Source organism: Phenylobacterium sp. (assembly GCF_030693625.1).
GTDB lineage: Bacteria > Pseudomonadota > Alphaproteobacteria > Caulobacterales > Caulobacteraceae > Phenylobacterium > Phenylobacterium ferrooxidans.
The window spans coordinates 1-48,770 of sequence record NZ_JAUYAF010000023.1; the positions used below are offsets into that span (position 1 = coordinate 1).

A 48,770-nucleotide genomic window follows, 5' to 3' on the forward strand; every position below is an offset into this window, starting at 1 on the left:
AGGCCCTATCGATCCTCAGCCGAGCGGGCCCAGGCCATCGAGCCCTGGACCAGAACCTACAATCTCCACAGACCCCACTCCGGCATCGCCGGTCTCACACCATGGCAGCGTGTGAACAACCTTCTTGGAAACGACACCTAGGCCGCCCGGGCGATGACCTTGTTGCGGCCTGAGGCCTTGGCCTCGTAGACGGCCTCGTCGGCGCGCTTGAGCAGGGCTTCGGGGCGGTCCTCGGCCCCGAGCGTCGCGGCCACGCCGATGGAGATGGTGACGGTCAGCAGCTCGGCGCCGTTCATCACCCGGAAGGGCGAGCCGGCGACGTGCAGCCGGATGCGTTCGGCGATCCGCTCGGCGTCCTCGATCTTGGTGTCGGGCATGACCACCACGAACTCCTCGCCGCCGTAGCGGCACGGCAGGTCGATAGCGCGCACGTTGGAGGCCAGGCGCACGGCGAACTCGCGCAGCACCTCGTCGCCGACATCGTGGCCGTAGCCGTCGTTGATCTTCTTGAAATGGTCGATGTCGATCAGCAGGCAGGCGACGGGATCGCCCCCGAGGGTGGCGCGCTTCACCAGGGCCTCCAGCTGTCCCACCATGTAGCGGCGGTTGTGCAGGCCGGTGAGCTGGTCGGTGACGGCCAGTTCCAGGGAGTGGTCGAGATTATCGCGCAGATAGTCGGTGTAGCGCTTGCGCCGGATCTGGGTTTTGGCGCGGGCCGACAGCTCCTGCGGGTCGATCGGCTTGGCCAGGATGTCGTTGACCCCGATCTCCAGGGCCTTCACCAGGCGCTGACGCTCGTCGAAGTCGACGATGGCCAGGACCGGCAGGTGGCGGGTGGCCTCGTCGGAGCGAAGCTGGGCGGTGAAGCGCAAACCGTCGAAGGACCGCGCGGCCGCATTGACGATCACCAGGTCCACCGGACCCTTGGCGGTCATCAGGGCTTTTTCGGGATCGCTCTCGATGATCGGACGGTGCTCGATGGCCAGTTCAGAGGCGACGCGTTGGGCCTGGCGTTCGTGATCGTCGACGATCAGCACCCGGCCGCCAGAGCCGCCGAGCCGCGAGGCGGCGCCGGCGATGACCCCCATGCGGCGGCCCGAGGCCTCGCGGTCGCGCAGTTCGTCGATCACCATCTTCAGGCGGGTCAGGCTGCGCACCCGGGCGAACAGCATGACGTCGTCGATGGGCTTGGTGAGGAATTCGTCGGCCCCGGCCTCGAGGCCTGCGATGCGGTCGGCGCGGCCGTCCAGGGCGGTCACCAGCACCACCGGCACATGGCGGGTCTCGGGATCGTCCTTCAGCCGGCGGCAGACCTGGAAGCCGTCCATGCCGGGCATCATGACGTCCAGCAGGACGATGTCGGGCTTTTCCTTGGCGGCGATGGCGAGCGCGGTCGGACCGTCATAGGCGATGAGCACTTCGTAGTACTCGGCCGAGAGCTTGGCTTCGAGGAGCCGGACGTTGGCTTCGATATCGTCGACGACAAGGATGCGCGCGGTCATGGCGGCTAACTCAAAAGACGACGGATGGTGTCGAGGAAGTGTGACACTGAAATGGGCTTGGAGATGTAGGCCTCGCAGCCGCCCTCGCGGATACGCTCCTCATCCCCCTTCATGGCGAAGGCGGTGACGGCGACCACGGGGATGTGGGCCAGTTCGTCATCTTCCTTCAGCCACTTGGTGACCTCCAGGCCCGAGATCTCGGGGAGCTGGATATCCATGAGGATCAGGTCCGGGCGGTGTTCGCGGGCGAGCGCCAGCGCCTGCAATCCCTCACGGGTCTGCAGCGTTTCGTAGCCTTGGGCATCGAGCAGATCATGAAAGAGCTTCATGTTCAGCTCGTTATCCTCGACGATGAGGACCTTCTTGGCCATTTTCGTCTGACGATCCTTGGTCTGGCGAATCGGTAACCGACCTCACCTTGAGCCCCTTGATCCCACGGATATCCTTAAATCCGCGTTAGTCGCATTCGGAGGCCCCCCGTGGCCGAACAGCCCCGCGCCCCTCGGCTCTCCGACCTGGGCGTCAAGACCGACAGGCCGCTGCTGATCGTCGACGTCGACGAGGTGCTGGGCCTGTTCATGCAAGGCTTTGGGACCTTTCTGGAGGGCCGGGGCCTGGAGTTCCGGGTCGACAAGTTCGCGCTGTTTCAGAACATCTACCGTCCAGGCGAGAGCGAACACCTGGCGATCGACGACGGACGTAAGCACTACGAGGATTTTTTTCGATATGGCTGCGGCGACATGACGCCGACGCCAGGCGGCGCCCAGGCCTTGCAGGGGCTGTCCGAGCAGGCGGCCATCGTGATCCTGACCAATGCGCCGGGCCCTGCCCGCCTGGCCCGCGCCCGCTGGCTGGGGCGGCACGGCATGGACTATCCGCTGATCCTCAACACCGGGCCCAAGGGTCCGCTGGCGGCGGGCCTCGCGGCCCAGACCGGCGGGCCCTCGGTGTTTATCGACGACCTGATCTCCAACCTCGACTCGGTGGCGGAGGTGGCCCCTCACGTGACCCGCTTCCAGCATGTGGCCGACCCGAGGCTGCGCCCGCTGGCCCCGTCCAAGCCGGACCTGCACACCCGCATCGACGACTGGGAAGAACTGCGGGCGGCCATCGAGCAGACTATCGGCTAGCAGAACAAAACGGGTATGTTGCCCGCATGACCGGCCCCGTGGAGAAAGAGTCGTGAGCGCGCTCTGCCGCGACTGCTTCCATCATGGCGACTTCGAGCGCAGGTGCCCCGCCTGCGGCTCGCCGCGGATCGTGGCGCACGCCGAGCTGGACAGCCTGTCCATCGCCCACATGGACTGCGACGCCTTCTACGCCTCGGTGGAGAAGCGCGATCGGCCTGAGCTGCGGGACCTGCCGGTGATCGTCGGCGGCGGCCGGCGCGGGGTGGTGACCACCTGCTGCTACATCGCCCGGATCAATGGCGTGCGATCGGCCATGCCGATGTTCAAGGCCATCAAGGCCTGCCCCCAGGCGGTGATCATCAAGCCGGATTTCAACAAGTACCGCACCGAGAGCCGGCGGATCATGGCGATGATGGCCGACCTGACGCCTCTGGTTCAGCCCCTGTCCCTGGACGAGGCCTGGATGGACCTGTCAGGAACCGAGCGCCTGCACGGCGCCAAGCCCGCCGAGACCCTGGCCCGGCTGCAGACCCGCATTGAGTCCGAGGTGGGGATCACCGTCTCCATCGGCCTGGCGGCCAACAAGTTCCTGGCCAAGATCGCCTCGGACCTGGACAAGCCGCGCGGCTTCTCGGTGATCGGGGCCGAGGCGACCGAGTTTCTGGCCCGGAAGCCGGTGGGCATCCTGCCGGGCGTGGGACCGGCCATGGTGTCCAGCCTGGAAAGCTCCAACTTCGTCACCGTGGGAGATATCGCGCGCGCCGACATCAAGGACCTGGCCGCCCGCTTTGGCCCCAACGGCCTGCGCCTGCACGCCCTGGCCCATGGCCGCGACACCCGGGTGGTCAATCCCGACCAGATCCGCAAGTCGATCAGCGCCGAGACCACCTTCAACGAAGACCTGCGCAGGCAGGCCGACCTGGAGGAGCAACTTCCGTGGCTGGCGGAAAAGGTCGGGCGTCAGGCCCGGAGCGGCAATGTGGCCGGCCGGGTGGTGACGCTGAAACTGCGCGGCGCCGATTTCAAGATCATCACCCGGCGCAAGACCCTGCCCGTCCCCACCCAGACGACGCGGTCCATCCTGGCCATCGGCAAGGAACTGCTGGCGGCCGAACTGAAGAGCGGTGGCGCCAACCGCTCCTGGCGGCTGATCGGGGTCGGCATCACCGATCTCATCGAACCGCAGGACGTGGAGGACGACTTCTTCGGGGGCGACGAACGCCGGACCCTGGCCGGAGAGAAGACCGCCGACGCGATCCGGGCGCGATTCGGAGCCACAGCGCTGACCTCCGCGCGCGCCTTGCGCGGGAAATCCTCGGCTCAGGATTGAATACCAGGGGGCCGGCGCCCATCTGCCAGCCTGTTAGCATGGTAAAAACTGTGGCCTTTCGGACGAACTCGCATCGCGCGACCATTTCGACCCTTCCATACGGCCGTCTTTTCCATATCTAATCCATCTGTAGGGCGGTCCCGTGACCGCCGAGGAGACCTGTTCGATGGCCGAGCGAAAGCAAGGTGATCAGGAGACGGGCGTGAAATCGGCGGTCATCACCAAGACCAAGCCGAAGACGCAAAAGCCGTCTCTGTACCGGGTGCTGCTCCTCAACGACGACTACACTCCGATGGAGTTCGTCGTTTATGTGCTTGAGCAGTACTTCCATAAGTCGCGCGAAGAGGCGACGACGATCATGCTGCATGTCCACCAACACGGTGTGGGCGTCTGCGGCGTGTTCACCTACGAAGTGGCGGAAACAAAGGTGGCCCAGGTCGTTGATACCGCGCGCCGGCATCAGCATCCGTTGCAATGCACTATGGAAAAGGATTGAGGCCCAGATTGCCGTCATTCTCACGCCACTTAGAAGAATCCCTCCACCGCGCGGTGGCCTTCGCCAACCAGCGAAAGCACGAGTACGCGACCCTGGAGCATCTGCTCCTGTCCCTCATCGACGATGAGGACGCAGCCGGCGTGATGAAAGCCTGCGACGTCGAGCTTCCGTCGCTGAAGACGACTCTGACCAACTACGTGGACAACGAGCTGCGCTCGCTGGTGGTGGACGATGGCGAGGACGCCAAGCCCACGCCCAGCTTCCAGCGCGTGATCCAGCGCGCGGTCATCCACGTGCAGTCCTCGGGCCGCGAAGAAGTGACCGGCGCAAACGTGCTGGTGGCCATCTTCTCCGAGCGCGAGAGCCATGCCGCCTACTTCCTGCAGGAGCAGGACATGACGCGGTATGACGCGGTGAACTACATCGCCCACGGCATCGCCAAGAAGGCCGGCGCCGAGGGCGCGGCCAAGCCCGTCAAGGGTGCGGAAGACGAGGACAAGCCCGCGGTGAAGACCGGCGGAGAAGCCCTCGAGGCCTACTGCGTCAACCTCAACGAGAAGGCCAAGCAGGGCAAGGTCGACCCGCTCATCGGACGTTCGTCCGAAGTCGAGCGCTGCATCCAGATCCTGTGCCGCCGCACCAAGAACAACCCCCTGCTGGTGGGCGACCCCGGCGTGGGCAAGACCGCCATCGCCGAGGGCCTGGCGCGCAAGATCGTCAATCACCAGGTCCCCGAGGTGCTGGCCAACGCCACCATCTTCTCCCTCGACATGGGCAGCCTGCTGGCGGGCACCCGCTATCGCGGCGACTTCGAAGAGCGCGTGAAGCAGGTGGTCAAGGAACTGGAGAACCACGCCGACGCGATCCTGTTCATCGACGAGATCCACACGGTGATCGGCGCCGGCGCCACCAGCGGCGGGGCCATGGACGCCTCCAACCTGCTGAAGCCGGCCCTGGCCTCGGGCTCCCTGCGCTGCATGGGCTCGACGACCTACAAGGAGTTCCGTCAGCACTTCGAGAAGGATCGGGCGCTCGTCCGGCGCTTCCAGAAGATCGACGTGAACGAGCCGACGATCGAGGACACCATCAAGATCCTCAAGGGGCTGAAGACCTACTACGAGGACTTCCACAAGCTCCGCTACACCAACGACGCCATCAAGGCGGCGGTGGAACTGTCGGCCCGCTACATCACCGACCGCAAGCTGCCCGACAAGGCCATCGACATCATCGATGAGGCGGGCGCGAGCCAGATGCTGCTGCCGGAGGGTCGTCGCAAGAAGACCATCGGCCTGAAGGAGGTCGAGGCCGTTGTCGCCAAGATCGCCCGCATCCCGCCCAAGTCGGTGTCCAAGACCGACACCGAGGCGCTGAAGCAGCTGCACGAGGACCTGAAGCGCGCCGTCTACGGTCAGGACGACGCCATCGAGCAGCTGTCGGCGGCCATGAAGATGGCCCGCGCCGGCCTACGCGATCCCAACAAGCCGATCGGCTGCTACCTGTTCTCGGGCCCCACCGGCACCGGCAAGACCGAGACCGCGCGGCAACTGGCCGGCACCATGGGCATCGAGCTGCTGCGGTTCGACATGTCGGAATACATGGAGCGCCACACGGTCAGCCGCCTGATCGGCGCGCCTCCCGGCTATGTCGGGTTCGACCAGGGCGGCCTGCTGACCGACGCCGTCGACCAGCACCCGCACTGCGTGGTGCTGCTAGACGAGATCGAAAAGGCCCACCCGGACGTCTTCAACATCCTGCTGCAGGTCATGGACCACGGGGTTCTCACCGACTCCAACGGCAAGAAGGTCGATTTCCGTAACGTGGTCCTGATCATGACCACCAACGCCGGCGCCTCCGACGCCCAGCGCAACGCCATCGGCTTCGGCCGCGGGAAGCAGGCTGACGAGGTCGACGAAGCCCTGAAGCGCCTGTTCACGCCGGAATTCCGCAACCGCCTCGACGCGGTGGTGGCGTTCAAGCCGCTGACCCAGGACATCATCCGCCAGGTGGTCCAGAAGTTCGTCATCCAGCTGGAAGCGCAACTGGCCGACCGTCACGTCACCATCGAGACCACGGACGAGGCCGCCGACTGGCTGGCCAAGAACGGGTTTGACGAGCTCTACGGCGCCCGGCCCCTGGCCCGGGTCATCCAGGAGCACATCAAGAAGCCGCTGGCCGACGAGATCCTGTTCGGCAAGCTGGTGAAGGGTGGCCACGTGAAGGTGGTGCTGAAGGACTCCAAGCTGGCCTTCGAGATCGAGGGCGAGAACACCGAGCCCGGCGCGCCGATCATCGAGAACCCCGCCGAGGACGCGGCCAACGCCGCGCCGGAGCTGGCCGGCTAAGGACAGACTCCCGACTTCGAGCACAATCGAACCCCAGGCCCTCAGCCTGGGGTTCTTTGTTGCGCCATCTACGGGTGGTGGCCGAATCACACCGCCCACCAATAACCTCCACCATGGTCGTACTTCCCGACCCACGATTGAGCCCAGGCCTAGGGTCTATGCCAACCAGGGGGTGGTTCAGTGGCGTCGCGTATCGAGCTCTTTCGACCGGCCCAGGCCCCACGCGCCGATGGCCTGAACCTGGCCTTCCTGGCGGCCTACGCGATCTGCGCCCTGCTGGCCTACGCCTGGACCACCAGCATCAACGGGCTCGCCGTGCTCTGGATCTGCAACGGCCTACTGACCACCGGCCTGCTCCTCCTGCCGCGTCAACAGGCCATCGCGCTGGCCGTCCTGTGCACGACCATCGACTTTCTGGCCGCTCTGAATAGCGGCAGCGCGCCCTTGCGGGCCGCGCTCATCGCAGGGTGCGACTTAACCGAAGCGGTCCTCGCCGCGATCCTGGCCCGACGCGTGTGCGGCGCCGGGTTGGACATGAATGTCCTGCCCCGGTTCCGGAATTTCGTCCTGCTGGCGGCCCTTCCGGCCACGGTCACCGTGGGCACCCTCGGCGCCTGCCTCGCGGCCCTGATGTTCAGGGACGACTTCGTGACGGCCTGGAAGACCTGGGTGTTCGGGGACTCCCTGGGGATGATCGTAGGGGCGCCGGCCGCCCTGCTGCTGGCGCGGTTCCGACGCTATGACGTCGGCGCGGCGGCATCGCGCTTCGAGACCTTTGGCCTGATCGGCCTGGTGCTTGGGGCGGCCGCCCTGATCTTCGCCACGCCCCTGCCCGCCCTCTTCCTGATGTTTCCCCTGGGCCTGCTGGTGGTGATCCGGCTCAGCAGTCCCTACACGGCGCTGATGGCCATGCTGGTGTCGTTCATCGCCGCAAGCGCCACCGTGGCGGGCCAAGGGCCCATCGTGGCCGAGTTCCCGGGTGACATGCCGCGGCAGATACTGGTGCTGCAGCTCTATCTGGCCACCCTGGTGAGCTCGGCCCTCATCCTGTCCAGCGTGCTGGCCCAGCGCACCGCGGCCCAGGTCAGCCTGCGCCGGGCCCTCGCCGTGGCCCGCGCCGCCCGCCGCGACGCGGTGGCCGCCGACGGGGCGAAGGGGCGTTTCCTGGCGATCATGAGCCACGAGATGCGCACGCCCCTGAACGGCATCAAGGGCCATGCCCAACTCTTGACCGCGCGCGCCGACCTGGCGCCCCAGGCGCGGGAGCAACTGGGTGTGATCCAGGCCTCATGCCAGGTGCTGCTCTCCCTGATCACCAATATCCTGGACTATTCGCGGCTGGGTTCCGGTGCGCCCCTCCCCGCCCCTGCCCCCCTCGTCCTCGCCGACCTCGTACGGACGGCCGGCGGCATCGTAGGGCCGAGCCTGGGGCGCCTGACCCTGAGGGTTGATGTCTCGGCGGTCGAGGGCGTGGTCCATGAAGGTAACGAGGACCACATCCTCCAGCTCCTTCTCTACCTGCTGGGCAATGCTGTGAAATTCACCGACCAGGGTCATATCGCGGTGCGGGTGACGCTGTCGCCTGAGGCGGGCGCCGACCGGGTGCGGGTGAGTGTGCGCGACACGGGCGTCGGCCTCGCCCCCGAGGCGATGACCCAGCTGTTCCAGCCCTTCACCCAGGCCGACACCAGCGCCACGCGCCGGTTCGAGGGCGCCGGCCTGGGCCTGGCCACCTCCAAGTCCCTGGTCGAGCAGATGCAAGGGCGGATCGGGGTCGAGAGCGTTCTCGGCGAGGGTTCGGAATTCTGGTTCGAGATCCCGCTGCCCCGCCTTGAAGCGTCACCTGAGGCCCCCTCGGCCGAGAGCAGCAGTCTCGGCGCCGGTCGCATCCTGGTGGTCGACGACCATCCCGTGAACCGTCAGGTGGCCTCGATGATGCTGCTGGCCGCGGGGTTCGACGTGGAGACAGCCGAGGACGGCGCTCAGGCGGTGGAGGCGGTGCGCAGCCGCCCCTTCGACGTCGTGTTCATGGATATCCACATGCCGGTCATGGACGGCCTGGCAGCCTGCCGCGCGATCCGGGCCCTGGAAGGCGACAGGGCCAACACCCCCGTGGTGGCGATCACAGCAGCCACCCTGCCCGAGGATGTGGTCCGCTGCCACGAGGCCGGCATGAACGCCCACCTCGCCAAGCCCATAGAGCAGGAGCAGCTGGTGGCCGCCGCCGCTCATCCCTGGCGAGCGGCGGCCGGCCCCTCGTGGCCGGAGACCGCCACCGCCTGAGAAACCTAGGCGATCTGTGCGGCGATCTGATCAGCCAGGGCCTTGAGTTCGGTGGGGTCGGCCATGCCGCCCTCCCCGTGCCGCCCCAGGGCCTGGCCTTCCCACCGCGGGATGATGTGGAAGTGCAGGTGGTAGATGGTCTGGCCGGCCGGCGCGCCGTTGAACTGGGTGACAACGATACCGTCCGGCTTCAAGGCCGCGCGCACCGCCCGCGTCACCCGCTGCACGCCCAGGATCAGCGGCGCCAGGGTGGCGGGGTCCTCCTCCAGCAGGTTGCGGGCCGTGGAGTGCTTGGGGATCACCAGGGTGTGGCCACGGGCCTGGGGGAAGACGTCCATGAAGGCGTAGACGTGGCTGTCCTCGAACACCCGCGCGCTCGGCATCTCACCGCGCAGGATCTTGGCGAAGATATTGCCGTCGTCATAGGTCCCGTCCAAGCTCATGGCGCGCTCCTGCTGAGGTCTTGGAAGCGTCCTAGCACAGAGGGGGCCCTGTATGGGAACCGGTGACGCCGACAACACCAAGGGCCTGAGCCCGCGCCAGCAGAAGTACTTCGCCACCGCCCGCGCCAGCCTCGAGAAAGAGACCGGCAGGACGATGGACGAGTGGGTGGCGATCGCCAGGACCTGTCCCGAGACCAAGACCATGCCCCGGATCGCCTGGATGAAGGAACATCACGGCCTGGGGATGAACCGCGCCAAAATGGTGATGTCGGCCGCCTTCCCCACCGGCGCGGGCTGGGACCAGCCGGAGACGCTGCGAGCCCAGGTGTGGAGCGATCCGGCCGCGACGGCGATCTTCGAGGCCATCGAGCGCGCGGCGGCCGCCCTGCCCGACGTGGTCACTGGCCAGCGGAAGGCCTTCACCGGATTTTCCCGCAACTTCCAGTTCGCCTCGGCCAAGCCCGCCAAGGGCGGCCAGGTGGTGCTGGGCCTGGCCGTGCCCCCCGACGCCGATCCCAGGCTGACGCCGCCCAAGGCCGAGGGCTGGTCGGAGCGGCTGAAGTCCAAGCTCACCCTGACCTCTCCGGCCGACCGGGACGCCAAGCTCGTGGCGCTGATCAAGCAGGCCTGGGAGGCCAGCTGACGATCGGGCGCGGCCTCGCCTTCACCCTGCGCTACTGATCGGGTTCCTGGCGGAAGGGCGAAAACTCTTCCGCCAGCCACTCCATCTCACCCTCCACCGCCTCACGCTCGCGGGCGACAAAGTCCTCGACGGGGCCGCGCAGCATGGGGTCGGCGATGAAGTGGGCCGAGCGGACCGGGCTGGGCAGGTAGCCGCGGGCGATCTTGTGCTGGCCTTGCGCGCCGGCCTCGACCCGGGCCAGGCCCCGGCCGATGGCCCACTCGATGGCCTGATAGTAGCAGAGCTCGAAGTGCAGGAAGGCGATGTCCTCGACGCAGCCCCAGTTGCGGCCGTAGAGGCAGTCGCCGCCGATCAGGTTGAGCGCGCCGGCCACCCAGCGGCCATTGCGCCGGGCCATCAACAGCAGCACCCGGTCGGCCATCCGCTCCCCCAGCAGGGAGAAGAACAGCCGGTTCAGATAGGGCCGGCCCCACTTGCGCGACCCGGTGTCCATGTAGAAGCCGTAGAAGGCGTCCCAGTGTTCCTCGGTGATGTCGGCGCCGGTCAGGGGCAGGATCTCGACAGCACCTTGCGCCTCACGGCGCTCACGCCGGATGGTCTTGCGGCGGCCTGAGGACAGGGCCGCGAGGAAGGCGTCGAAGTCGGCGTAGCCGGCGTTTTCCCAATGGTACTGCTGGCCCTCGCGCATCGAGAGCCCCTGCCCGCCAAGCCAGGTCCACTCGTCGTCCGTCGGGAAGTTGATGTGGACGCCCGAGGAACCGTAGCGCTCGCAGAGGGTGACAGCGCCGGTCAGCAGGGTCTTGCGGGCGGTCTCGACGTCGACGTCCGGCCGTACCAGCAGGCGCGGGCCGGTGGCCGGGGTGAAGGGCGCTGCGGAGATCAGCTTGGGATAATACTGCCCGCCCGCCCGCTCATAGGCCTCGGCCCAGCTGTGGTCGAAGATGTATTCGCCCTGGCTGTGGGACTTCAGATAGAGCGGCATCACCGCCGCCACCTTGCCGTCTTCGTCGTCCACCGACAGGTGCTGCGGGCCCCAGCCCATGCGCTCGACGGCGCAGCCGGACTCTTCGACAATGTCCAGGAAATCGAAGGAAACGAAGGGGTTGGCGGCGTAGTCCGGATTGCCGGCGCAGGCGTCCCAGCCTTCGCGGCCAATCTCGGCGATCCGGCGGCTGACCTTCACCGCCGCCTTCAGACTCACGCGGCCCAGCCCTCGAAGATCAGGTTGTCGCAGTGGTCCTTCAGGGCGTCCCACTGCTCGGGTTTGCGCACGGTCCAGGCGACGACGGGCATACCCTCGGCGCGGTGCTTCACGGCCGCGTCACTCCGGACCATGTCCAGGCTCATGGCCAGGAAGTGCGGCCGGGCGATGGAGACCTGCTCCAGCCGGGCGAAGGACTTGCGCTGCTCGGCGGAGAGGTGGGGGGTGTCCTCTTCCCAGCTGTAACTGTCCAGGCCGCGCAGGACGCCGGGGAAGCGGTCGGCGAACCAGGCGTGGGAATAGGGATTGAAGCCGATGACGCAGGTCGGACCGGCGTGGTCGATGAGGATCTCGTGCACCCGCTGTTCCAGGGGGCCCACGGCGCCGAAGTCGGTCTTCAGCTCCACATGGACCATGGCCCGGTGGCCGATCAGGGCCAGGGTCTCCATCAGGGTGGGAATGCGTTCGTCGGTCCCCTTGAGCCGCAGTTCGCCAAGGTCGGCTGCGGTGCGGTCGCGGAGCTTGCCCTCGACCCCGGTCATCCGCTTCAGGCTGTGGTCGTGAAAGACCATGGCCTCGCCGTCGGCGGAGAGGTGGACGTCCAGCTCGACGCCGTAGCCGGCCTGGCAGGCGGCCTGGAAGGCGCCCAGGGAATTCTCCGGCGCGCCGTCCGGCGTCCACAGGCCACGGTGGGCGACAGGCGGGTGGAACAGGAAGTCCCAGGCCTCGCCAAAGGTGTTCTTGAGGTCGTTCATCGGATTTCCACCACAGCGTCGACCTCGACGGCGAAGTTCATCGGCAGACGGTAGACGCCCACCGCCGAGCGGGCGTGCTTTCCCGCGTCCCCGAAGGCCGCGACCATGACGTCGGAGGCGCCATTCACCACCTGAGGGATCTCGAAGAAACCGGGACCGGCCTGCACAAAGCCACCCAGCTTGACCACCCGGACGACGCGGTCGAGGTCCCCATCGCAGGCGGCGCGCATCTGGGCGATCAGGTTGATTCCGCAGAGGCGCGCGGCGCCCTTGGCGGTGTCCATGTCGACATCCTCGCCAACGATCCCGCGGACGCCCCCACTGGCGTCCAGGGATACTTGACCAGATATGTGGACGAGGCCGCCGACCCGAACGAACGGGACATAGTTGGCGACCGGGGCGACGGGCTGCGGGAGGGTGATCCCCTGCGCGGCCAAGCGTTCTTCGACCTGTGACATGGTCGAACGTCTAGAACGCGTCAGGGCGAAGTGGAAGCCGGTTCGCCCGTTCGGCGCGCTCTAATCTCTCAAACTCGAGCCTTTTGATCAGATCAGGTGGAGGTCCATCCGATCCTGGAGGCTCGCCGCGGATTCAGGGGTCAGGTCACGGGTTGAAAACGCAAAAGGCCCGGACCGTTTCCGGTCCGGGCCTCCGCAGGGTGCGCCAAATACGCAGGCGCGGCTGGAGGGACTTTAGAAGGCTTAGCGGACGGCCTGCAGCTTCTCGACGGCGGCGGTGACGCGCTCGTTGAGGGGCTTCATGGAGTCCTTGACCGAGGCCTGCACGATCTCACCCATCTTGGAGAGTTCGGCCATATAGGCTTCCATGGCGGACTTGGCGAAGCTGGTTTGCAGCTCGACCACTTCCTGGATCGACTTGGCGCCCGAGAGCGACTTGGCGGCGGCGACGTTGGCTTCCACGGCCTTCTTGGAATAGGCGGTGGCCTGGGCGCCGAGCGCTTCAGCGCCCTTGGTGGCGGCGGTCACCGAGGCGATGACGGCTTCCAGGTTCTTCTTGGAATGGGCGTTGGCTTCATTGAGGCCGGCCAGCGACTTTTCGATGGCGTCCTTGAAGGCGGTGTTGCCAGCGGTGGTGAACTGCTCGACGGTGTTCTTGACGGTTTCGGCGGCGGCCATGATAAGACTCCGGGGAACGTGGTTGACGGGCTATGCCGCGTCGCACCAGTCGGGCGTTGCGGCTGTTTGATCTCGCAGCCTATTTCTCATGTTGCAGTGCAGCAGTCAAGCCACTTTGTTGCAGTGCACAATCGCCGTCTGCGCGAATTCGTCCCGGCGCCCGCATAACCCGAAACGCGACAAAAAGCGCTCGCTCAAGAGGTGTTTACTCTCGCGCAAGCTCCGACCTGTCATGATAGGGTTTCAGTACGGCGACCGGGGGGTCGCCCAACCCTTTGATTCGACGGACGAACCGCAATGTTCGAGCGCGCCCGCCGCCTGTTCCTCGCCCTTGGCGCCGTCGCCTTGACGGCGGTCTCGCCCCTGGCGACCTCGGCCCAGGCGCAGATCCCCTACCTCTCGATGCCGTCCCTGCCCACCACGGCGCCGAAGTACGCGGCCATTGTCGTGGATGCGAAGACCGGTGAGGTTCTCTACGCCAAGCGCGCCGACAGCCCCCGCTATCCCGCCTCCATCACCAAGATCATGACGCTGTACCTGGCCTTCGAGGCCCTGGGCTCAGGCCGCCTGCAGCCCGACGACAGGATCATGATCTCGCCGCGCGCGGCCGCCCAGGCGCCCACCAAGCTGGGCCTTTCCGCCGGCGAGTCGCTGACGGTCCAGGAGGCGATGCAGGCCCTGGCCATCAAGTCAGCCAACGACATCGCCGTGGCGATGGCCGAGAAGCTGGGAGGGTCCGAAGCCCGCTTCGCGGCCATGATGACCCTGCGGGCCCAGGAGCTGGGCATGGCCAACACCCGCTTCGTGAACGCCTCGGGCCTGCCCGACAGCCGCCAGGTCTCCACCGCCCGCGACCTCGGCATCCTGTCGCGCGCCGTGATGCGCGACTATCCGCAGTACTACCGGCTGTTCAGCCAGCAGTCGTTCACCTTCCGCGGCACGCCGATGCGCAATCACAACGGCCTGCTGGGCGCGATGCCCGGCGTGGACGGATTGAAGACCGGCTATACGAACGCGTCAGGCTACAACATCGCGATCTCGGCCGTGCGCGACAACCGCCGCCTGATCGCCGTGGTGCTGGGCGCGCCGTCCACGGCCAAGCGCAACAACAACGCCGAGGACCTGCTGCTCACCGGCTTCGACGTGATGAACCGCCGCGCCCGCGGCGAGAAGATCACCATCGCCCAGAACCTGTTCGAGCCCGAACCCATCGGCCCCATCGAGCGTCCGTCGGTCGAACAGGGCGATGGCGAGCAGGACGGGTTGAGGATTGTACTGGCCTCGGCCCCGCCGCTGCCCTCCTTCTCCAGCAACGACTTCGTCTCCCCCACCCGCAACCTGCCGCGCGGCTCGCAATCGGCCGCCAAGCCCAAGACCGAGAGCAAGAAGGCCGAGAAGGAAGATCGCAAGCCGGCCGGCAAGTGGGTGGTCCAGGTCGGCGCCTTCAAGTCCAAGTCCTTGGCCAAGGAACAGCTCACCCTGGTGGAAAAGCGGTTCGGCAAGCACTTCGGCAAGGCCAACGGCGCCACCGACTCCGTCGGCGGCACCTATCGCGCCCGCTTCAAGGGATTCACCGAGGCCTCCGCCAAGGACGCCTGCGGCGCCCTGAAGGCCAAGAAGGTCCCCTGCATGGTCGTGAAGCCGGGCTGACGCCCTACCGGCGGGTCAGCCTGTCGCGGGCCGCATTGAGCTGGGCGGCCAGGCCATCGGTGCCGCCCTTGTCGGGATGGGCCAGGCGCATCAGGCGGCTATAGGCGGCCTGGACGTCCTCAACGGTGGCGCCAGGGCCGACCCCGAGGATCGAGCGGGCCTCGGTCTCGCTCATGGTCGCGCCCTTGCTGGGCGGCATGACCCCCGCACGCCGGGTGGAGACCGCCAGGCCCAGGCCCAGCACCACCAGGACGATGGCCGAGCCCCACTTCCCTACAAGGCCCACATAGGCCGCGCCGGCGAAGGCCATGATCGCGAAGCCGCCGGAGATGAAGCGCCACTCGCGGCGCTTGAGCATCGCCTTGCCGCCGCCCGCCCACATCAGCAGCGCCAGGATCACGCAACCCAGCGCGATATAGGACACTACTGGGCGGCCATCAGCTCATCGCCCACGTCCAGGCCGAGCGACCCCACCAGGGCGCGCAACTCCTGGCGGGCGGCCACGTGCTGCAGCGACATGGCCACGGGGCGAATCGTGGGCGAGAGGTCGGCGATGGTCAGGCCGAAGGGGAAGAGCTCGCGATAGATCACGCGGTCGCGCAGGCCCGGTCCGACGCGGAAACCGACTCGGCGCGAGAGTGCCTGGACGCGCTCATCCACCCGACGGCGGTTGCGGGCCTCGGTGGGGGCCAGTCGGTTGCGCAGCACCACCCAGTCAATGGACTTGCCGCTGGCCGCAGCTCGGATCTTGCGGCTGTTCCAGACGGTCTCGGAATAGAGGCTGGGCCGCTTCAGATCGAGGGTGACGGGATCGACGACACCCAGCATGTCGAAGTCCACGAAGCTGTCGTTCATGGGGGTGACGATCAGGTCGGCCATGCCGTGGGCGGCGCGACTGACGGCGGTGTCGCCGCCCGGGGTGTCGATCAAAATGTAGTCGGAGGCCTCGGCGGCGTCGAAGGCTTCCGCGAAGCGCGCGAGCGCCTCCTCGTCGGACGCCTTGGCCAGATCGGCGCTCAGCGGGTGTTCGACCGGCATCGGGGCGCTGACGCCGTTGGCGGACAGCCAGGCGGCGCGGTGAGCGAAGAAGTGGCCCATGGACTGCTGGCGCAGGTCGAGGTCCAGCACCGAGACCCGGGCGTTGGCGTGCAGCAGGGCCGTGGCGATGTGGATGGCCAGCGTCGACTTGCCCGCGCCACCCTTCTCGTTACCGACCACAATAACCTTGGGTTGGGACATGGTTCTTTAAAACTCCACACCATCTCAGCCAGCGTCGTTGCGCTGATTCGATTGGTTAACAGGTGAGGCCGCCACCCCTGCCCCGTCAACGCGCCAGACGCCGCCGCCTGTGGACGGATGCCCACTTCAAAGTCATAAGCGGCCCGCCTTTTCGTGACGGAGCCTCCCCTCATGCCCCTCGCCATCGTCCGCACGGTCGCAGACCTCCGAGCCCAGGTCGCCGCCTGGCGCAGGGCCGGGGAAAACGTCGGGCTGGTTCCCACCATGGGGGCGCTGCACTCGGGCCACCTGTCCCTGGTGACCCTGGCCAAGACCCGAGCCCAGCGGGTGGTCGCCAGCGTCTTCGTCAACCCGACCCAGTTCGCGCCGCATGAGGACTTCGACGCCTATCCCCGGGACGAGGCCAAGGACGCGGCCCTGCTGGAGAGCGTGGGCTGTGACCTGCTGTTCGCGCCGACCGTGACCGAGATGTACGCGCCGGGCTTTTCCACCACCGTGACGGTGAGCGGGGTCTCCGAGCCTTTGGACGGCGCAGCGCGGCCGGGCCATTTCGCCGGCGTGGCCACCGTGGTGAGCAAGCTGCTCCTGCAGTGCGGGCCCGACGTCGCGGTGTTCGGCGAGAAGGACTATCAGCAGCTGCAGGTGATCAAGCGGCTGGTGGCTGACCTGGACATCCCCGTGAAGGTGATCGGCGCACCCACGGCGCGGGCGCAGGACGGCCTGGCGCTTTCCTCCCGCAACGCCTACCTGACGCCGGCCGAACGCGAGGCCGCCCCCAGCCTGGCCGCCGCCCTGCGTGACGCCGTGGAGCGCCTGCGCGCCGGGACACCTGTGGATCGGGTGGAGAACACCGGCCGCGCAGCCCTGGAGCGGGCCGGCTTCAGCCGCATCGACTATTTCGAGGTCCGCGACGCGGCGAGCCTGGCGGAACTTGGCCCGGGGCCCATCACCGGGCCGGCCCGGGTCCTGGCCGCCGGGATCCTGGGCAAGACCCGGCTGATCGACAACATGGCGGTCTAGCCTACCAGGCGCCGACCTCGCGAAGCTGGCGGGCAAGCTCCATCGGAATCTCGCCGTCCGCGCTGGTGTCGAGGTCCGGCGGCACGTCCTTGGGATCGAAATAGCGCCAGCCCTGGAAGGCGCGGCGCGGCGTCGGGGCGACACGGATGATCTCGGGCTCCAGGGTGATCTCGCAGCGGGCGTTGGGGTGCTCGCCCACGGTGCGCACCGCCAGGATCCGCTGGCGGCAGAGGATCATGCCCTTGAAGATCCGGTAGAGGGAGCCGCCGTCCAGCAGCTCATCGGCGCGCTTGGGGCTCATCCGGGTATGCAGCAGCCAGGGCTCGCTGTCGTCGGGGTGATAGGCCAGCAAATCCTCGATGGTGTCGCAGCCGACGCAGAGCCGCAGCATGTGCAGGGCCATCAGCTCGAAGCCTTCAGGCGGGCCAGGGTGACACCCTCGCTGACCTGGTCACCGACCGAGACGTTCAGAGCCTCCACCTCCCCGTCGAAGGGCGCGGTCAGGGCGTGTTCCATCTTCATGGCCTCGAGGGTGAGCAGGGGCTGCCCGCGCACCACGGCGTCGCCGACCGAGACCGCCACGGCCACCACCTTGCCCGGCATGGGGGAGCGCACCTGGGCGTCACCGGCCATGTCGTCCAGGTCGCGCAGGGGCGGCCGGGTGGCGAGCACATAGGTTTCGCCGCCCTCGAAGACCACGACCTCACCGTCCTCCGTCATCAGGATGTCGGCCTCGATATCGCCCTCCGGCAAGGGGGCGTCGACGGGCCGACCATCGAGAAACAGACGCACCGACGTCTGCGGCGCGGCGTTCATGCGGAAGCCGGTGAGGCCCTTCCAGGGGCCAGCCGCGTCGTCGTCCCCCTCGGCCAGGGCCGCGGCTGCGGCCACCGCCAGAGCTTCGTCCGACGGGGCGGGCGTGGACGCCAAGGCGTCGAGATGACGCTCAATGAAGCCCGTATCGATCTCGGCGGCGATGAACTCGGGATGGTCCAGGCAGCGGGCGAGGAAGCCGGCATTGGTCTTCACCGGCCAGATCTCCACCTCGGCGCAGGCCTGGGCGAGTTGGTCGCTGGCGCCCTCCCGGGTCGGGGCATGGGCGATCAGCTTGGCGATCATCGGGTCGTAGAACGGGCTGACCTCGCTGCCCGCCTCCACGCCGGTGTCGACCCGGACGCCCCCTGGCAGGACGTAGTGCTCCAGCACGCCGATGGAGGGCAGGAAGCCTGCCGCAGGGTTCTCGGCATACAGGCGGGCTTCCACCGCATGGCCGTTCAGCTGGATTTCATCCTGGGTCAGCGGCAGGGGCTCGCCAGAGGCGACGCGGAACTGCCACTCCACCAGATCGACACCGGTGACCGCCTCGGTGACCGGATGCTCCACCTGCAGGCGGGTGTTCATCTCCATGAACCAGATGCGGTCGGGCGCCAGGCCCGCGCTGGCGTCGGCGATGAACTCCACCGTGCCCGCGCCGATGTAATTGACGGCCTTGGCGGCCTTGATCGCGGCCTGGGTCACCGCCTCGCGGGCTGCGGCGCTCATCCCCGGCGCCGGCGCCTCCTCGATCACCTTCTGGTGGCGGCGCTGCAGGGAGCAGTCGCGCTCGAACAGGTGGACGACGTTTCCGTGGCTGTCGCCGAAGATCTGCACCTCGATGTGGCGGGGCCGGGAAACGTAGGTCTCGATCAGCACCTTGGGGTCGCCGAAGCTGGCGGCGGCCTCGCGCTGGCAGGAGGCGAGCGCGGCGGCGAAGTCCTCGGGCCGATCGACCCTGCGCATGCCCTTGCCGCCGCCGCCGGCCACGGCCTTGATGAGGACGGGGTAGCCGATATCTTTGGTCACAGCCTGCAGTTGTTCCAGGGACTGGTCGTCTCCCAGATAGCCCGGCGTCACCGGGACATTTGCTTTCTGCATCAAGGACTTGGCAGCATCTTTTAAACCCATGGCCTTGATGGCGGCGGGCGGCGGGCCGATCCAGATCAGGCCGGCGCCCATAACCGCCTCGGCGAAGGCGGCGTTCTCGGAGAGGAAGCCGTAACCGGGGTGGATGGCCTCGGCGCCGGTCTGCAGGGCGGCGGCGATGATCTTCTCGCCCACCAGATAGCTTTCGCGCGCGGAAGCCGGGCCGATCAGCACGGCCTGGTCGGCCTCGCGCACATGGGGCGCGTCGGCGTCGGCCTCGGAATAGACCGCCACCGTCGCGATCCCCATGCGCCGGGCGGTCCTGAAGACGCGGCGGGCGATCTCTCCACGATTGGCAACGAGCACGGAACTGATCATGCCGCGATCCTAGTTGGCCGTGGAGAGTCCTGCCAGCGGCGGATCAAACGACCCAGGAGGCTTTACGCTTGTCGAGGAAGGCGCGGACGCCTTCCTGCCCTTCCGGGCTGACCCGGGTGCGGGCGATGCGCTTGGCGGTCTCTTCCATGACATCCTCGATGGGCTTGTAGGCCACATCTTCCACCAGCTTCTTGGAGTCGGCGACCGCGCCGGGGGCGCAGGCCATCATCTCGGCCGCGATGCGGGCGCAGGCGGCGTCGAGGCCCGCGGTGTCGGCCACCACCTCGGTGATCAGGCCGACCTTCTCGGCATAGGCGGCGTCAAACACCGAACCGGTGGCGAACAGGGCGCGCGCCATCCGAGGGCCCACCGCACCCACCACATAGGGGCTGATGGTGGCGGCGATCAGGCCCAGGCGAACCTCGGAGAAACTGAACTTGGCGTCCGCCGTGGAGACGGCCAGGTCGCAGGTCGCCGCCAGGCCGGCGCCGCCGCCGAAGGCCCCGCCTTCCACCAGGGCGACCGTCAGGGCCGGAATGTCCCAGAGGCTCTTGAGCATCTTGGCCATGGCGTAGGCGTCTTCGCGGTTGTCGCTCTCGGTGCGGTCGGCGGCCTCGCGCATCCAGTCGAGATCGGCGCCGGCGCTGAAGATTCCGCCCGCGCCACGCAGGAAGACCACCCGGACGCCCTCGGCGCCCTGCAGGGTTTCGAAGGCCTCGTGCAGGGCCGCGATCAGCCGGGCGTCGAAGGCGTTGCGCCGCTCCGGACGATTGATCGTCACCATGGCGACGCCTTCGACCGTGGCCTCGATCTGCACAAGGGTCTCATCCACGTCGGTGTCGGGAACCTCGACCAGGGGATCGGCGATGGGATTGGTCATGGGAGCCTCATTGAGAACTGCGTGGTGCGGACATAGGCCGAACGCGCTGACTTGGACATAGGCCGACGGCGGCGCTGCGGCAGACGTGTCGATTCTGTCACCAGACCCTAGCGAAGACCCCATTGCGGGTCGAATGCCGGTTGATCACGACGCGGCTCTGTCCGAAAGAGCGGGACGAGGCGCGGCGACCTCCCACACCGCCGCGCGAAGGATCGAGCCATGCCCATGACCAGCGACGCCCCGTCCCTGACCCAGATGCTTCGCCTCGCAGCCCGGACGCCTGGCATGGCCCCCCGCATGCGGGCCACCGCGGCGCGGCGCGCGACGGCCAAACTGGCCCTGGCCGTGGGCGTCATGGCCACCGCGGTCAGCCTCGGCATGCTGGTGGGCGGGCTCGGCCGCGCCCTGATCGGCGGCTAGTCCGGGCGCACAAGAGCGTCCGCTCGCCAGGCCCGCTACATGCGGAAAATGCCGAACCTGGTCTCCGGGATCGGCGCATTGAGGGCAGCCGAGATCGAGAGGCCCAGGACATCACGCGTCTGGGCCGGATCGATGATGCCGTCGTCCCACAGGCGAGCGGTGGCGAAATAGGGGTCGCCCTCGCTCTCGTAGCGATCGCGGATCGGGGCCTTGAAGGCCTCCTCCTCGGCGGCGGGCCATTCGCCGCCCCGGGCCTCGACCCCGTCGCGGCGGATAGTGGCCAGCACGCTGGCGGCCTGTTCGCCGCCCATGACGCTGATCCGGCTGTTGGGCCAGCTCCACATGAAGCGCGGGGAATAGGCGCGGCCGCACATGCCGTAGTTGCCGGCCCCGAAGGAGCCGCCGATCAGGACGGTGAACTTGGGCACCTCGGCGGAGGCGACGGCCGTCACCAGCTTGGCGCCGTCCTTGGCGATGCCGCCCGCCTCGTACTTCCCGCCCACCATGAAGCCGGAGATGTTCTGCAGGAACACCAGCGGGATACCCCGCTTGCAGGCCAGCTCGATGAAGTGGGCGCCCTTCAGCGCGCTTTCCGAGAACAGCACCCCGTTATTGGCCAGGATGGCGACCGGCTGGCCCCAGATGCGGGCGAAGCCGGTGACCAGGGTCGTGCCGTACAACGCCTTGAACTCGTCGAACTCCGAGCCATCGACGATGCGGGCGATCACCTCGCGCACGTCATAGGGGGCCCGCACATCGGTGGGGACGATGCCGTAGAGCTCCTCGGGATCGAACAAAGGCTCCCGCGGCTGCGCCAGCACCACCTGGTCAGGTTTGCGGGTGTTCAGATTGGCGACGATGGAGCGGACGATCTGCAGGGCGTGTTCGTCGTCCACCGCCACATGGTCCACCACGCCCGAGCGCCGGCCATGGGTGTCGGCGCCGCCGAGCTCCGTGGCGCTGATCACCTCGCCGGTGGCGGCCTTCACCAGGGGCGGGCCGCCCAGGAAGATGGTCCCCTGGCTCTCCTCGCCGGCGCCGCGCACGATGACGGTCTCATCGCTCATGGCCGGCACATAGGCCCCGCCGGCGGTGCAGGAGCCCATGACGCAGGCGATCTGGGCGATGCCGTCGCCGCTCATGCGAGCCTGGTTGAAGAAGATGCGGCCAAAGTGGTCGCGGTCGGGGAAGACCTCGGCCTGGTGCGGCAGGTTCGCGCCGCCAGAATCCACCAGATAGATGCAGGGCAGCCGGTTCTGCATGGCCACTTCCTGGGCCCGCAGATGCTTCTTCACGGTCAGCGGGAAGTAGGCCCCGCCCTTCACCGTGGCGTCGTTGGCGACGATCATCACCTCGCGGCCGGAGACCCGGCCGATACCGGTGATCACGCCCGCGCCCGGCGCCTCGCCATCATAGAGGCCGTGGGCGGTGAGCGCGCCGACCTCCAGGAAGGGCGATCCGGCGTCCAGCAGGCGCATGACCCGCTGGCGAGGCAGCAGCTTGCCGCGCGCCTCATGGCGCTTGCGGGACTCCTCGGGGCCGCCAAGGGCCGCGGCGGCCACCCGCTCGCGCAGCTGCGCCGCCAGGGCGCGATTGACCTGATCATTGGCCTGGAAGGCCTCGCCGTTCGTGTCGATGACGGACTTCAGTATGGGCATGGCCAAGGCATAGCCGGGCCCGGCGATGCAGGCTAGGGCCGCGCCCTCGCGGCCTATTGGAAGAGGATGGGCTCGCCGTCCGGGTCGTAGGCGGCGAAGCGACCGACACCGCCGACGCGCACGGCGTCGACCATGGCCTGCAGGGCCACCTCGATCTGGGCCGTGGTGGGCGGCGCGCCGCCCGATCCCGACAGGCTGGCCGCGAAGGCCACCTGCCAAGGCGGCCCGGCGCGTCGGGATTCCGCCAACAGCGCCTCGAAATTCGCCAGTTCGCCTGGGGCCTTGTCGACACACATCAGGGGCGCGAGGGCGCCGCCCTCGCCGGCCAGGAAGCGCTCACGCTGGGCCTCGGTGGCCCCGTCGGGCAGTTCGGCGGCGGCGAAGACGAACAGCAGGCGCTGCGGATCGGGCTGGGCGGCGGCGGCTTCGAGGAGTTGCCGGAAGTGAGAGCTTTGAGTCATGAGGCGATCCTGGCGCCGATCGCCGAAGCCCACCATGCGGCAGATCAAACCGGCCGGCCATCGGCTGCCGAGGGCGCGCCACGCAGAATCGGTTTCCACCCGGCCGGACGCGCCTTAGGCTCCCGCTTCGTGGCGAACCTTCCCGGCATATCGACCGACTCGGCGCTCTCGCGGCTGTTCGAGGATGAACGCGCCCAGGGCGAGGCCACCTGGTTCTCCCTGCCGGGCGGCGTGACCCTGTTCGACGCCGGGGAACCGGCCGATCACCTGTATTTCGTGCGCGCCGGGCGCCTGGGCGCCTTTCGCCGCGAGGAAGGCCACGAGCCGCAGTTCCTGGGCGTGATCCGCCCGGGAGAGCCGGCCGGCGAAATGTCGATGATCTCCGGCGTGCCGCACTCGGGCCACGTGGTGGCCCTGCGCGATTCGGAAATCTTCGCCCTGCCCCGCGAAGCCTTCTTCGACGCCTGCGACGACGATTCCGAGGTGATGGTCGAACTGGCCCGCCTGATGATCCTGCGCAGCCGACAGGCGGCCACCAAGTCCTCGGGGGCCGCGCCCTCGGTGTTCGGCTTCGTCACCATCGGCGAGCCCGTGGCCGTGCGTCCGCAGGTGGACCGCATCGCCCGCGAGGTCGGCAAGCTCGGCTATTCGGTCACCGTCGTGGGGGCCGAAGCCCAGCACGCCCCCACCGAATGGTTCTCCGAGGTCGAGCGCGACTACGACTTTGTCCTCTATTGCGCCGAGGCCGCCGACCTGGGCTGGCGCCAGGTGGTGGGGCGGCAGGTGGACCGGCTGTTCCGGATCGGGCGCGGCGACGTTGTTCCGCCGGCCACCCATCCCCATGTCAACGAGCCGCTGCAGGGCCAGAACCTGGTGGACCTGATCCTCGTGCAGAAGCGGGGGGCGGCCAAGCCCGTCGGCTCCGAGGCCTGGATGGACGCCGCCAAGCCCGCGCGGCTGTTCCACATGCGCCGCGACCACGCCGGCGACATTCAGCGCATCGCCCGGGTCCTGACCGGCCAGGCGGTGGGCCTGGTGCTGTCGGGGGGCGGCGCGCGGGCCTACGCCCATATTGGAGCCGTGAAGGCGCTGCGCGAGCGCAAGGTGCCCATCGACTTCGTGGGCGGCGTCTCCATGGGGGCCATCGTCGCCGCCGGGGTCGGGCTGGGGTGGGAGGACGCGGAGATGGAGCGGCGCATCCGCGCGGCCTTCGTCAACACCAGCCCGCTGGACGACATCGCCATCCCCCTGCTGGCCATGACCCGGGGCGAAAAGGTTCGCGAGCGGCTCGCCGAGCACTTCGGCGACGTGCAGATCGCCGACCTGTGGCTGCCCTTCTTCTGCCTGTCCTCGAACCTCACCACCGGCACCTACCAGCTGCATCGCCGCGGCCTGCTGCGCGAAGCCCTGCGGGCCACCATCTCCCTGCCTGGCGTCCTGCCGCCGGCCACCCACAACAACGATGTGCTGGTGGACGGCGCGGTGATGAAGAACTTCCCCGCCGACGTGATGCGGATCAACGAGCTGGGGCCGATCATCGGCATCGACGTCTCGCGCGGGCGCTCGATCACCGCCGCCGACGTGGCGCGCCCGTCCTCGGTCTGGCGCTGGATCTTCTCCGGACAGTGGCGCAAGGGCCCACCCATCGTGTCGCTGCTGATGCGGGCGGCCACCGTCTCCTCCGGCCGCGACCTGGCCGCGGCCCGCGACGCCACCGACGTGTTGGTGACGCCGGACGTGACCGGCGTGGAAATTCGCGACTGGGCCGCCTATGACCCCGCCGTGGCCGGCGGCTACAAGGCGATGAACCAGGCGCTCGACAAGTTGAGCGTGCCCGTCACCGATCTTCGCCGGCGGCCGAGCCTGCGACAGAAGGCGCTGGCCAGCGGCCGACGCTGACGGCTGTTCCTCCCCTGTTCGCCGGGTAGGCAAGATCAGGCGCCGGAACACGAAATCGGCATGAGTCAACAGCGCCGTTTGCGGAACGATCAAATCGGTCCCATATTCGAGGTCTTGTTCAACAACTGAAAGGAGGTGACCCAGTGTCTCATTGTCTTCATCCGCAGGTGGAAACCGTGATCTGGGCCTCCGCTTACGAGGCTTGCGCGTAAGCGCTTCAGGTTTGCGGGACCGCTGAGCGGTCCGACAATGGAACGGCCGGCCCCGACAACGGGCCGGCCGTTCGCATATCAGCGTTATGGTTGGCGCAGATTAACGCCAAAGATGAACGAAAGCTTATGGCTAAGCTGTCATTCTCGGCCCATGGACCCGACCAGCGCCACCTCATCCTCCTTCGACTATCCCGTTCGGCCCCGCGACACCGCCGCGCCGAAGATCGTCGCACCACCCGCCCCGTCCCCTCGCGAGAGCATGGACACGCCCGTGACCGACAGCGGCCAGCTGCGGGAATACCTGCAGGCCAAGCCTGACCAGGTGAAGAACCGCGAGACCGACGAACAGGTCACCCGCCAGCGCGTCGACGACAAGCGGATGGGCACGCTGTTCGACCTGCGGGCCTAACCGCCAAGGCGTTCCCTTCCACGGAAGACGGCGAACTCAGCTGCGCCAGCGACGCGCCTTGGCCGCCATTTCCCCCGCGCGGTCCAGGGGCTCGCCCTCGATCATGCCATCCACCGCCGCCAGCACCGCGGGCGCCGTCGCGCTGGCCGCCATCCGGTAGTCGTGGGTCTTGGTGGGCGCCGGCGCGGTGGTCGTCATGCGCGCGATCCAGCGTGGGCCCTCCCGGCAGGCGATCCCGGCGATGCGCTGGGCGTCGGCCTGGAAGGTGCGGCAATAGCGGCCGTCGGCGGTCTTGAAGCTGAGGCCCAGGCGAGCCGGCCCGGAGCTGGCCGACAGATTGTTGTTCAACGCCCGGGCCAGGCCGCCGCGCGCCACCAGGGACCCGTCCATGCTGGGCGCCAGCATGCCGGCGTTCTGTTGCGAGATCAGATAGCCGGCCACCACCCCCACCATCAGGGTCGCGGCCACCGAACTCCAGGCGGGCAAGGAGACCTTCACCTGCGGCTTGGCGACAGGCGGCGGTTTGCGGCGGTCGGCGAGCTTCACCACATTGTCGGGATCGAGCTTGGCGGCGGCCTGGGCGGCGGCCATGAGCTGGGCCGGCACGCTCTCCTGAGCGACCCCGGCATAGGCCCCGGCGACCTTGGAGCGCAGCAGACGGTGTTCCTCCAGGCGCACGCCGAGCACCGGGTCGACCGCCACGGCGGCCTCGACCTGGGCGCGGCCGACGGCGTCGAGTTCGCCATCGACATAGGCGATCAGTTTGCGGTCATCGATCTTCATGCAGCACCCCTGAGATCGGCCAACAGGGCGTTGCGGCCCCGGACCAGGCGGCTGGTGAGGGTTCCTTCCGGAACCTCCAGCACCGCCGCCGCCTCGCGATAGGATAATCCCTCCACCAGCACCAGCGCCACGGCCACTCTCTGATCGGCGGGCAGGCGCGCCATGGCCTGTTCCACCGAGGCGGCCTGCAGGTGAGCCTCCATGGCCGCCGCGCCATCGATTCCGATGTTCAGCCCCTGCTCCTCCGGCGCGAAGACGCGGCTCTGGCGGGTCCGGGCGCGGGCTTCGTCGATCCAGGCGTTCTTCATGATCTTGTACATCCAGCTATCCAGGCGGGTCCCCGGCGCCCACTGATCGGCGCGCACAAGGGCGCGTTCCACAGTGAGTTGCGTCAGGTCGTCGGCGTCCGCGACGTCCCGGGTGATCGCCCGCGCCAGACGGCGCAGCCGGGGAAGCAGTTCGACGATCTCACGCTGAAAGCCTTCCAAGACCTCGCCTCTGTCTGGGGATGAAACGACGACGCCGGGTCGTTTCATCCATCGTCCCCTCTAGCCGGTCGCGTTTTTCAACGATGAGCCTGCGCCCACTTCGTCTGAAAACGCTTATGCGGAACAAAACGCCACTGCCGTGCTTAGAGGTCCGTCGGGAAGAGGAATTCACGATGGGGCCTTGTCATCGCTGGATCGTCCGCTCGCTGAGCGTCGTGGCGTTGAGTGTGATCGCCCTGCCGGCCAGCGCGCAACTGGGCGGGGTAGGTCTGCCGTCGATGCCTGGGGTCGGTGGCGGACTGCCCGGCGGCGTTGGCGGCGGATCGCCGATGGGCGGACTGCCCGACCTGCCGCGCACGCCGATGGCGCCGCGCGCACCGAGCGTGCCGGCCCTGCCCTCCACGGTGCGCGGCCTGATCGGACAGACTGAGGTTCTGGCCGGAGAGGCTCTCACCGCCCTGCGCGGCCAGCAGGTCCAGGCCCTGATCCGCGATCATGCCGACCTCATCGACGTGGACGACCAGGGCCAGGCGGTGGTGCGCGGGGAGGTTTTGATCCTATCGCCATCCCCGCAGTCCCTGGCCATCGCCAGGAAGGCGGGGTTCCGCGTTGGCTCGGAGACACGGCTGGAGGGGCTGGAGCTCAGCACCGTGACCCTGGGCCTGCCGCCGGGCGTCTCGGTGCGAGAGGGGGTGCGCCGGCTCAAGGCGCTGGATCCTGAGGGCCAGTACGACTTCAACCACATCTATCTCGGCGCGGGCGCTGCGCCGGCGGTCGCCCGCGGCCCCGCGGCGCGCGGCGGCGGGGCCGGCGTCCGGATCGGCCTGGTGGATGGCGGGGTGGCGGCGCACCCCAGCCTGGGGCCCGTGGAGCAGCGGGGCTTTGCGCCGGGCGGCCTGAAGGTCAGCGCCCACGGGACGGCGGTCGCGTCCCTGATGGTGGGTCGTGGACGGGGGTTCAGGGGCGCCGCGCCCGGCGCGCGGCTGCTGGTGGCCGACGTCTACGGCGGATCGCCCACTGGAGGCTCGGCGGCGATCATCGCCCAGGCCCTGGCGTGGATGGCCCGGAGCAAGGTCGCCGTGATCAATGTCAGCCTGGTGGGGCCGCCCAACCGCACCCTGGAGGCCGCCGTGGCCGCCCTGGTGGCGCGCGGGCATCTGGTGGTGGCCGCCGTCGGCAATGACGGGCCCGCCGCCCCGCCGCTCTATCCCGCGGCCTATCCCGGCGTGGTCTCGGTCACCGGAGTGGACGCGCGGCGCAGGGTGCTGCCCGAAGCCGGGCGCGGGGGTCACGTGGACTTCGCGGCCCCCGGCGCCGACATGGCCGCGGCCTCCAGCCAGGGAGGCTATGTGGCCCTGCGCGGCACCTCCTTCGCCGCGCCCCTGGTGGCCGGCCGCCTGGCCCTGGAACTCGCCAGCCCCGACAGGGCGGCCGCGGCGAACGCGATGGCTGACCTGGCCCGCCAGGCGACCGACCTGGGGTCGCGCGGCCCCGATCCCACCTATGGCCGAGGCCTGGTGGCGTTCGACCTGCGCACCTCTCCCACCGCCGTCGGCGCCGGCCGGGCCCTGCTCGCGGGCGAGTGATCGGAAAAATCAAAAGACCTGGGATGAAAAGTCCCGGCCCCATCGTTGGACCTCTCATGAGACGCAACTGCGGCTCGAAGACATTGGGAGAACGACATGCGTAGAACCACGATGATCGCGGCCGCGGCCGCAAGTGCTCTTCTCGCCCTTGGCACGGGCGCCCACGCTCAGCTGGTCGGCGGCGCCCTTGGCGGCGGCGGCGGTCTGGGAGGCATGGTCGGCGGTATCGGCGGCGGCGTGACCGGCTCGGGTTCGCTCGGCGGCTCCGTGGACGCCAGCGGGGCCGGTTCAATGGTTCGCGGCGCTTCAGGATACGCCCGCGATACGGCCAGCGCTTCGGCCGACTATGCCCGCGACACAGCCGCTCAGACCGCTCGAGAAGCGCGCGCTCAGGCCCGCGCCGCCAAGCGCGCCGCGGCCCAAGCGGCCCGGTCCACCAGCGCCTCGGCTGACGCCGACGCCGACGCCTCCGCCAACGCCAACGCCTCCCGCGACGGGGCGGACGCCTCGGTCGGCGTTGACGCATCTGCTCAGGGTTCGGTCTCGCGCGCCCGCTGAGGCTTCCCTTGGAGCGGACGCTGCAGACCTAGGCGTGCCTGGAGAGGCTTGCGTGAGCCGCGCCAGGTCTGACAGTGGAAAGGCCGCCGGGCACCCCCCGGCGGCCTTTCGCATGCCCGCCCCGAGGTGTCTCCATGACCTGCCAGGTCATGGAGCCGGTGCGAGTGGGGGGCTATCGTGGGGTCATGACCAGAACAGCTTCGGCCGTGGGCGACCACCTTCGCGACTGGCGTCAGCGGCGCCGGATGAGCCAGCTCGACCTCGCCCTGGAGGCCGAGATCTCGACCCGCCATCTCAGCTTCGTGGAGACCGGGCGCGCCCAGCCCAGCCGCGACATGCTGCTGCGCCTGGCCGACCAGCTGGAGATACCGCTGCGGGAGCGCAATGTGATCCTGGTGGCCGCGGGGTTCGCGCCGGTCTTCCCGCAGCGCTCCCTGGACGACCCCGGCCTGGCCGCGGCGCGCCGCGCGGTGGACCTGATCCTCACCGGGCACGAGCCCTTTCCGGCCATGGCCGTGGACCGTCAGTGGAACCTGGTCAGCGCCAACCGCATGGTTGGGCCGCTGCTTCAGGGGATCGACGCTGACCTTCTGACGCCGCCGCTGAATGTCATCAGGCTGAGCCTGCATCCGCGCGGCCTGGCGCGACGCACGGCCAATCTGCACGAGTGGCGGGCCCATATCCTGGAGCGGCTGCGGCGAGAGGTGGAGCTGACAGCCGACGCGGGGCTGGCGGCGCTGCTGACCGAGGTCAGGGCCTATCCGATCCCGGGCGGACGGGCGCCGCGCAAGCCGTCGGACGAGTTCGCCGGCGTGGCGATCCCGTTCCAGCTGAACACGGAGGATGGGGGGGTTCTGTCGTTCCTGTCGGCGACCACGGTGTTTGGCACCCCGGTGGACGTGACCCTGTCGGAACTGACCTTGGAGACCTTCTTCCCGGCCGACGCCGCGACGGCCCGGGCTCTTCGAGCCATGGCCGCCGGGCTGGACGGGTCGGGCTAGTTGCGCGGGGTGGTGGCCGCCCCGGCGATGCCGCCGATGGCCGCGCCGGCGAGCGCGCCCTTGGCGTCGCCGCTGACGACGGCGCCGACGGCGGCGCCGCCGAGCGCGCCGGTGGCCGCCCGTTCGGTGGTGGTGGTGCCGCAGGCCGACAGGGTCAGGGCGATGACGGCGGCGGGGGCGAGCATGAGAATCTTACGCATGGGGTCTTCTCCTTCAGTTCGGGAAAGAGAACCCGCAGGTCGCGAGTCTTGTTCCGGACCTAGAAGGACACGCAGGCGCGCTGGGTGACCATCATCACGCTGTCCTGGTGGAACCGCTCAACATAGGCTTGCCGAACCTCCCCCAGCTTGCGGCGGTTCTCGCCATTGGCGGCGGGCAGAACCAGGACGACCACCTTGGCCGCCTCCCGGATCAGCTTGTTCTCCGGGCCGGTCCATTGTCCGCCCCCGTCCAGGACGGTGAGGCCCTCGGGAAAGCGCGGGGTCAGGATCTCGTCGGTGAACTTGCGGAATTCCGCGTCGGAGACGCCGGGCGTGTCGCCGATGTTCTGGCCGAAGAACAGCTGGGCGGTGCGCATGGGCTCCTCCCCTGCTGCGCAGCTGAGCCGCGGTTCCAGGCTGGCGCACCCAGACAGGGCGATCAGAGACATCAGGACAAGGGCGGTACGCATCGATCTTACCTCCGCCCCCCGGCGTGGTCAGTCCATCTAAGGTGAATCGGAGGTGTACAAAGCGTTGATACGCCGCCTCATGCCCCAATCAGTTCGCGTCCGATCAGATAGCGGCGGATTTCGTTGGTGCCGGCGCCGATGTCGTAGAGCTTGGCGTCCCGCAGCAGGCGCTCGGCCGGATAGTCGCGGGTGTAGCCCGCGCCGCCCAGGGCCTGGATCGCCTCCAGGCTGACCTTCACGGCGTTTTCCGAGGCCATCAGGATCGCGCCCGCCGCGTCAAACCGCGTGGTCTGGCCCGCGTCGCAGGCCCGCGCCACCGCATAGACATAGGCCCGCGCCGAGTTCAGGGCGACGTACATGTCGGCCACCTTGCCCTGCATGAGCTGGAAGGAGCCGATGGGCTTGCCGAACTGCTTGCGCTCCCGGACGTAGGGCAGAACCACGTCCAGGCAGGCTTGCATGATCCCCAGCGGCCCACCCGACAGCACCGTGCGCTCATAGTCCAGGCCGCTCATCAGGACGCCCACGCCGCCGTTCACCGGGCCCATGACGTTCTCTTCCGGGACCTCGCAGTCCTCGAACACCAGCTCGCCGGTGTCGGAGCCGCGCATGCCCATCTTGTCGAGCTTCTGGCCGACCGAGAAACCCTTGAAGTCCTTCTCGATCAGGAAGGCGGTGATGCCCTTGCTGCTCTCACCTGGCGTTGTCTTGGCATAGACCACCAGGACGTCGGCGTGCGGCGCGTTGGTGATCCAAAACTTGGTTCCGTTCAGGACGTAGCGATCCCCGTGATGCTCGGCCTTCAGGCTCATGGAGACGACGTCGGAGCCCGACCCGCTCTCGCTCATGGCCAGGGAGCCCACATGCTCGCCAGAGATCAGGCGCGGCAGGTAGCGGCGCTTCTGCTCGTCTGAGCCCCAGCGGCGGATCTGGTTGACGCAGAGATTGGAGTGGGCGCCGTAGGAGAGGCCGACTGACGCCGAGGCGCGGCTCACCTCCTCCATGGCCACCACGTGTTCGAGGTAGCCGAGACCAAGGCCGCCGAACTCTTCCTCGACGGTGACGCCGTGCAGGCCAAGCTCGCCCATCTGGGGCCAAAGCTGGCGGGGGAAGGTGTTGGTCGCGTCGATCTCCGCCGCGAGGGGCGCGATGCGGTCGGCCGCGAAGCGCGCGGTGGTGTCGCGGATGGCCTCGGCGGTCTCGCCAAGTCCGAAATCCAGCGATGGTCCAGGGTTGGGGATCATGCAGCGGTGTTAGCACGAATAGGCCCAAAACGAGAAAGGGGCCCGGCGATACGCACCAGGCCCCTTCCCCACTATCCCCCCCCGGGAACAGACTTACTCGGCGTCCAGGTCGTCCTCTTCATCGAGGTCGCCCCGACCCAGGCGGTCGAGCATGAGGTAGACCGCCACCCCGAAGAAGCCGATGCCGGCGAGCGCCGCCATCCAGCCCACGGTCATGGGGTTCAGAAGGCCGCCGTCGCTATCGGGGCTGACGCTGGCCGCCCAGAACAGACCGCCGGCGAAGAAGGCCAGGCCCACCACGGTCAGGCCCACCAGCAGGGGCAGGCTCAGCTTGGGCTGCTCCGGCTCCAGCAGGTCGAAGGCGGGGTCGTAGTCCAGGGTGTCGTCAATCAGGATACGGCGCTCTTCGCGCGGCGGCGACGGCAGTGTGAGCTGGTCGTTGGCCGCCGAGGTCTGGCGGTCGAACAGGGTCGGGTGCGATTCGTTGGCCGCGATCGGCAGCTCCAGGCGGGGCCGCTCCATCGGCGCGGGCTCGTAGGTTTCTTCCGGCGGCGTCAGGACGAAGGCGCGGTCGCCCCCGGCCATGGCCATGGGCGCGGCGGGCGGCGGCGCGGTGGGCTGGACAAAGACCGGTTGCGGCGGGGCCTCAACCAGCGCGGGCGCAGGGGCCTCGGGCTCAGGGGTCGGCTCAACGCGCGGCGCGGGCTCGAAGGGCGCCTGGGGCGCCGGTTCCTCGGCGGTGGTGTCGCGGAAGATCGTCGAGAGGCGCGAGGTGACGCTGGCCGCCGCCGTCTGGGTGGGGCTCAATTCCTCTTCCGGCACGACCGGCACCAGGGGCGGCGCGGGTTGCGCCGTCGCCACGGTGACGGGGCCGACCGCCTCCACCGGCAGAACCGGGGCCGCGTGGGGCGCGACGAAATCGGTCTCGCGCTCGACGATGGCGCGGGGACCGTCCATCGGGGCCTTGAGCGCCATGGGCGTCTCGCGCGGCACGACGCCGGCGGCGTCCATGTCCACATTGGGACGCAGGATCGGCGACGGGGCCGGGACCCAGCCGTGGGTCGGGGTGAGGAACAGGGTCTTCTCGGCCGAGCGGCGGCGGACCAGGGCGTCGATGACGATGCGTTCGCCTTCGAAGTCGGCCTTGCGCCACAGCTCCATGGCGCAGGCCGCCTGCAGCAGCTGGCCTTCATTGACCCGGCGCAGGACCGAGGAACGGCGGAAGTTGTCGACGCCGATATTGAAGGCGAAGGCGCACAGCGAATCGAACTGGTTCTGGGTCAGCGGGGTGTAGGTCCACTCGTTGACCGAGTGCGCGACCGCGATCAGATCGTAGAGCAGCAGGGCCTCGGCGTCCTGTTCCGAGACTTCCGCCCCGTCTCGCGCCGTGAGGGTGTGGCCATAGCCGATCGTCCAGCGGCCGTCGGCGAGCTGGGCGGACTTCCGGCGGTAACCCTCAAACCGCTTGATCAGGTCGATCGCAGTTCGGGAAACGTGATGACGCGGTTTCATGGCCAGTTGACCCACTTTGAGACAGACGCCGAAGCGCTTGGGTCTCAACGGGCAAGATAGAGGCCGGTTACAGAAGGATCACAGCCGCCAGGCCCAGGAAGGACAGGAAACCCATGAAGTCGGTCACGAATGTGACGAAGACCGACGACGAAACCGCCGGATCGCGTCCCAGGCGATCAAGGGTCAGGGGCACCAGGGTTCCCACCACCGCGGCGATGGACACATTCACGATCAGGGCCAACGCCACGGTGATGGACAGGCGCAGGTCGTGGAACCAGAGGAAGACCGCCACGGACATGATGGCGGCCAGGGTCGCGCCGTTCAGGACGCCGACGCTGACCTCGCGCAGGAAGATGCGCATGGCGTTCGACGCGTTCAGTTCACGGTTGGCCAGGGCGCGGACGGCGACGGCCAGGGTCTGGGTGCCCGCGTTGCCCCCCAGGGAGGCCACGATGGGCATGATGATCGCCAGGGTGACCAGCTTGGTGATCTCGTCCTGGAAGGCGGCGATGACGCTGACGGCCACGGTGGCGGTCAGCAGATTGAGGATCAGCCACGGCAGGCGCGAGCGCACGATGCCCAGCACGCCCGCGTCGCGGCCGGCGTCGGTCACCCCGGCGAGCGCCAGGATGTCCTCCTCGGTCTCATCCTGGATGACGCCGACGATGTCATCGACCGTGATCTGGCCCACCAGTCGCCCGCCCGGCTCCACGACGGGCGCCGAGATCAGGTGGTACTTGTCGAAGATATAGGCCACCTCCTCCTGGTCCATCTGGACGGGGATTTCCGTGATGGCCTCCATGACCTGGGCCAGGGGCGCGTCGCGCCGCGTGCGCAGCAGGTGGCTTACCGGAACCGCGCCCACAGGCCTGTGGGAGGGATCGACCACATAGACGTCGAAGAACAGCTCGGGGAGCTCATCGCCTTCCTTCAGGAAGTGCTCGATGGTCTGACCGACCGTCCAGAACTGAGGGGCCCAGACCACCTCGCGCTGCATGAGGCGGCCGGCGGTTTCGTCCTCATAGGCCAGGCTGCTCTCGATGGCCGAGCGTTCCATCTCCGGCATCGCGGCCAGCACCTGGGCCCGCTTGTCGTCCTCCAGGTCGTCGACGACATCCACCGCGTCGTCGGAGTCCATCTCGCCCAGGGCCTTGGCCAGGGTCGCGTAGGGGACGTGCTCCAGCACGTCCTCGCGGATCTCGGTGTCCAGTTCGGAGAGGATTTCGGCCAGGGCCTCGGGATCGAGGTGGGCCACCACTTCGGAGCGATAGTCCGACGACAGGAAGCCCATCAGGTCGGCGACGTCGGCCGGGTGCAGGGCGGCCAACAGTTCGCGCAGGCGCTCGGCGTCGCCACGGTCGATCGCATCGACGACCATGGCCACGAAGTCAGGGTTTAGGGCGTAGTCCTCGCCAAGGGCGAGATCCTCGAGGTCCTCGACCTCGGCGGACGTCAGGCTCTCTCGCGAGGTCCGCAGGTCCAGAACGTCGTCCTTAGGATGTTCGGTGTCGCGGCTCATGCGGACCTCCCCTCCTAACGTATGACGATGTTCTAGCTCTGCAGCTGCGAAAGACCCTGATTCACTGGTGCGGTCGAGAAGACTCGAACTTCCACGGGTTGCCCCACAGCGACCTCAACGCTGCGCGTCTACCAATTCCGCCACGACCGCTCGTGGTGAGGCGCGGCAGGTAGCAAACCCCCGCGCGTTTGTGAAGCGTTGTGGCTAGCCGCCGGCCATATAGTCGTAAACATCGGCCGCGCGGGTGACTGCGATGGAGATGCGATCCTCGTTGATCTGGATCTCTCCACGGGCCACGGGGTGGTTATTGGCCAGGATCCACACCTCTTCGTTGACACCGGCGTCCAGCGGGATCACCGCACCCCGGCCCATCCGCAGCAGCTGCTGCATGGGCAGGGTGGAGCGACCCAGCACCACCGAAATCTCGACGTTGACGGCGTTAACCTGACCCAAAACCCCACCCATCAAAAAACGCTAAGAAATCAAAGGGGGCTTTGCGCCCCCCGATCCTCGAGCCCACATTGGCGCTGACATGCTTGACCGGTCGTTAAATGCTGACGCTCCCGCTCCCTATTTCGGAAGGGCCGACGGCGCCCCTGTGGGATGGGCCGTTTCCACCGGGTATGTCGGATACGAGGCCGCCGTCGCCGCCATGGAGGCCCGCGCCGCCGCCATCGCCGAGGGCAAGGCGGGGGAGCTGGTCTGGCTTTTGGAGCACCCGCCGCTCTACACGGCCGGAATTTCCGCGAAAATGGCCGATCTGCTGGAGCCAGACCGATTCCCGGTCTTCGCGACGGCCCGCGGCGGGCAGTTCACCTATCACGGCCCAGGCCAGCGCGTGGCCTATGTGATGCTGGATCTGAGCGCGCGCCAACGCGACGTGCGCGCATTCGTCGCTGGCCTTGAGGCCTGGGTTATCGGCGCCCTGGCGCGGTTCAACGTGACCGGAGAGATTCGCGACGGTCGGGTGGGCGTCTGGGTTGAGCGCCGCGTGTCCGGCGCGCCCACGCGTGAGGACAAGATCGCCGCCATCGGGGTGAAGCTGCGCCGCTGGGTGTCGTTCCACGGGGTCTCGCTGAACGTGGAGCCTGATCTCGACCACTTCTCCGGCATCGTCCCCTGCGGCCAGACCGAGCACGGGGTGACCAGCCTGGTGGACCTGGGCCTGCCGGTGACCATGGACGAGGCCGATTCGGCGCTGATGGAGAGTTTCGCGGCTGTGTTCGGGCCGGTGGTACGGGTCGAGGCGCCGATCTGACGCTTCCTTTCCTCCCCTATTTGTGGGGGAGGGGGACCGCCGATAGGCGGTGGAGGGGGCGCGACCGGACACCGTGGATGGGGCTCGCCCCCTCCACCACGCTACGCGCGGTCCCCCTCCCCCGTTCGCTTCGCGACAGGGGAGGAAAAGATCTTCAGGCCAGCGCACCCCTCAGCGGGTTGGCGCCATAGCGGTTGGTCCCCTGCTCGCTCCCCATGACCCCCAGCTCCACCACCGCCCAGACCAGCAGCAGCGACAGCAGGACATCGGCGGGGTTCATCGGCGGCTGCCAGACGGCCACCAGGGCGAAGAGAATCGGCGCGGCCCACCAGCCGGACTTGCCCCGGTCGTGCAGGCGCTTGGACAGCACACAGGCACCGCCATAGATCAGGGACGGATAGACGAACCAGCCGGTCAGCCAGTGCAGGGTGACGCCGGCCACGGCCTCATAGACCGCCGCCAAGGCGATCAGCAGCGCCGCCCCGATGAGGAACGGCGTCCGGCCCAGGCGGCCCCCTGCGGTGAAGAACAGGGCCGCCCAGTCGGTCTGCATCAGGCGAACTCCACCAGCACCTCGTCGGCGGCGACCGAATCGCCGGCCTTGGCGCCGACGGTCTTCACGGTGCCGTCCCGTTCGGCGCGGATGATGTTCTGCATCTTCATGGCCTCCACGACGCAGACCGCCTCGCCCGCCCGCACCAGCTGGCCGGGAATGACGTCCAGGGTCACGACAAGACCCGGCATGGGCGAGAGGATCATCTTGGAGGTGTCGGCCGCCGTCTTTGGCGGCAGCTTCTCGTGCAGCTCGGCCGACCGCGGGGTCAGGACCAGGACATTGAGGGTGGTGGCCCGGTGGCGGATCACGAAGCCCTCGGCGGCGGGCTTGACCGCCACGGTGAAGGCCCGGCCGTCCAGCACGCCGCGGAACACGTGCTTGCCCGGCCGCCAGTCGACGTCGGTAAGGGTGAGCGCCCGGTTCTCGTTCACGTACTCCACCTGATAGGCCGCCCCGCCGTTGGAGAGGCGCACCAGGCGCTTGTCGTGGCCGGCGATGACGATCCACTCGTCCCGCAGCAGCTGGGGCGCGGAGCGGGCGGTGACGATGCGGTGCATGGCGCAGGCCACGGCCGAGACCAGGTCGCGCTGCCAGTCGGTGGGCAGGGTCCCGAGGAAGCCTTCGGGGAACTCGTCCTTGATGTAGTTGGTGGAGAGCTGCCCGCTTCGGAACCGCTCCTGGTCCATGACGGCGGCCAGGAAGGGGATGTTCTGGCCCAGCCCCTCGATGTGGAAGTCCTCCAGCGCCCGGCCCATGGCGTCGATGGCCGCCAGCCGCGTCGGCGCCCAGGTCGACAGCTTGGAGATCATCGGGTCGTAGAACATCGAGATCTCGTCGCCCTCGCGGACGCCGGCGTCGTTGCGCACGATGACGTCGCCGACCTGGCCCTCTTCCGGCGGGTAGTAGCGCACCAGGCGGCCGATGGAGGGCAGGAAGCCGCGATAGGGGTCCTCCGCATAGATGCGGCTCTCGATGGACCAGCCGTTGATCGCCAGGTCCTTCTGGGCGAAGGCCAGCTTCTCGCCATAGGCCGAGCGGATCATCTGCTCCACCAGGTCGACCCCGGTGATCAGCTCGGTGACCGGGTGCTCCACCTGCAGGCGGGTGTTCATCTCCAGGAAGAAGAAGCTCTTGTCCTGGCCGGCGACGAACTCGACCGTGCCGGCCGAGTCGTAGTTGACGGCCTTGGCGAGCGCCACGGCCTGGGCGCCCATGGCGGCGCGGGTCTCCTCGTCCAGCAGAGGCGACGGGGCCTCCTCGATGACCTTCTGGTTGCGGCGCTGGATGGAGCACTCGCGCTCGAACAGGTGGACGACATCGCCGTGCTTGTCGCCCAGCACCTGGATCTCGATGTGGCGCGGGCTCTCGATGAACTTCTCGATGAAGATGCGGTCGTCGCCGAAGCTGGACTTCGCCTCGGCCTTCACCGCCGGGAAGCCCTCCTCGACGTCCTTCTGGTTCCAGGCGACCCGGATGCCCTTGCCGCCGCCGCCGGCCGAGGCCTTGATCATCACCGGATAGCCGATGTCTTCGCTGATCTTGATGGCGTGCGCCGTGTCGTCGATCTCCCCGACGTGGCCGGGGACCACCGAGACCCCGGCCCTGGTGGCGAACTTCTTGGATTCGATCTTGTCGCCCATGGCCTCGATGGCATGGGGGTTGGGACCGATGAAGACGATCCCCTCCTCCTCCAGCCGCCGCGCGAAGGACGCGTTTTCCGAGAGGAAACCGAAGCCGGGGTGGATGGCCTCCGCGCCGGTTTCCCGGGCCGCGGCCACGATCTTGTCGGCGACCAGGTAGCTTTCGGAGGCCGGCGCGCCCCCGATGAAGACGGTTTCGTCGGCCATCTCGACGGCCATGCTGTCGGCGTCGGCCTCGGAATAGACCACCACGGTGGCGATTCTCATGCGGCGGCAGGTCTTGATGATGCGGACCGCGATTTCGCCGCGGTTGGCGATCAGAATCTTTGAGAACATGCTGATGTCTTAGCGCAAAATCGCGCGGGCGAGACAGTCCGTGGTCCTGGGCATGACGTAACCTCCCTTACAGCGTGACAGCCTGAAGTGGGCGCCGGTCCAGGCGCCCGTCACGCTCAACATCAAAAGCCCGAGCCTTTCTGTTTCAGAAGAGATTTCTGAAACAGAAAGGCTCGGGCAGCGCTTCCGTACTTGGGGGAGAGACCCTAGATTGGACCCCATGAGCACGCCAGAAGCCACCCTCTCCCCGTCCGGTTTTGACCTGACACCTCCCGACGCAGCGGAACGCAAGCGCCTCGAGGCCGATCTCACCCGCGAAGAGGCCGAGGTGCTGCTGCATCACGGCACAGAGGCGGCCTTCTGCGGCGGCCTGCTGGATAACAAGGAGGACGGCGCCTATTGCTGCCGGCTCTGCGGCCTGCCGCTGTTCCAGGCCAAGACCAAGTTCGAGAGCGGCACCGGCTGGCCCAGCTTCTTCGCCCCCATCGACGAGGCCCATGTCCTGGCGGTGAAGGACACCAGCTACGGGATGATCCGCATCGAGACCCGCTGCGCCCGCTGCGACAGCCACCAGGGCCATGTCTTCCCCGACGGTCCCGCGCCGACCCGGCTGCGGTACTGCATCAATTCGATCTCGCTGGAGTTCGTGCAGAACGGTCAGGCGCTCCGCGATCCGCTGGAGCGCGGCGACAACCAGCGCCTGGCGATCGTCTAGAACCCGCAGCTGAGACAACTACATCGTTGATTTCATGGTGGATGACTGAGTTCCGCTGTAGGGTGATTTGTCGGACGCTTGGCGTCTCCACCTTGGCTGGTCCCATGCCTCTCCGCGCGATCATCCTGATCGGCCTCCTGGTTGCCGCAGGCCCAGCCATGGCGGGAAACGCCAAGTGCATCTGGGATCAACTGCCCGGCAGCAACCGCGACGCTTATCTCCTCGCTGGCCTGAAGGACCACCGGCCCGACGTGATGGATCACTTCAGCGACGCGCAGCTAAGCGTCGCCCTGAACGCCTGCAAGATCAGCGACGCGGCCATGGAGCATGCCGGCCGGGCGTTCTCCGGCTACACCGGTCAACTCATCGCCGAGCGGCGGCTGGAAATCTTGACCAACGTCTATGCCAAGCAACTGGACGCGGCCTGGGCCGCCCTGGACCCCGGCGTGATCGCGGCGCTGGCTCAGGAGGTGGCCAGCGGCAAGGACACCGGCGCCGGCCTGAAGGTTTGGAATAGTCTGATCGCGACGCTGACCCCCGCCGCCAGCGACCTGACCGCGCTCAAGCTCGAACTGATCAGCTATATGAGCAGCCGCGCGACCCGCCAGGCCAACGAGAAGCTCTACTAAAGCCCCAGCTCCGCCGCCGCGATCTGCGCGATCTGCAGGGCGCCGGCGGGGTTGTTCCCATCTGCCAGGGTCCATGAGGCCGAGAGGCCGGCATAGGCCAGCAGCCACTGCATCGTCCGCACAGGCTCGAGCACGGCCGCCTGGCTCACCACCCTCACCTGGCTGGCGATACGTCCGGGGATGACGGCTGTGGCCAGGTCCGGATTGCACAACAGGTTGGCGTAGTCATAGCCACGCTCGCCGATCAGCCCCTTGGGGTCGATGGCCAGCCAGCCGAGGTCGCCGAAATCCAGGAAGTTGCCGTGGTGGGCGTCGCCGTGCAGGACGCAGACCTCGCGCGGGTCGGCCAGCAGCACCCGCGACATCTCGTAGGACTTGGCCAGCACACCCCCATGGCGGTTGGCGGCGGGCGCCAGTTGCGCAAACCAGTCCGGCAGCGGCCGCAGGGTCGACGGCAGCCTCCCCGCCCGCGGCGCGTGGAGGCCATCCAGGGCCGAGCAGATGACGCGGCTGGCGTCGTCGTCCTGACCGTTCCTGGCCATGTCGGCCAGCGATCCGGCGCCGGTGGCGCGGACCATCAGCAGGGCCTCGCCCTCGTGGGCCAGGACCGGCGCGGCCCCCTGCCCGTTCCACCAGGCCATCAGGACGCCCCCGGCGATCTCCTCGGGCGAATGACTGACCTTGAGCATGGCGGCGATCCCGTCCTTGCGAACAGGCAGGAGCCGTCCCCCAAGGCTGGTGAACGGCTCCCCGTCGGGCGTCAGGCGCCAACGGTCGATCCAGGTCCTGAACGCCTCCTCCGACACGCCGCCAACCTAGGACGGACGGCGGGCGGTGTCAGCAGGGTCAGCTCTCGCCTTCGGCCTGGTCCCGCTGGATGGCGTTCTCGCCCAGGGGCGCGGTGGAAGCCCCGACCCGCAGGTTGTTCTGCACGTGCTTCACACCGGCGATGTGCTCGACGATCGCCTCGGCGTGGTGCTTGGCGCGACGGTCGCCGACCGTACCCGAAAGCGTGACTTCTCCCTCCTGCACGGCCACGGAGATACCCGACGCGTCGATGTGGTCATCCTCCGTCAGCCGGTCGTGGACGTCCTCGTTGATGCGCGGATCGCTGCGGACATAGCCCTTGGGTCCCAGGCCGCGATGGCCGGGATCGCCGGGTCCCGACGGGTAGGCTTGGGGAGGGCTCCCGCCATAGCGCGCATCATAGCCCGGAGCGGTCCGGCCGTAGCCGCCGGGGTCAGGGCCGCCGCGGCTGTAGTCTTCCGCTCGGCCGCCACCGCCGCCCCCACCCCGATAGACGCGGTCTCCATAGGCCGACACGCGCCGACCTGGGTCACTGCCGTTCTGGCCGTAGCCGCCGGTCACCCCCCGGCCGCTATAGTCGGCGCCCCGAGCGGCAGGCCGGCCCGCAACGCCGGGCCCCGGAGGCGGGTCGGTGTTGAAGCTGCGGTCGTCGCCATGCAGGTCGGCCTGTTGCTCGCCGCGATAGGTCCGGCCTTGGCCGCCGGGGTCGCGCCCGCCGTTGTCTCGCTCGGTCACTTCGCGTCTCCCGGCCGGCTGACGCGCAGGTTGTTCTGCACGTGGGTCACCCCGCCGATGTCCTCCACCAGCCGCTCGGCCCGGTGCTTGGCCTCGCGCTCGGTGACCGAGCCTGAGAGCGTCACTTCACCATCGGACACCGCGAGCGTGATATTGGAGGCGTCAAGCCAGGCGTCCTCGGTAAGGCGCTCGTGAACCTCCTCCGTGATCCGCTCGTCGGACCGCTTGTAGCCCTGCGGGCCCAGCCCACGATGGACAGGCCGCTGGAAGTCCGGCCGGCGGTCGCTGAACCAGGATGCGACGGTGTCGGCGGCGCGGTCCAGGAAGTTGCGGCTGTGGCCGGTGTCCTCATCGCGATCGTCGCGGTCGCGATAGAAGCGGGCGTCATCGCCGTCGCCGGCTTCATAGCTCCGATAGCGCTCGTAGGCGCCGCGCGGCTCTGACTGCGGCCCATAGGCGGCGCGATAGGCCTGGTTGCGCTCAGCCTCGGTGTGGCCGCGAGGCCCGCGGTCATAGGTGCGATCGGCGCCTCGGATGGGCGAAGCGTATCGCGGCCCGCCACCAGCGGAGCCGTCGCGCGCCGCCCGGGGGTCACTGTAGCTGGCGCCGCTCTCGCGCTCGCCAAACACCGGGCCCCGGGGCCCACGTTGGAAGCTGCGATCCTCAGGTCCGCGGTAACGGTCGAGAGGCTGGTCCTCGCCCGGATAGCCGCGGCTGAACTCCGCGTCGCGTTCGCGCCACTCGCGGTCGTCTTCAAATCTGCCGGCCATGAGGTCGTCTCCCATTGTTGCGTGGCCAAGGTGGCCTCGCGATCACAACGGGAGCGGCTCGCGCCAAGTTCCCCGCTAAGCAGCGGGGTCGCCATCGCGCCCCTATAGCGGGATGTTGTCGTGCTTCTTCCAGGGGTTGGTCAGTTGCTTGCCCCGCAGGTTCTTCAGCGAGCGGGCGATGCGCTTGCGGGTGTTGTGGGGCTTGATGACGTCGTCGATGTAGCCGCGGCTGGCGGCGATGAAGGGGTTGGCGAAACGGGACTTGTACTCGGCTTCGCGGGCGGCGATGGCGTCGGGGTCGCCGATCTCTGCGCGGAAGATGATCTCCACGGCGCCCTTGGAGCCCATGACGGCGATCTCGGCGGTGGGCCAGGCATAGTTCACGTCGCCGCGAATGTGCTTGGAGCTCATCACGTCATAGGCGCCGCCATAGGCCTTGCGGGTGATCAGGGTCACCTTGGGCACGGTGGCCTCGGCATAGGCGAACAAGAGCTTGGCGCCGTGGCGGATCAGGCCGCCCTGCTCCTGCTTGGTGCCCGGCATGAAGCCCGGCACGTCCACCAGGGTCACCAGGGGGATCTCGAAGGCGTCGCAGAAGCGCACGAAGCGGGCGCCCTTGCGGCTGGAGTCGATGTCCAGCACGCCGGCCAGGACCTGGGGCTGGTTGGCGACGATGCCGATGGTGCGGCCGTCCATGCGGGCGAAGCCGCAGATGATGTTCTTGGCGAAGTCCGGGGCGATCTCGAAGAAGTCGGCCTCGTCCACGACCTTCAGGATCAGTTCCTTCATGTCGTAGGGCTTGTTGGGGTTGGACGGCACCAGGGTGTCGAGGCTCATCTCGTCGCGCTCGACATTGTCGAAGCTCTCCCGGACCGGGGGCTTCTCGCGGTTCGAAAGCGGTAGGAAATCCACCAGGCGGCGCACCTGGGTGAGCGCCTCCAGGTCGTTCTCGAAGGCGCCGTCGGCGACGCCGGACTTCATGGCGTGGACGCGGTAGCCCCCCAGCTCCTCGTGGGTGACCTCCTCGTGGGTCACGGTGCGGACCACGTCGGGGCCGGTGACGTACATATAGCTCGTATCCTTCACCATGAAGATGAAGTCGGTGATGGCCGGGGAATAGACGTCACCCCCGGCGCAGGGGCCCATGATGACGCTGATCTGCGGGATGACACCGCTGGCCAGCGTGTTCTGCAGGAAGATGTCGGCATAGCCTGCCAAGCCGTCGACCCCCTCCTGGATGCGCGCGCCGCCGGCGTCGAACAGGCCGATGATCGGGGCGCCGACCTTGAGCGCCTGCTGCTGCACCTTGACGATCTTCTGCGCATGCGCGTTGGAAAGAGATCCACCGAAGACCGTGAAATCCTTGGAGAACACAAAGACCAGGCGGCCGTTGATATTGCCCCAGCCGGTGACCACGCCATCGCCCGGCACCCGGTTGTCGGCCATGCCGAAGTCGGTGGCGCGGTGCTCGACGAACATGTCGAACTCCTCGAAGGAGCCTTCGTCCAGCAACAGGTCCAGGCGCTCGCGTGCGGTGAGCTTGCCCTTGGCGTGCTGGCTCTGGATGCGGCGCTCGCCGCCGCCCATGCGGGCCTCCGCGCGACGCTTCTCAAGCTCCTCGATGATATGCTTCAAGGCCGGCCCCTCTTAACGCTCTGTGCTGGGATCAAGCCCTAGTCGCGCCCGGAAGCCTGCGCAAGTTCACCGGGCGTCAGCTAGAGGGCCTTGAACCAGCGCTCGAGCATGTGCGCCTCCACCACGTGACGGGCGGTGCGTTCGGCGGCCTCGTCATCGACGCCCCACTTCTCCTCCTGGAAGGTCTCATCCAGGCGCGACAGCTCCAGGGCCTGGACGCCGCTCATCCAGCCGCGCGCCAGGCCGAAGGCCAGGACCGCCGAGCCGAACAGGGCGGTGCCGAAAGCGACGCCAGCCAGGCCGAAATCGTCGAGATCCAGCGCCATGGCCTTGACCTTGGCCAGGGTCTCGTCGGGTTGGGTGCGGTGAACGATGCCCGCAGCCCTTACGAAAGCGACCTCGAACTCCCGCTCAGCACGCTCCAGGACCGGGCCCCAGTGCTCCTGCTGGCGGTCCACCAGCCCCACCGGATCCTCGGCGAAATAGCAGAGCAGGTCAGAGCCGGCATAGTCGGCGATCTGAGCCGCTGTGCCGTCACGGGCCTGGGGGATGGCGTCGAGCGCCGTGTTGGCCAGGCGGGTCGCGTGCATCAGGGCCATCTCGATATGCTCGCCCTGGGCGGCCCACTCCGCGGCGACGAGGTCGGCCAGGGCCTGGGTCGGCAGAACCATCAGGGCCGACCGGGGACTGCGCAGGCTGCGGTTGTCCAGCTTCACGGCGAAGCCGCCCTCGACGGCCTCAACCGCAACGCTCTTGTAGAAGCGGCGGGGCTTCTCGCCAGCTTCCTTGAATCCCTTGGCCACACGTCTCTCCAGTCACGGCGGCCGACAGGCCGCCCGTGCGCGTGCAAATGAGCGCTGGCGCGAATTAGCGCAAGGCTGGCCTCGCGCCGGCGCCTCGGCGATGCTGCGGGGATGGCTGACGACGTCCTCACCGCCCGCGACTTGAACCGCGCACTCCTGGCCCGCCAGATGCTGCTGGAGCGCCAGGCCATTGCGCCCGCCGACGCGCTGAGCCGGCTGCTGGCGATCCAGGCCCAGCTGCCGCGCACGCCCTTCATCGGCCTCTGGTCGCGACTCGCGGGATTCGAGCCTGATGACCTGCGGACGGCGATCGCGAGCCGCAAGGTCGTGCGCGCGACGGCCATGCGCGGCACGCTCCACCTGGTGACCGCCGCCGACTTCCTGACCTTCCGGGGCAGCCTGAGGACCGGAGAGGCCATCACCCTGCCTGGCGGGACCAAGACGACGGTCACCGAGCTGGAACCCGTCCTGGCCCTGGCGCGGAAGCACTTTGCCGAACCAAGGGAGTTCGAGAGTTTCCGGGACGTCCTGGAAAAGGCCGGCTATTCCGACATCCGCATCATGGCCTATGCGGCGCGCCACCTCCTGCCCCTGGTTCAGGCGGCGTCGGACACGCCGTACGGCTTTTCGCCCGGTGGCGAGTTCGTCCTGGCCAAGGCCTATCTGGGCGAGGGCATCGCGGCGGCGGCGGAGCCTGCTGAGTTGCTACGCCGCTACCTGGCCGCCTGGGGGCCGGCGACGCCCGCCGACTTCAGCGGCTGGTCGGGCTTGAAGGGTGTCGCGGCCCTGTTCGAGGCGCTCGGCGACGACCTCGTCACCTTCAGAGATGATCGCGGGAAAGTGCTCTACGACCTGAAGGATGCGCCCCGGCCCGGTGGCCATGTCCCTGCCCCGCCGCGCTTCGTGCCGGACTTCGACGCCGTCACCCAGGGCCACCAGGACCGCGCCCGCATCCTGCCGCCCGAACACGCGCCCAGGGTCGCCAGCAAGAACCTGCAGGTTCCGCCGATGCTGCTGGTGGACGGTTTCGTCGCCGGGACGTGGAAGCTGGAGGCCAAGAAGAAGACCGCGACGGTGTCCGTCACCGCGTTCGAGAAGTTCACAGCCAAGGACCACGAAGCCATTGAGGCCGAAGCCATCGCGCTGGCGAAAACCTTTGAACCGACAGCGGAAGCCGCCGTCCTGTTCGCCTAGAGCATGATCGCTTGAGACGGAACCGCGCAGCGGTCCCGGCTCAGGCGTGAATCATGCTCTCGCTTATATCTGGAGCCTGATCCACCGCATCGGCGGAATCGCGACGCGATTCCACCTCAACGAATCAGGCTCTAGGTGTTCGCGGCCTTGGCGAAATAGATCTCCGCCGGACCCGGGAACGTCCGCTGGCGCACGTCGTCGGCGTAGCCCGCGATGGCCTTGGAGATTTCGCCCCGCAGGTCGGCGTAGCGGCGCACGAACTTCGGCGTCCAGTCGAACAGGCCCAGCATGTCGTCGGTGACCAGGATCTGGCCGTCACAGCCGGCCGAGGCGCCGATGCCGATGGTGGGCACGGCGATGGCCTCGGTGATCTCGCGGGCCAGGCCCTCGGCGACACCCTCGACGACCACGGCGAAGGCGCCGGCCGCGGCGGTGGCCTTGGCCTCCTCCAGGATCCGGGCGCGTTCCTCGCCGGCGCGGCCCTTGGCCTTGAAGCCGCCGTCCACCAGCACCGCCTGGGGCCGCAGGCCCACATGGCCCATGACCGGCACGCCACGCTTCACGAGATATTCGATGGTCTCCACCACCGTGGAGCCGCTCTCGACCTTCACCGCCGAGGCGCCGGTCTCCTTCATGATGCGCACGGCGTTCTGATAGGCGTTCTCGGGCGCGCCCTCGTAGGAGCCGAAGGGCATGTCCACCACCACCATGGCCTTCTTGGAGGTCCGCATCACCGCCTGGCCGTGCAGGATCATCATCTCCAGGGTGACGCCGACCGTGTTGGGCAGGCCATGCACCACCATGCCGACGCTGTCGCCCACCAGCAGCAGGTCGCAGTGGTCGTCCAGCAGTTCGGCCATCGGCGCAGTGTAAGCCGTCAGGCAGACGATGGGCACACCGCCCTTGCGCGCGGTGATATCCGGCGCGGCGAGGCGACGAACCGTTTCCTGACGTTGAGCCGACATCGTCAGATCTCCTCGATCACGCGGGTGAGCACGAAGCCCATGGCCAGGACAGCCAGGCCGCTGGCGATCCATACGACAGTCCAGTCCGACTGCACCATGGCGAACAGGTCCATGCCCGGGCGCGCCTGGGCGATCCCGGCCTGCAGGAGGCGCGAAGAGCCCGCCGAGGCGTCCTCCACCCGCTGGACGAAGTTGGACATGATGAGCTGGCTGGCGCCGACGACGCCACCGGCCACGCCGGCGGCCCCGATGAACCAGCGGCGCATGTTCCAGCCGCGATTGAGACGGTGCTCCACACGCGCCGCGAAGGCGCTCTCATCGGAGAACGCCGGCGCATCGGAGAAGAGCCGCTCCAGGCGGCGCTCGAATTCGATCTCAGCCATTGCCACGCCTCCCTTCCAGCTCCGCACCCTCAGGCGCCAGTCGCGTTCTGAGTTTCTCCAGACCACGTTTGACATGGGATTTGACCGTTCCAAGCGGCAGATTCAAGGCATCGGCGGCCTCGGCGTGGGAGAGGCCCGCGCCGTAGCACATGGTCACGCAGAGCCGTTCGGCCGCGCCTAAACACTTCATGGCTTCGTCCAGATCGATGCGGCCGGCGGCGTCGGGATGGTGAGCGGTTTGGGTGCCCTCTTCAGCCTCGAGCGCCAGGCTCGCCAGACGCCGCTCACGTTGCAGACGCTTCAGGTACTGACGGGCGGCGATACGCTTGACCCAGGCGGCGAAGGTCCCCTCGCCGCGAAACTCGGTGATGCTTTCGAAGGCGGCCAGGAAGGCGTCCTGGGCCGTGTCGTCGGCCTCGGCCGAGGCTGCGCCCATCCGGCGCAGGAGGCCCCGCACCGCCGAGCCATGGCGGCGGACCAGCTCGCCGAAGGCGCGCCGTTCTCCCGTGGCCGACAGGGTCGCGAGTTCCACGTCGTGGAGGCTGGCGTACCGCAGTTGCTGTGAGCCCGACATTGGGCTTGCTCCCCCTGGAACCGGCCTACTTGCCGCGCCCGAAGAATGAGATGGCGATAAAGGCCACGCCGATGAAGCCCGGGAAGGCGGCCATGCCGATCAGCGGATAGAGGGCGTCGGGCTCCTCGAAGCTGATGGCGAAGCCGAAGGCGGCCAGGCCCACCGCCACGCCCAGCCAGATGATGCCGGTGCGCAAGTCCCGCATGGGAGAGGCCGGCGCCTTGACCTTCACGTCGCTGGTGATGGCCTCGATGACTTCGGCGGGGATCGGCTGGCCATGCTCGATGGAGGCCTTGAGGGTGTCGTGCAGGCGCGAGCGTTCGCGGCTCTTCAGGTAGGCGGGCACCAGGAACAGCGAGGCGATCGATCCGAAGACGATGAAGACGATGAGGACGGCTTCCATGACGTGGTCTCTCCAGTTTTGGGGCGTATCAGCCCGCTTCTGTGAGGAAAGAGGCCCGTGCCGCGCCCTATAGATGCAAGCGGGGCCATGAAATCTTTGTCATCATCCGGCGCTCAAGTCAGCACCCGGTCCCACGGGGCTGGTGCGGGAGATCAGAGCCGCCGCAGGACCAGGACTACGGCTTCTGCGCGCCGCTGGGGGGATAGGCTTCCCGCATGTGGCTGACACAGCCGGCGATCACCTCGGCGAGCACCTCCTGGTCCACGTCGGGGAGCCTGTCAGATAGAGGCAGGCCTTGCCGGTCTTGTACTTGCCAAGCCGCGCCATCAGCGCATCGTCGCGATGGCCGGACACGCCTCAGCCTGGCGCGGTTCAGGCGCGACGGCCGCCAGAAAAGCCTCGACGTCGGCGTTGGTCTCCGGGGTCTTGGTCTTTGTCTGCGCCACGTCCGCCTCCCCAGTCCTGGCGCTGGAAGACTAGGCGGAATCGACATTCATCGCATCCAGATCATGGCTGCTGCGAGATGGACGAAGCCTAGGAAGTGGATGGCCCTTCGATCGTATCGGGTTGCGAAGCGCCTGAAGTGCTTGAGCTTGGAGAAGCATCGCTCGATGCGG

At 68.1% G+C, this 48,770-nt stretch carries 52 protein-coding genes, 1 tRNA gene and 1 pseudogene; 19 read left to right on the forward strand and 35 right to left on the reverse strand.

The window, feature by feature from the left end:
• A partial coding sequence (locus Q8N10_RS04625; protein ID WP_304776214.1) for an integrase core domain-containing protein occupies positions 1 to 141 on the forward strand: 141 nt, incomplete at its 5' end.
• Here Q8N10_RS04625 and Q8N10_RS04630 read toward each other — a convergent pair.
• Positions 138 to 1,502 carry a PleD family two-component system response regulator gene (locus Q8N10_RS04630; protein WP_304778210.1) on the reverse strand — a complete coding sequence of 455 codons (1,365 nt, stop codon included), beginning with the start codon at positions 1,500 to 1,502 and terminating at the stop codon, positions 138 to 140. The genes Q8N10_RS04625 and Q8N10_RS04630 overlap by 4 nt on opposite strands.
• A 5-nt stretch (positions 1,503 to 1,507) precedes the next feature.
• Positions 1,508 to 1,873: a response regulator gene (locus Q8N10_RS04635; RefSeq protein WP_293493017.1), complete on the reverse strand. Its 366-nt coding sequence runs from the start codon at positions 1,871 to 1,873 to the stop codon at positions 1,508 to 1,510.
• A gap of 108 nt (positions 1,874 to 1,981) precedes the next feature.
• Here Q8N10_RS04635 and Q8N10_RS04640 point away from each other — a divergent pair, with 108 nt between their 5' ends.
• From Q8N10_RS04640 to Q8N10_RS04660, 5 genes are all read left to right on the forward strand, one after another.
• On the forward strand, positions 1,982 to 2,632 hold the full coding sequence (locus Q8N10_RS04640; protein WP_304778214.1) for a hypothetical protein: 651 nt from the start codon (positions 1,982 to 1,984) through the stop codon (positions 2,630 to 2,632).
• Between the two features lie 52 nt (positions 2,633 to 2,684).
• Positions 2,685 to 3,962, forward strand: a complete 1,278-nt coding sequence (locus tag Q8N10_RS04645) for a DNA polymerase IV (protein ID WP_304778217.1) — start codon at positions 2,685 to 2,687, stop codon at positions 3,960 to 3,962.
• A gap of 166 nt (positions 3,963 to 4,128) precedes the next feature.
• The gene (gene clpS / locus Q8N10_RS04650) at positions 4,129 to 4,458 is read left to right on the forward strand and encodes an ATP-dependent Clp protease adapter ClpS (protein ID WP_293493014.1); all 330 of its coding nucleotides are present in this window, start codon (positions 4,129 to 4,131) and stop codon (positions 4,456 to 4,458) included.
• 8 nt (positions 4,459 to 4,466) lie between these two features.
• Positions 4,467 to 6,800 carry an ATP-dependent Clp protease ATP-binding subunit ClpA gene (clpA, locus tag Q8N10_RS04655; RefSeq protein WP_304778219.1) on the forward strand — a complete coding sequence of 778 codons (2,334 nt, stop codon included), beginning with the start codon at positions 4,467 to 4,469 and terminating at the stop codon, positions 6,798 to 6,800.
• Between the two features lie 180 nt (positions 6,801 to 6,980).
• Entirely contained in the window at positions 6,981 to 9,083 is a 2,103-nt protein-coding gene (locus Q8N10_RS04660; RefSeq protein ID WP_304778222.1) for a response regulator, read from the forward strand.
• 5 nt (positions 9,084 to 9,088) lie between these two features.
• On the opposite strand, the gene Q8N10_RS04665 is transcribed toward Q8N10_RS04660, so the two are convergent.
• Positions 9,089 to 9,526: an HIT family protein gene (locus tag Q8N10_RS04665; protein WP_304778224.1), complete on the reverse strand. Its 438-nt coding sequence runs from the start codon at positions 9,524 to 9,526 to the stop codon at positions 9,089 to 9,091.
• A 52-nt stretch (positions 9,527 to 9,578) separates the two neighbouring features.
• Here Q8N10_RS04665 and Q8N10_RS04670 point away from each other — a divergent pair, with 52 nt between their 5' ends.
• On the forward strand, positions 9,579 to 10,169 hold the full coding sequence (locus Q8N10_RS04670) for a DUF5655 domain-containing protein (protein WP_304778226.1): 591 nt from the start codon (positions 9,579 to 9,581) through the stop codon (positions 10,167 to 10,169).
• A gap of 31 nt (positions 10,170 to 10,200) precedes the next feature.
• Here Q8N10_RS04670 and Q8N10_RS04675 read toward each other — a convergent pair whose 3' ends face one another.
• The 4 genes from Q8N10_RS04675 to Q8N10_RS04690 all read right to left on the reverse strand — a co-directional run bounded on the left by Q8N10_RS04675 (position 10,201) and on the right by Q8N10_RS04690 (position 13,261).
• Positions 10,201 to 11,370, reverse strand: coding sequence for a GNAT family N-acetyltransferase (locus Q8N10_RS04675; protein ID WP_304778228.1), 1,170 nt, complete (start codon positions 11,368 to 11,370; stop codon positions 10,201 to 10,203).
• A complete protein-coding gene (locus tag Q8N10_RS04680; protein ID WP_304778230.1) occupies positions 11,367 to 12,125 on the reverse strand; it encodes a glycerophosphodiester phosphodiesterase family protein in 759 nt (252 codons plus the stop codon). The genes Q8N10_RS04675 and Q8N10_RS04680 overlap by 4 nt, the downstream gene beginning before the upstream one ends.
• Positions 12,122 to 12,583 carry a RidA family protein gene (locus tag Q8N10_RS04685; protein ID WP_304778233.1) on the reverse strand — a complete coding sequence of 154 codons (462 nt, stop codon included), beginning with the start codon at positions 12,581 to 12,583 and terminating at the stop codon, positions 12,122 to 12,124. Before Q8N10_RS04685 ends, Q8N10_RS04680 begins: the two co-directional genes overlap by 4 nt.
• Positions 12,584 to 12,826: 243 nt before the next feature.
• Positions 12,827 to 13,261 (reverse strand): phasin family protein, encoded by a 435-nt coding sequence (locus Q8N10_RS04690; protein WP_304778235.1) that lies wholly within the window; start codon positions 13,259 to 13,261, stop codon positions 12,827 to 12,829.
• A 297-nt stretch (positions 13,262 to 13,558) separates the two neighbouring features.
• On the opposite strand from Q8N10_RS04690, the gene Q8N10_RS04695 reads away from it, so the two are divergent.
• Positions 13,559 to 14,911, forward strand: coding sequence for a D-alanyl-D-alanine carboxypeptidase (locus tag Q8N10_RS04695; protein ID WP_304778238.1), 1,353 nt, complete (start codon positions 13,559 to 13,561; stop codon positions 14,909 to 14,911).
• 4 nt (positions 14,912 to 14,915) lie between these two features.
• On the opposite strand, the gene Q8N10_RS04700 is transcribed toward Q8N10_RS04695, so the two are convergent.
• A complete protein-coding gene (locus tag Q8N10_RS04700) occupies positions 14,916 to 15,335 on the reverse strand; it encodes a molecular chaperone DnaJ (RefSeq protein ID WP_304778241.1) in 420 nt (139 codons plus the stop codon).
• Positions 15,335 to 16,150 carry a division plane positioning ATPase MipZ gene (locus Q8N10_RS04705; RefSeq protein ID WP_304778243.1) on the reverse strand — a complete coding sequence of 272 codons (816 nt, stop codon included), beginning with the start codon at positions 16,148 to 16,150 and terminating at the stop codon, positions 15,335 to 15,337. The genes Q8N10_RS04700 and Q8N10_RS04705 overlap by 1 nt, the downstream gene beginning before the upstream one ends.
• A gap of 171 nt (positions 16,151 to 16,321) precedes the next feature.
• On the opposite strand from Q8N10_RS04705, the gene panC reads away from it, so the two are divergent.
• On the forward strand, positions 16,322 to 17,170 hold the full coding sequence (gene panC / locus Q8N10_RS04710) for a pantoate--beta-alanine ligase (RefSeq protein WP_304778246.1): 849 nt from the start codon (positions 16,322 to 16,324) through the stop codon (positions 17,168 to 17,170).
• 1 nt (position 17,171) lies between these two features.
• Here the strand turns inward: panC and Q8N10_RS04715 are convergent, their stop codons facing one another.
• Genes Q8N10_RS04715 through Q8N10_RS04725 form a run of 3 tightly spaced genes read right to left on the reverse strand, consistent with a single transcriptional unit; the run spans position 17,172 to position 20,330 of the window.
• Entirely contained in the window at positions 17,172 to 17,573 is a 402-nt protein-coding gene (locus Q8N10_RS04715; protein WP_304778249.1) for a DUF1489 family protein, read from the reverse strand.
• Positions 17,573 to 19,450 carry an acetyl/propionyl/methylcrotonyl-CoA carboxylase subunit alpha gene (locus tag Q8N10_RS04720; RefSeq protein WP_304778252.1) on the reverse strand — a complete coding sequence of 626 codons (1,878 nt, stop codon included), beginning with the start codon at positions 19,448 to 19,450 and terminating at the stop codon, positions 17,573 to 17,575. Before Q8N10_RS04720 ends, Q8N10_RS04715 begins: the two co-directional genes overlap by 1 nt.
• A gap of 43 nt (positions 19,451 to 19,493) precedes the next feature.
• Positions 19,494 to 20,330 (reverse strand): enoyl-CoA hydratase-related protein, encoded by an 837-nt coding sequence (locus Q8N10_RS04725; RefSeq protein WP_304778254.1) that lies wholly within the window; start codon positions 20,328 to 20,330, stop codon positions 19,494 to 19,496.
• A 219-nt stretch (positions 20,331 to 20,549) separates the two neighbouring features.
• Between Q8N10_RS04725 and Q8N10_RS04730 the strand changes: the two genes are divergently transcribed.
• The gene (locus tag Q8N10_RS04730; RefSeq protein ID WP_304778256.1) at positions 20,550 to 20,750 is read left to right on the forward strand and encodes a hypothetical protein; all 201 of its coding nucleotides are present in this window, start codon (positions 20,550 to 20,552) and stop codon (positions 20,748 to 20,750) included.
• Between the two features lie 35 nt (positions 20,751 to 20,785).
• On the opposite strand, the gene Q8N10_RS04735 is transcribed toward Q8N10_RS04730, so the two are convergent.
• Together Q8N10_RS04735 and Q8N10_RS04740 are read right to left on the reverse strand one after the other, a co-directional pair.
• Positions 20,786 to 22,408, reverse strand: coding sequence for a carboxyl transferase domain-containing protein (locus Q8N10_RS04735; protein WP_304778344.1), 1,623 nt, complete (start codon positions 22,406 to 22,408; stop codon positions 20,786 to 20,788).
• Between the two features lie 53 nt (positions 22,409 to 22,461).
• Positions 22,462 to 22,869 carry a ribonucleotide reductase subunit alpha gene (locus Q8N10_RS04740; RefSeq protein ID WP_304778259.1) on the reverse strand — a complete coding sequence of 136 codons (408 nt, stop codon included), beginning with the start codon at positions 22,867 to 22,869 and terminating at the stop codon, positions 22,462 to 22,464.
• Between the two features lie 129 nt (positions 22,870 to 22,998).
• Between Q8N10_RS04740 and Q8N10_RS04745 the strand changes: the two genes are divergently transcribed.
• Positions 22,999 to 24,768, forward strand: coding sequence for a patatin-like phospholipase family protein (locus tag Q8N10_RS04745; protein ID WP_304778262.1), 1,770 nt, complete (start codon positions 22,999 to 23,001; stop codon positions 24,766 to 24,768).
• 363 nt (positions 24,769 to 25,131) lie between these two features.
• The gene (locus tag Q8N10_RS04750) at positions 25,132 to 25,389 is read left to right on the forward strand and encodes a hypothetical protein (RefSeq protein WP_304778265.1); all 258 of its coding nucleotides are present in this window, start codon (positions 25,132 to 25,134) and stop codon (positions 25,387 to 25,389) included.
• 36 nt (positions 25,390 to 25,425) lie between these two features.
• Here Q8N10_RS04750 and Q8N10_RS04755 read toward each other — a convergent pair whose 3' ends face one another.
• Together Q8N10_RS04755 and Q8N10_RS04760 are read right to left on the reverse strand one after the other, a co-directional pair.
• Complete coding sequence (locus tag Q8N10_RS04755) at positions 25,426 to 26,172, reverse strand: anti-sigma factor (RefSeq protein ID WP_304778268.1); 747 nt, start codon at positions 26,170 to 26,172, stop codon at positions 25,426 to 25,428.
• Positions 26,169 to 26,660, reverse strand: a complete 492-nt coding sequence (locus Q8N10_RS04760) for an RNA polymerase sigma factor (RefSeq protein ID WP_304778271.1) — start codon at positions 26,658 to 26,660, stop codon at positions 26,169 to 26,171. The genes Q8N10_RS04755 and Q8N10_RS04760 overlap by 4 nt, the downstream gene beginning before the upstream one ends.
• 173 nt (positions 26,661 to 26,833) lie before the next feature.
• Between Q8N10_RS04760 and Q8N10_RS04765 the strand changes: the two genes are divergently transcribed.
• The 3 genes from Q8N10_RS04765 (at position 26,834) to Q8N10_RS04775 (ending at position 29,805) form a co-directional block, all read left to right on the forward strand.
• Positions 26,834 to 28,246, forward strand: coding sequence for a S8 family serine peptidase (locus Q8N10_RS04765; RefSeq protein WP_304778274.1), 1,413 nt, complete (start codon positions 26,834 to 26,836; stop codon positions 28,244 to 28,246).
• Between the two features lie 96 nt (positions 28,247 to 28,342).
• Positions 28,343 to 28,804: a hypothetical protein gene (locus Q8N10_RS04770; RefSeq protein ID WP_304778277.1), complete on the forward strand. Its 462-nt coding sequence runs from the start codon at positions 28,343 to 28,345 to the stop codon at positions 28,802 to 28,804.
• Between the two features lie 185 nt (positions 28,805 to 28,989).
• A complete protein-coding gene (locus Q8N10_RS04775) occupies positions 28,990 to 29,805 on the forward strand; it encodes a helix-turn-helix domain-containing protein (protein WP_305663872.1) in 816 nt (271 codons plus the stop codon).
• Here the strand turns inward: Q8N10_RS04775 and Q8N10_RS04780 are convergent.
• The 7 genes from Q8N10_RS04780 to Q8N10_RS04810 form a co-directional block, all read right to left on the reverse strand.
• Entirely contained in the window at positions 29,802 to 30,005 is a 204-nt protein-coding gene (locus Q8N10_RS04780; RefSeq protein ID WP_304778282.1) for a hypothetical protein, read from the reverse strand. The genes Q8N10_RS04775 and Q8N10_RS04780 overlap by 4 nt on opposite strands.
• A 59-nt stretch (positions 30,006 to 30,064) precedes the next feature.
• Positions 30,065 to 30,475: a DUF3574 domain-containing protein gene (locus Q8N10_RS04785; protein WP_304778285.1), complete on the reverse strand. Its 411-nt coding sequence runs from the start codon at positions 30,473 to 30,475 to the stop codon at positions 30,065 to 30,067.
• Between the two features lie 77 nt (positions 30,476 to 30,552).
• On the reverse strand, positions 30,553 to 31,719 hold the full coding sequence (locus Q8N10_RS04790) for an isovaleryl-CoA dehydrogenase (RefSeq protein ID WP_304778288.1): 1,167 nt from the start codon (positions 31,717 to 31,719) through the stop codon (positions 30,553 to 30,555).
• Positions 31,720 to 31,812: 93 nt separating this feature from the next.
• Positions 31,813 to 33,231, reverse strand: a complete 1,419-nt coding sequence (locus Q8N10_RS04795) for a lysozyme (RefSeq protein ID WP_304778291.1) — start codon at positions 33,229 to 33,231, stop codon at positions 31,813 to 31,815.
• Positions 33,232 to 33,298: 67 nt separating this feature from the next.
• Positions 33,299 to 34,750, reverse strand: coding sequence for a magnesium transporter (gene mgtE, locus Q8N10_RS04800; RefSeq protein WP_304778294.1), 1,452 nt, complete (start codon positions 34,748 to 34,750; stop codon positions 33,299 to 33,301).
• 65 nt (positions 34,751 to 34,815) lie between these two features.
• A tRNA-Leu gene (locus Q8N10_RS04805) sits at positions 34,816 to 34,900 on the reverse strand.
• Between the two features lie 54 nt (positions 34,901 to 34,954).
• The gene (locus Q8N10_RS04810; protein ID WP_215339996.1) at positions 34,955 to 35,215 is read right to left on the reverse strand and encodes a FliM/FliN family flagellar motor switch protein; all 261 of its coding nucleotides are present in this window, start codon (positions 35,213 to 35,215) and stop codon (positions 34,955 to 34,957) included.
• A gap of 67 nt (positions 35,216 to 35,282) precedes the next feature.
• On the opposite strand from Q8N10_RS04810, the gene lipB reads away from it, so the two are divergent.
• Entirely contained in the window at positions 35,283 to 36,008 is a 726-nt protein-coding gene (gene lipB, locus Q8N10_RS04815; RefSeq protein WP_304778298.1) for a lipoyl(octanoyl) transferase LipB, read from the forward strand.
• A gap of 154 nt (positions 36,009 to 36,162) precedes the next feature.
• Here lipB and Q8N10_RS04820 read toward each other — a convergent pair whose 3' ends face one another.
• Together Q8N10_RS04820 and Q8N10_RS04825 are read right to left on the reverse strand one after the other, a co-directional pair.
• Positions 36,163 to 36,561, reverse strand: coding sequence for a DUF805 domain-containing protein (locus tag Q8N10_RS04820; protein ID WP_304778301.1), 399 nt, complete (start codon positions 36,559 to 36,561; stop codon positions 36,163 to 36,165).
• Positions 36,561 to 38,540, reverse strand: a complete 1,980-nt coding sequence (locus tag Q8N10_RS04825) for an acetyl/propionyl/methylcrotonyl-CoA carboxylase subunit alpha (protein WP_304778304.1) — start codon at positions 38,538 to 38,540, stop codon at positions 36,561 to 36,563. Before Q8N10_RS04825 ends, Q8N10_RS04820 begins: the two co-directional genes overlap by 1 nt.
• Positions 38,541 to 38,760: 220 nt before the next feature.
• On the opposite strand from Q8N10_RS04825, the gene msrB reads away from it, so the two are divergent.
• On the forward strand, positions 38,761 to 39,255 hold the full coding sequence (msrB, locus tag Q8N10_RS04830; RefSeq protein ID WP_304778308.1) for a peptide-methionine (R)-S-oxide reductase MsrB: 495 nt from the start codon (positions 38,761 to 38,763) through the stop codon (positions 39,253 to 39,255).
• 104 nt (positions 39,256 to 39,359) lie between these two features.
• On the forward strand, positions 39,360 to 39,884 hold the full coding sequence (locus Q8N10_RS04835) for a hypothetical protein (RefSeq protein ID WP_304778311.1): 525 nt from the start codon (positions 39,360 to 39,362) through the stop codon (positions 39,882 to 39,884).
• Here Q8N10_RS04835 and Q8N10_RS04840 read toward each other — a convergent pair.
• From Q8N10_RS04840 to Q8N10_RS04860, 5 genes are all read right to left on the reverse strand, one after another.
• Positions 39,881 to 40,690, reverse strand: coding sequence for an aminoglycoside phosphotransferase family protein (locus tag Q8N10_RS04840; RefSeq protein WP_304778314.1), 810 nt, complete (start codon positions 40,688 to 40,690; stop codon positions 39,881 to 39,883). The genes Q8N10_RS04835 and Q8N10_RS04840 overlap by 4 nt on opposite strands.
• A gap of 40 nt (positions 40,691 to 40,730) precedes the next feature.
• Complete coding sequence (locus Q8N10_RS04845) at positions 40,731 to 41,426, reverse strand: BON domain-containing protein (RefSeq protein WP_304778317.1); 696 nt, start codon at positions 41,424 to 41,426, stop codon at positions 40,731 to 40,733.
• A complete protein-coding gene (locus Q8N10_RS04850; protein ID WP_304778320.1) occupies positions 41,423 to 42,196 on the reverse strand; it encodes a BON domain-containing protein in 774 nt (257 codons plus the stop codon). Before Q8N10_RS04850 ends, Q8N10_RS04845 begins: the two co-directional genes overlap by 4 nt.
• A gap of 102 nt (positions 42,197 to 42,298) precedes the next feature.
• Positions 42,299 to 43,831, reverse strand: a complete 1,533-nt coding sequence (locus tag Q8N10_RS04855) for an acyl-CoA carboxylase subunit beta (protein WP_304778323.1) — start codon at positions 43,829 to 43,831, stop codon at positions 42,299 to 42,301.
• An 80-nt stretch (positions 43,832 to 43,911) separates the two neighbouring features.
• Positions 43,912 to 44,634 carry an ATP12 family chaperone protein gene (locus Q8N10_RS04860; RefSeq protein ID WP_304778326.1) on the reverse strand — a complete coding sequence of 241 codons (723 nt, stop codon included), beginning with the start codon at positions 44,632 to 44,634 and terminating at the stop codon, positions 43,912 to 43,914.
• A 111-nt stretch (positions 44,635 to 44,745) separates the two neighbouring features.
• Here Q8N10_RS04860 and Q8N10_RS04865 point away from each other — a divergent pair, with 111 nt between their 5' ends.
• On the forward strand, positions 44,746 to 45,828 hold the full coding sequence (locus tag Q8N10_RS04865) for a winged helix DNA-binding domain-containing protein (protein ID WP_304778329.1): 1,083 nt from the start codon (positions 44,746 to 44,748) through the stop codon (positions 45,826 to 45,828).
• Between the two features lie 131 nt (positions 45,829 to 45,959).
• Here the strand turns inward: Q8N10_RS04865 and panB are convergent, their stop codons facing one another.
• The 5 genes and pseudogenes from panB to Q8N10_RS04890 all read right to left on the reverse strand — a co-directional run.
• A complete protein-coding gene (gene panB, locus Q8N10_RS04870) occupies positions 45,960 to 46,793 on the reverse strand; it encodes a 3-methyl-2-oxobutanoate hydroxymethyltransferase (RefSeq protein WP_304778332.1) in 834 nt (277 codons plus the stop codon).
• 2 nt (positions 46,794 to 46,795) lie between these two features.
• On the reverse strand, positions 46,796 to 47,176 hold the full coding sequence (locus Q8N10_RS04875) for a hypothetical protein (protein ID WP_304778335.1): 381 nt from the start codon (positions 47,174 to 47,176) through the stop codon (positions 46,796 to 46,798).
• Entirely contained in the window at positions 47,169 to 47,750 is a 582-nt protein-coding gene (locus tag Q8N10_RS04880; RefSeq protein WP_304778338.1) for an RNA polymerase sigma factor, read from the reverse strand. Before Q8N10_RS04880 ends, Q8N10_RS04875 begins: the two co-directional genes overlap by 8 nt.
• A gap of 25 nt (positions 47,751 to 47,775) precedes the next feature.
• A complete protein-coding gene (locus Q8N10_RS04885; RefSeq protein WP_304778341.1) occupies positions 47,776 to 48,153 on the reverse strand; it encodes a DUF6249 domain-containing protein in 378 nt (125 codons plus the stop codon).
• Positions 48,154 to 48,646: 493 nt separating this feature from the next.
• A pseudogene (locus Q8N10_RS04890) lies at positions 48,647 to 48,770 on the reverse strand (IS5/IS1182 family transposase); the annotation flags it as partial.

Excerpts from the sequence above, each read along its gene's own strand:
- Q8N10_RS04630 (WP_304778210.1), bottom strand. The coding sequence starts at position 1,502 with ATGACCGCGCGCATCCTTGTCGTCGACGATATCGAAGCCAACGTCCGG.
- Q8N10_RS04635 (WP_293493017.1), bottom strand. The coding sequence starts at position 1,873 with ATGGCCAAGAAGGTCCTCATCGTCGAGGATAACGAGCTGAACATGAAG.
- clpS (WP_293493014.1), top strand. The coding sequence starts at position 4,129 with ATGGCCGAGCGAAAGCAAGGTGATCAGGAGACGGGCGTGAAATCGGCG.
- Q8N10_RS04665 (WP_304778224.1), bottom strand. The coding sequence starts at position 9,526 with ATGAGCTTGGACGGGACCTATGACGACGGCAATATCTTCGCCAAGATC.
- Q8N10_RS04670 (WP_304778226.1), top strand. The coding sequence starts at position 9,579 with ATGGGAACCGGTGACGCCGACAACACCAAGGGCCTGAGCCCGCGCCAG.
- Q8N10_RS04680 (WP_304778230.1), bottom strand. The coding sequence starts at position 12,125 with ATGAACGACCTCAAGAACACCTTTGGCGAGGCCTGGGACTTCCTGTTC.
- Q8N10_RS04685 (WP_304778233.1), bottom strand. The coding sequence starts at position 12,583 with ATGTCACAGGTCGAAGAACGCTTGGCCGCGCAGGGGATCACCCTCCCG.
- Q8N10_RS04690 (WP_304778235.1), bottom strand. The coding sequence starts at position 13,261 with ATGGCCGCCGCCGAAACCGTCAAGAACACCGTCGAGCAGTTCACCACC.
- Q8N10_RS04695 (WP_304778238.1), top strand. The coding sequence starts at position 13,559 with ATGTTCGAGCGCGCCCGCCGCCTGTTCCTCGCCCTTGGCGCCGTCGCC.
- Q8N10_RS04705 (WP_304778243.1), bottom strand. The coding sequence starts at position 16,150 with ATGTCCCAACCCAAGGTTATTGTGGTCGGTAACGAGAAGGGTGGCGCG.
- panC (WP_304778246.1), top strand. The coding sequence starts at position 16,322 with ATGCCCCTCGCCATCGTCCGCACGGTCGCAGACCTCCGAGCCCAGGTC.
- Q8N10_RS04715 (WP_304778249.1), bottom strand. The coding sequence starts at position 17,573 with ATGGCCCTGCACATGCTGCGGCTCTGCGTCGGCTGCGACACCATCGAG.
- Q8N10_RS04720 (WP_304778252.1), bottom strand. The coding sequence starts at position 19,450 with ATGATCAGTTCCGTGCTCGTTGCCAATCGTGGAGAGATCGCCCGCCGC.
- Q8N10_RS04725 (WP_304778254.1), bottom strand. The coding sequence starts at position 20,330 with ATGACCAATCCCATCGCCGATCCCCTGGTCGAGGTTCCCGACACCGAC.
- Q8N10_RS04730 (WP_304778256.1), top strand. The coding sequence starts at position 20,550 with ATGCCCATGACCAGCGACGCCCCGTCCCTGACCCAGATGCTTCGCCTC.
- Q8N10_RS04735 (WP_304778344.1), bottom strand. The coding sequence starts at position 22,408 with ATGCCCATACTGAAGTCCGTCATCGACACGAACGGCGAGGCCTTCCAG.
- Q8N10_RS04740 (WP_304778259.1), bottom strand. The coding sequence starts at position 22,869 with ATGACTCAAAGCTCTCACTTCCGGCAACTCCTCGAAGCCGCCGCCGCC.
- Q8N10_RS04750 (WP_304778265.1), top strand. The coding sequence starts at position 25,132 with ATGGACCCGACCAGCGCCACCTCATCCTCCTTCGACTATCCCGTTCGG.
- Q8N10_RS04755 (WP_304778268.1), bottom strand. The coding sequence starts at position 26,172 with ATGAAGATCGATGACCGCAAACTGATCGCCTATGTCGATGGCGAACTC.
- Q8N10_RS04765 (WP_304778274.1), top strand. The coding sequence starts at position 26,834 with ATGGGGCCTTGTCATCGCTGGATCGTCCGCTCGCTGAGCGTCGTGGCG.
- Q8N10_RS04770 (WP_304778277.1), top strand. The coding sequence starts at position 28,343 with ATGCGTAGAACCACGATGATCGCGGCCGCGGCCGCAAGTGCTCTTCTC.
- Q8N10_RS04775 (WP_305663872.1), top strand. The coding sequence starts at position 28,990 with ATGACCAGAACAGCTTCGGCCGTGGGCGACCACCTTCGCGACTGGCGT.
- Q8N10_RS04780 (WP_304778282.1), bottom strand. The coding sequence starts at position 30,005 with ATGCGTAAGATTCTCATGCTCGCCCCCGCCGCCGTCATCGCCCTGACC.
- Q8N10_RS04785 (WP_304778285.1), bottom strand. The coding sequence starts at position 30,475 with ATGCGTACCGCCCTTGTCCTGATGTCTCTGATCGCCCTGTCTGGGTGC.
- Q8N10_RS04790 (WP_304778288.1), bottom strand. The coding sequence starts at position 31,719 with ATGATCCCCAACCCTGGACCATCGCTGGATTTCGGACTTGGCGAGACC.
- Q8N10_RS04795 (WP_304778291.1), bottom strand. The coding sequence starts at position 33,231 with ATGAAACCGCGTCATCACGTTTCCCGAACTGCGATCGACCTGATCAAG.
- mgtE (WP_304778294.1), bottom strand. The coding sequence starts at position 34,750 with ATGAGCCGCGACACCGAACATCCTAAGGACGACGTTCTGGACCTGCGG.
- Q8N10_RS04810 (WP_215339996.1), bottom strand. The coding sequence starts at position 35,215 with ATGGGTGGGGTTTTGGGTCAGGTTAACGCCGTCAACGTCGAGATTTCG.
- lipB (WP_304778298.1), top strand. The coding sequence starts at position 35,283 with ATGCTTGACCGGTCGTTAAATGCTGACGCTCCCGCTCCCTATTTCGGA.
- Q8N10_RS04820 (WP_304778301.1), bottom strand. The coding sequence starts at position 36,561 with ATGCAGACCGACTGGGCGGCCCTGTTCTTCACCGCAGGGGGCCGCCTG.
- Q8N10_RS04825 (WP_304778304.1), bottom strand. The coding sequence starts at position 38,540 with ATGTTCTCAAAGATTCTGATCGCCAACCGCGGCGAAATCGCGGTCCGC.
- msrB (WP_304778308.1), top strand. The coding sequence starts at position 38,761 with ATGAGCACGCCAGAAGCCACCCTCTCCCCGTCCGGTTTTGACCTGACA.
- Q8N10_RS04835 (WP_304778311.1), top strand. The coding sequence starts at position 39,360 with ATGCCTCTCCGCGCGATCATCCTGATCGGCCTCCTGGTTGCCGCAGGC.
- Q8N10_RS04850 (WP_304778320.1), bottom strand. The coding sequence starts at position 42,196 with ATGGCCGGCAGATTTGAAGACGACCGCGAGTGGCGCGAACGCGACGCG.
- Q8N10_RS04865 (WP_304778329.1), top strand. The coding sequence starts at position 44,746 with ATGGCTGACGACGTCCTCACCGCCCGCGACTTGAACCGCGCACTCCTG.
- panB (WP_304778332.1), bottom strand. The coding sequence starts at position 46,793 with ATGTCGGCTCAACGTCAGGAAACGGTTCGTCGCCTCGCCGCGCCGGAT.
- Q8N10_RS04875 (WP_304778335.1), bottom strand. The coding sequence starts at position 47,176 with ATGGCTGAGATCGAATTCGAGCGCCGCCTGGAGCGGCTCTTCTCCGAT.
- Q8N10_RS04880 (WP_304778338.1), bottom strand. The coding sequence starts at position 47,750 with ATGTCGGGCTCACAGCAACTGCGGTACGCCAGCCTCCACGACGTGGAA.
- Q8N10_RS04885 (WP_304778341.1), bottom strand. The coding sequence starts at position 48,153 with ATGGAAGCCGTCCTCATCGTCTTCATCGTCTTCGGATCGATCGCCTCG.